We start from the raw sequence: 55,664 nt of genomic DNA, 5'->3' as shown, positions 1-55,664 counted from the left end.
AGCCGGCCCCGACCACCTGCGCAGCCCGCTCATCCTGCGGCTCGTGCACGCCGGGTCGCTGACGGCGAAGCAGCGCCAGTCGCTGCTCGACTCGGCCCGGACGAGCTACAGCCAGCAGCTCGACGACGCCAAGGCGGCCACCAAGGCGGCCGAGGGGCCGTACGAGAAGGCCGTCGCCGAGTTCGCACAGGCCCAGGCCAAGGCCGCCCTCAAGCTGCTCGACGCCATCCCCGCGGCCTGAGGTTCGCGCGCCCACGACCGGTCCTTACAACCGGTCGTGGGTTTTGCCGTAACCTTGACAAACGTGAGTGATGAGTTCGACGCGGCACTGAAGGACCTGTCCGGCAAGCTGACGCAGATCGAGTCGGTGATGGACCTGGCTGCGCTGCGTGCCCAGGTGGCCGACCTGGAGCAGCAGGCCTCGAGCCCGACCCTCTGGGACGACCCGGAGGCGGCCCAGAAGGTCACCAGCCAGCTGTCCCACCGGCAGGGCGAACTGCGCCGGGTCTCCGAGCTGCGCCAGCGGCTCGACGACCTGGGCGTGCTGTACGAGCTCGCCGAGGCCGAGGGCGACTCCGGCAGCATGGGCGAGGCCGAGACCGAGCTCGCCGACCTCGGCAAGGCCATCGACGGCCTCGAGGTCCGCACGCTGCTCTCGGGCGAGTACGACGACCGCAACGCCGTCGTCACCATCCGCTCCGAGGCCGGCGGTGTCGACGCGGCCGACTTCGCCGAGATGCTCCTGCGCATGTACCTGCGCTGGGCCGAGCGCCACGGCTACCCGACCGACGTCTACGACACCTCCTACGCCGAAGAGGCGGGCATCAAGTCGGCGACGTTCAAGGTCAGCGCCCCCTACGTCTACGGCACCCTCTCGGTCGAGCAGGGCACCCACCGGCTCGTCCGGATCTCGCCGTTCGACAACCAGGGCCGCCGCCAGACGTCGTTCGCGCACGTCGAGGTGCTGCCCGAGGTCGAAGAGGTCGACCACGTCGACATCCCGGAAAAGGACATCCGGGTCGACGTCTACCGCTCGTCGGGCCCCGGCGGGCAGAGCGTCAACACGACCGACAGTGCGGTGCGCATCACGCACATCCCGACGAACATCGTCGTCTCCTGCCAGAACGAGAAGTCGCAGCTGCAGAACAAGGCGGCCGCGATGAAGGTGCTCCAGTCGCGGCTGCTGCAGCGCAAGAAGGAAGAAGAGCGCAAGCAGATGGACGCGCTCAAGGACGGCGGCTCCAGCTGGGGCAACCAGATGCGCTCCTACGTGCTGCACCCGTACCAGATGGTGAAGGACCTGCGGACCGAGTTCGAGGTCGGCAACCCGTCGGCGGTGCTCGACGGCGACATCGACGGCTTCCTCGACGCCGGCATCCGCTGGCGGAAGCAGACCGCCTGATCGGCCCGGGGAGTGCAGGGGCGACCGCTCACCGTGCGCAAACGCCCCTTGCTCCACTCGGGTGGACCGGGCAACCGGGGCTTCACGAGACCGGTGGGTAGTATGCCGAATCGTGATCCGGCTCGAAGAGGTTTCCAAGGTCTACAAGACCTCGACGCGGCCCGCGCTCGAGCGGGTGTCCGTCGACATCGAAAAGGGTGAGTTCGTCTTCCTGATCGGTCCCTCGGGATCGGGGAAGTCGACCTTCCTCCGGCTCCTGCTGCGCGAAGAGACGCCGACCAAGGGCCGCGTGGTGGTGTCCAACTTCGACGTCGCCAAGCTGGCCCGCCGCCGGGTCCCCCGCCTGCGGCAGACCATCGGCTGCGTCTTCCAGGACTTCCGCCTGCTGGCGAACAAGACCGTCGCGGAGAACGTCGCGTTCGCCCTCGAGGTCATCGGCAAGCCGGGCCCGACCATCAAGAAGGTCGTCCCCGAGGTGCTGGAGCTCGTCGGCCTCGACGGCAAGGCCGACCGGCTGCCCAACGAGCTCTCCGGTGGTGAGCAGCAGCGCGTCGCGATCGCCCGCGCGTTCGTGAACCGCCCGCTGGTGCTGCTCGCCGACGAACCGACGGGGAACCTGGACCCCGACACCAGCCAGGACATCATGCTGCTGCTGGAGCGGATCAACCGCACCGGCACCACCGTCCTGATGGCCACCCACGATCACTCCATCGTGGACTCCATGCGGCGCCGAGTCGTCGAGCTGCAGCTCGGCCGGGTGATCCGCGACGACGCCCGCGGCGTCTACGGCATCGGTCGCTGACCGCAGCCCTTCACCGACCCCGACCCCAAGGACCTGCACCCGCCATGCGCGCCAGTTTCGTCTTCAGTGAGGTAGTCACCGGCCTGCGCCGGAACGTCACGATGACCATCGCGATGATGCTGACCACGGCCGTGTCGCTCGCCATGCTCGGCGGCGGCCTGCTCGCCGTGCGGACGATCGACAAGATGAAGTCCAACTTCCTCGCCGACGTCGAGGTCTCGGTCTACCTCACCGACGACATCAGCGCGAACGACAAGAACTGCACCCAGTCGCTGTGCCAGTCGCTGCGGACCTCACTCCAGAGCAACAACGGCGTCGAGTCGGTCGTGTTCGAAAACCGCGACCAGGCCTTCGACCGGTTCAAGAAGATCTTCGAGAGCCAGCCGGAGCTGATCGCGCTCACCGGTCCCGAATCGCTGCCCGCGTCGCTGCACGTGAAGCTGAAGGACCCGGACCGCAGCGACGCGATCGTGCAGGAGTACGCGAACAAGCCGGGCGTGCGGAAGGTCGACGACCAGAAGAAGTTCCTCGACCGCGTGTTCAACGCCTTCAACGGCGTCCGGAACATGGCCTTCGGCGCCGCGCTCATCATGGCCATCGCCGCGCTGCTGCTGATCGCCAACACGATCCAGGTCTCCGCGTTCACCCGCCGCACCGAGGTCGGCATCATGCGGCTGGTCGGCGCGACGCGGTGGTACACGCAGCTGCCGTTCCTCCTGGAGGCGGTGGTCGCCGGCGCGGTCGGTGCGGTCCTCGGGATCATCATGCTGATCATCACCAAGGCCGGCTTCCTGGACTCGGTGTTCACCGGGGACGTCTTCCCGAAGATCACCATGCTGGAACTGCTGTTCCCGGTGGCGCCGATCCTGCTCGGGGTGTCCGTGGTGATCTCCGCCATCACCGGGTACGTCACGCTGCGGCTGTACGTCCGGCACTAGTTAACCGGCTGCTCGTCGCCACCGGAATCACGTAGAGTGGTCGTATGCCCAAGGAACGTGGTCAGAAGGTGATCGTGTCGAACCGCAAGGCGCGGCACGACTACTCCATCCTCGACACCTACGAGTGCGGTCTCGTGCTCGTCGGTACCGAGGTGAAGAGCCTGCGCGAGGGCAAGGCGTCGCTGGCGGACGCGTTCGCGACGGTCGACGACGGCGAAGTGTGGCTCCGCAACGTGCACATCCCGGAGTACACGCAGGGCACGTGGACCAACCACACGCCGCGGCGCACCCGGAAGCTGCTGCTGCACCGGCGCGAGATCGAGAAGCTGATCGGCAAGACCAAGGAGAGCGGGCTCTCCCTGGTCCCGCTGTCGATGTACTTCAAGGACGGCAAGGTCAAGGTCGAGATCGCGCTGGCCCAGGGCAAGAAGGCCTACGACAAGCGGCAGGCGCTGGCCAAGCGCGACGCGGACCGCGACATCAGGAAGGCCATGGGCCGCGCGCTGAAGGGCCGGTTCACGGAGTGACGCCGGGCCCCGCCTCGGACGCCGACGTCGCGCGCTGGACGGCGTCGCTGGGCCTGCCGGGCCTGGTCGACCTGCACGTCCACTTCCTGCCGAAACCGGTGATGGACAAGGTCTGGGCGTACTTCGACGCGGCCTCGACGCACTACGGCACCGAGTGGCCGGTGTTCTACCGGACGTCCGAAGAGGAGCGTCTGGCGACGCTGCGTTCGCTCGGTGTCACGCGCTTCGCGCCGCTGGTCTACCCGCACAAGCCGGGGATGGCGGAGTGGCTGACGGAGTGGGCGCTCGAGTTCGCCGCGCGGGTCCCGGACGCGGTGCCGACCGGGACGTTCTACCCCGAGCCCGGCGCCGGGTCCGCTGTGGACGGTGCGCTGCGCGCCGGCGCCCGGGTGTTCAAGGCGCACGTCCAGGTGGGTGCGTACGACCCGCGGGACGACCTGCTGAAGCCGGTGTGGGGTGCGCTGGCCGACGCGGGCGTCCCCGTCGTCGTCCACTGTGGACACGGTCCGTTGCGGGGCGACTTCACCGGGTTGTCGGTCTTCGGCGAGGTCCTCGCGCGGCACCCGAACCTGACCGCGGTGCTCGCGCACGCGGCGATGCCGGAGTTCGGGGCGGCGTTCGACCTGATGGCGAAGTACCCGCGGGTGCACCTGGACACCACGATGGTGGGCGTGCCGTTCGCCGAGGCGATGTCGCCGCTGCCGGAGGACTGGACCGCGCGGCTGGCCGCGTACGCCGACCGCGTGGTGCTCGGCACGGACTTCCCGAACATCCCGTACCCCTACGCGACGCAGCTGCAGGCGATCGCCGGCTGGGCGGCCGCCGACGACCGCCTGGGCGAGCCGTTCCTGCGGGCGGTCCTGCACGACACGCCCGTGCGCCTGCTCAACGCTTGAGAGCGGCTCGCTCGCTCACGTCGACCGCGCGGCCCAGCAGGTCCACCACCGGCACCTGCTTGCCGGCCAGCAGGAAGCCGGCGGTGGCCAGGACCACCCAGGGCACCGGGCCGTGCGCGATGCCGTCCGAGAGCGGGGCGAACCCGTGCGCCGCCAGGCCGAGCAGGCCACCCGAGACCATGAGCCCGGCCGCGACCAGCTGCGGCGTCCGGGCGGTGAGCGCGCCGGTGTCGCGCTGCAGTTCGAAGTGGGCGAACAGCCGCAGCAGCCCGAGCAGCACCAGCCCGCACGCCGCGAACCACGCGGGCGCCATGATGAGCCAGAACACCGTGCCCGGTGCCGGGGTCTCGTAGCCGAGGCCGTATACCGTCACGCCCGCCACCACGACCAGCGCCGGCATGTGCCAGAGGTAGACGCTCATGAACCGCGCGCCGAGCCAGCCGAGGCCGGCGCCGACGCCGGGACGCGCCGCGAACGCGTTGAGCTGCGGGCGGAAGGCGAGCAGCAGGCCGATCTGGCCGACGGCGAGGAAGGCGAGCAGCACGGTCGGCGGGCTCATGTTCGACACCGGCGCGCCCGGCATGCCGATCATGCTGGCCGGGTACGGTCCGAACGCGACCAGCAGCGCGGTGACGCCGAACCCGGCGCCCGACAGCGTCAGCGCGACGCGGCGGGTCAGCGCACCGAGGCGGCCTTCGACGTAGTGGAAGCCCAGCTGGTGCACCGCGACCCAGACGAAGACCGCGTTGGCGTAACCGAGGTAGCCCAAGTCGTTGAAGCGCGCGACGTCGACGAGCACACCGGCGGCGCCCATGACGAGCGGCACCTTCAGCCCCCAGCGCCGGTGCGCGGCGACCATGAGCGGCGTGAGCAGCACGACCAGCACGTACACGGCCAGGAACCACAGCAGCTGCGCGGCGATCGCGCTCGCGACCTGCACCGGCTGCGGCGGCACGCCCAGGCCGCGCAGGAAGTCCGGCACGATCAGCCACACCGCCATCAGCGGCAGCACCGGCACCATCAGGCGCTTGATGCGCGCGGCGAGCCACTGCCGCGTGGATGCCGCGCGGCGGAAGGAAATCAGGTTGGCCGCCCCGCCGGCGAAGAAGACCAAGGGCATCACTTGCGACAACCAGGTGACGACCCACCAGCCCGGGGTCGCGAGGGCGTTGCCGGTGGCGAGGTGCCCGTCGGAGTAGGAGAGCACCGGCATGGTCCAGTGCTGGGCGATGACCGCGAGGATGGCCCCCGCCCGGACGACGTCGAGGAACCGGTCCCGGCCGCCGCTCGCGACCCCCTGGCTTGTCTGCATGCCGTTCAGCCTGGCCGCTTCGGCCTGGGGAAACAGCGGTGCTGACCGGTCTTTCCGGAGTCCTGTTCACCCCCGCCGGACCCGGGGGTTAGCCCTACCACCCCGACGCATCCGGGGGTTGTCCCTACCGCGAGCCGTCCGGCTCGGGTTCGTGCTGCGTCGCCGCGACGCGGTACTCCCAGCCGGTCTCGGTCAGGCCGAGCTCGTAGCGGGTTTCGATCTTCGGGCCGCCGTGCAGGTGGATGTGCCGGATGACGGTGCCGGGGATCGGCTCGGCGTCCCCGAGCTCCTGGACGCGGCCGTCGAGCGGGCCGCCGAAGAAGCGGACGCAGCGGATCTCGTCGGACATCTGCGCGCTCCTCTCGCCGGCGGGTCCGCTCATGGTAGGTGAGCGCTCACAGCGGTGCCGCCCGCGGAACGGGTGACCCGTTGTCCACCTTACGGGACTTCCGGTCACCGTCCGTCGCTCAGCGGCCCAGGTAAGTCAACACCGCACGGACACGGCGGTGTTCCTCCGCGCTCGCTTCGAGGCCGAGTTTCGAGAAGATGTTGCCGATGTGCTTCTCCACGGCGCCGTGCGAAACGACCAGCGAATTCGCGATCGCCGTGTTCGACAGGCCCTGCGCCATCAGGCCCAGTACCTCGGACTCGCGGGCCGTCAGCGCGTCCAGGGGGTTGCGGCGGCCGCGGGCCATCAGCTGGGCGATCACGTCCGGGTCGATCGCCGTGCCGCCGCCCGCCACGCGGCGGACCGCGTCGAGGAAGTCCGCGACGTCGGCCACGCGCTCCTTGAGCAGGTAACCGACCCCGCCGGCGCCGCCGGAGAGCAGCTCCACCGCGTAGGACTCCTCGACGTACTGCGAAAGCACCAGCACCGGCAGCCCCGGGATCTCCTTGCGCGCCGCCAAGGCCGCGCGCAGGCCCTCGTCGGTGAACGTCGGCGGCATCCGGACGTCGACGATCGCCAGGTCGGGCCGGTGTTCCTTGACCGCGCCGAGCAGGTCGTCCCCGTTGTCGACGGCCGCGGCCGTCTCGATGCCCTCGTCGGCGAGCAGGCGGGTCACCCCGGCCCGCAGCAGCACGGCGTCCTCGGCGATGACTACCCGCATCCGGCCCCCAAGTCCGTGGATGAACGGGGTCCAGCCTATTCACCACTGGCAGGGCAGGTCCGCCCGGATCACGGTCGGCCCGCCCACCGGGCTGACCACGGTGATGACGCCGTCGATCGTCGCGGCGCGGTCGGCCAGGCCGGCCAGCCCGCCGCCGGGACGCACCTCCGCGCCGCCGTGACCGTTGTCGGTGATCTCGACGACGACGTGGTCGTCGGTCCGCCAGACCTTGACCTCCGCTTCGGTCGCTCCGGAGTGCTTCGCGATGTTCGTCAGCGTCTCGCCGACGATGAAGTACGCCGTCGTCTCCACCGCGGCGGGCGGCCGCGGCTCGACGGCCACCGAGACGTCCACCGGGATCGGCGACTTCGCCGCCTGCGCCGACAACGCCGCGTCCAGCCCCCGGTCGCCGAGGACGGCCGGGTAGATGCCGCGCGCCAGGTCACGCAGCTCCGACACGGCGAGCTTCGCGTCCGAGTGCGCCTCGTCGATCAGCTCGCGGACCGCCTGCGGGTCCTGGTCGAACTTCGACTTCGCGCGGCCCAGGCTCATCGCGACGGCCACCAGCCGCTGCTGCGCGCCGTCGTGCAGGTCACGCTCGATGCGACGGCGTTCGGCCTCGGCGGCGTCGACACCGCGGGCCCGCGACGCCTGCAGCCGCTCGGCCTTCTGCTCCAGCCGTTTCGTCCGGTCCGGCCCCAGCAGCGCCAGCGCCAGCTCGCCGTGCAGCCAGCCCAGCCACGGCGTCACCCAGATCGCCATCGGCAGCAGCACGATCGACGCCAGCGCGATCGCGACCTCCGCGCACGCCAGCGGGAACGCCGCCATCAGATAGGCCAGGTCACGCCACGTCGTCGCGTCGCTCAGCCGGACCATCCACCGCCGCAGCAGCGGCTGGCCCTCTTCGTACGGCCGCCGCTGCACCGGCGGCAACGGCACGCTCAGCATCCGCCCCGCCCAGCCCCGCTCGCGGTCACCGGACCAGCGGACGAAGCTCGTCGTCGCCAGCAGGATCGGGAACCCGATCCAGATCACCGCCGTCGACACCCCCACCGCGATGCCGACCACGATCAGCACGAACTGCACGAGCCGGAAGAAGAAGCCGGCGATCATGTAGAGGATCGTGCGAGCCGGGTGCGGCCGCGGGTGCTCCAGTTGCTGCGCCTCGGTCATCCCGCCACCAGGTTCTTCTCTTCCGGGTTGTTTTCGGCGTTGTGCTCTTCCGAGCCTTCCCACCAGCGCTCCATCCGGCGGCGCTGCGCGACCGTCGGCCCCAGCAGCCCTTCCGCCAGCCGGGCGTGCGTCCCCGCCAGCGCCTTGGTCAGCGCCACCGACAACGCGACGAACAACACCCCCAGCGCCGCCCACGGTAGCGCCTCCACCGTCGAGTTCACGGTCAGCCACGGCACCTCCGAGTTCGGGAACCGGTACTCCCCGCCCGGCAGCCACCGGAAGTACACCGGCAGGGCCACCAGCGCCAGGCTCGTCGCCCAGAACGTCGTCACGAGCACGAACTCCACCAGGCCCACCGGGAAGAGCAGCGCGAAGTAGGCGAAGTCCCGCCAGGTCGACGGATCCTTCAGCCGCGCCTTCCACCGCACGGTCTGCTTGCCGGCGGGCAACGGCAGGTACGGCAGGTCGATGTAGTGGTCCAGCAGCGCGTAGACCCGCGCCCGCTCCAGCCGCGCCGCCCCCCGCACGGCGAGCAGCAGCACGGCGAGCAAGCCGACCCCGACCCACACGACCGCCGTCCCCACCCCGGCCGCCGTGAACGCCGTCAGCAACCCGAACGCCACCACCCCCACCGGCAGGTTCATCAGCAAGAACACCACCGAACCACCGAACGGCGGATCCCGCCTTTCGCGCACCATGACCGCGCTCCTTCCCACGGCCCCCAGCATCGCCCGCCGGCGGCTCCCCGCGACATGGTGCGAGCGGGCATCCCCGCGGTAGGGCTGGCCCCACCCCACCCGGACTAATGCGGTGGCGCCGCGCGTTATGATGGACAGGTTGTGTCCCGACAAGGGGGTGAACGGTTTCGACTTTGGACGTTGAGTCAGGAGAAGCGTGCCGGTGCAGGCGAGAGACCACCGTAAGCGTCATCGCAAACCAATAAGCGCCGACTCCAGTCAGCGCGAGTTCGCCCTCGCCGCCTGAGCGAGTGCGACTCTGTCGGCCCGGGTTCGCCTCCGGCCCGGGTACCGGCATCAGCTAGGAGGCTCAGCGACTGTCCCGGCCACGGGGAACAGTCGTGAAGCAAACAGTGGCTGGGCTCGTCACCTCAGCTTGTTCGCGTGATTGAGGGAGCCAAGCAGAGACGTAGCGGACTGCGCACGGAGAAGTCCTGTCGATACGCCAGAGGACCCGGGTTCAATTCCCGGCACCTCCACTTCGAGAAGGCCCACGCCCCTTCGGGGCTGGGCCTTCTCTCGTTCTCGGGTGCTTGTTTGGGGGTCGGACCCCCAAGCCCCCGCCAGGGGGGCTTCGCCCCCCTGGACCCCCCACCGTGGTTGCGTTGGGTGGTGGGTCAGACGGCGGGTCGCCGGGGTAACCGGAGCGTTCGCGGGGGGTGTTGACCTGCGGTGATCGGTTTTTGGCGGGTTGGGTTGTGGGGGTGTGGTGGGGGCCACTTGTGAGTGAAATTCTCGTTAGTGTCATGCTTGGGGTCCGACCATGGCTCCGCACCCGTGGAGTCGGAAGTAGGTGGCCAGATGACCTGGGCCCGGCGTAGTGGCAGTTCCCTTGCCAATGACGAAGACAGCCGGATGGGCGTTATCCGGGCTGAAGAGGCGGTTCGCCTCGGCGAGCAGAACGATCGTGCCGTGCTCACCGTGGCCGGTCACTCCGCCGACGTCCACGACTGCGCTGAACTGCTCGCCATGCTCGGGCTCGACGCCGGACGGCGGCAGCGGACCGCCTGACCCTCACACCAGATCTGCGACGTGGACCACCTTGTTCCGGCCCGTTGCTTTTGCGTGGTAGAGCGCCGTGTCCGCGGCGTCCAGCAGGCGCTGTAGCGAAGCGCCTGCTGTCGGGTACACCGCTATGCCGATCGAGACCGTCAGGCCCGTTATCGACAGCTGGCCCGCCGGGACCTCCAGTGCGCTGATCGCGCGGCGGATGCGCTCGGCCACCGGGCCGATGTCCGGCTGGGTGATCCCCGGCAGCAGCACCACGAACTCCTCGCCGCCGAAGCGGCCCACCGCGTCGCCGCGGCCGCGGACCGCCGCGATGATCGACTGGGCCACCGCCTTCAGGACCGCGTCGCCCGCCAAGTGGCCGTACGTGTCGTTCACCTGCTTGAAGTGGTCCAGATCCAGCATCAGCAACCCGAACGTCGACCCCTGGCGCGCCGCCGCCGCGAGGGTTCGCTCCGCCAGCGCGTGCCAGCCGCTCGTGTTGTACAGACCCGTCTTCTCGTCCCGGTGGGCCGCCACCTCCAGCTGCTTCACCAGCACCGTGCGGTGCAGCAGCAGCAACGGCGGGAACACCAGCACCACCAGGCCCGGCAACGTCGCCAGCGCCACCGCGTTCAGCGCACCCAGGCACAGCGTCGCCACCTCGAGGCCGTTGTCCGCCCACGTCCCGAACAGCGCCTCCGGCGTCCGGCCGACTTCGCGGCGCGCCGGCAGCACCAGCAGGGCGTTCACCGCGAAGAACGTCACGCCCGCCGCCGCGATCGCGAACGTGCCCGCCCAGCCGCGCGAGAAGGCGGCGCGCACGTCGGACGCGTCCGAAACGCGCAGCACCGACTGGGCCGCGTAGCACGACAGCACGATGATGGCCGCGTTGCTGACCGTGCGGGACGCCGGCACCCGCTGCAGGCGGTACCAGCTGCGGACCGCCAGGTGCGTGTACAGGCCGCCGACCAGCACCGCCAGCAGGAGCGGGGGCAGCAGCAGGACGCCGGCGAACGTCCAGACCGACGTCATGTTGATGTGCGGCGTCCCCGACACGCGACGGCGGATGCGCTCCACGCGCCGGCCCGTCTCCGACTGCGCCACCCCGAGGACCAGCAGCACCGCCAGGATCGCCAGCGTCCGGCGGTCCACCGCGATCGGGGACGGGCGCAGCGTCAGCACCACCGCCACCACCTCGCTCACCAGGCAGTAGCCGGCCACCCGCGGCCCCTGGCGCCACAGCACCCAGCGCCGTGGTGCCACGAGGACGTCACGAATCCGCGGCCCGAGGCGCGGAACCCCGCCCCCGGTCCGCATACTCATGGTGTCCGGCCGGTGACGGAACCGGTCCGGCCCGAGGTCGTGAAGGGAGGCGCACCATGTGCGGACGCGACAACTGAGGTCATCGATCCTCCACCCCGACCCGGCGCCACGCCCTCGCGATCGGCACGGCCACCGCGGCACCCGCCGCCCCGGCCGCGGCGATGGTGTGCGCCGGGCCCAGCACGTCGGCCAGCGCGCCCGCCGCGGCCGCGCCGACCCCCTGCACCGTGATCAGGCCCGCCGAGTTCACCCCCGCGCCCTGCGCGCGGTGCTCGTCCGGCACCCGCCGCATGAACGACACCGTGCCGGTGATGTTGTAGCCCGTCGCCAGCAGCCCGGACACCGCCAGCAGCGCCACCGACGGCGCCAGGCCCGGCCGGCAGACGAACACCACCAGCGGCAGCCCGGCGGCGATCCCGAGCCAGCCGAGCACCCGCAGCTGCACCCGCTCCGGGATCCACTTGCCGAACACGACGCCGCCGACCACGCTGCCCGCCGGGTCCGCCGCCATGAGCAGCCCCACCAGCGTCGCGCCCGCGCCGATCCCCGCCGCGTACGGCGCGGCCAGCGCCTCCGGCACGACGTAGAACCCGGCCAGCCAGTTGAGCGCGACCAGCGTCCGCAGGGCCGGGTCACGCCAGATCAGCCGGATGCCCGCGCCGGTCGTGGCCAGCCAGGCGGGGCGGACCGCCTGCGCGATCGCCGCTCGCCGCCGGACGCCGGTGACCAGGAACACCGCCGACAGCCCGAACGTCACCGCGTCCAGGGCCAGCGCCACCGACGGGGTGAACGCGGCGATCAAGGCCCCGCCGCCGGCGAACCCGGCCAGCTGCGCGCCCTGGATCGTCACGTTCCGCAGAGCCATCCCGACCAGGTACCGCTCACCCTCCAGCACGGACGGCAGCAGCGCCTGCTGCGCCGCCTTGAAGGGGCCGCCGAGGGTCGTCATCACCGCGACGAGCACGCACAGCACCCACAGCGGGACGCCGGGGATCGCGATGACCGCGACCAGCGCGGCCCGCGCCAGGTCGGTCGCGACCATCACGTCCCGACGCGGCCACCGGTCGCCCGCGCCGGCCAACAGGATGCCGCCGAGCAGGGACGGCACGTACGTCAGCGCGTAGGTGAGGCCGGTCAGCGCGGCCGAGGACGTGCGCTGGAAGACGAGCACGGCGAGCGCCACCCGGGCGAGCTGGTCACCGCAGACGGACAGCAGCTCGGCGGTCCACATCGCCCGGAACTCGGCGACGGCGAGCACCGCACCGAACCCGGCCTTCTTCACGCGTGCGTCATCCATCGGCGCCCCTCGAAACCGCAGGTCCCTCAAGGTAATCACCCAGCGGAGTGGAATCGAGCCGTTCGGTGACAGTTGCCCCGTTCGCAGCAGCCCCGGCACCCGGACGGCCCGCGACGGCGGTCAGGCCGGGTGGCCGCCGATGCGGGTGGTCAGCTCGGTGGCCGTCGCCGCCACTTCCGCGGCGAGGTCCGGCCACGTTTCCGGGCACGGCTCCGCCGCGCAGTGGTGGCGCAGGGTGACGCTGATCGCGGCCAGCGGGCGGGCGCCGTGGTCGAAGACCGGGCAGGCCACCGACGCGAAGCCGGCCGTGACGTGGCCGTCCTCGACCGACCAGCCGAGCCGGCGTTCGGCGGTGAGCGTGCGGCGCAGCTCGGCCAGCGTGCGCGGGCCGCGGCCGGTGCGCAGCACGAACGCCGACGCCGCCGGGAACAGGGCGCGGACGTGCGGGGCGGGCAGGTGTCGCAGGACTGCTCGGCCGGACGCGGTCAGCTGCGCCGGCAGCCGGACGCCGACCTCCGTCACCAGCGTTTCCGGCCGGGCCGGGCGCTCTTTGATCAGGTAGAGCGATTCGTTGCCGTGCAGCACGCCGAGGTGGGCGGTGTGCCCGACGCGGTCGACGAGCTTGCGCAGCAACGGCCCGGCCAGCCGCTCCAGGGGATCGTGGCGCAGGTACGCCGAGCCCAGCTCGAAGGCCGCGATGCCGAGGCCGTAGCGGCGTTCCGCGGGCAGGTGGACGACGAACCCGGCGGCTTCCAGCTCGTTGAGCAGGTGGTAAGTGGTCGAGCGGGGGAGGGCGGCCTCCCGGGCGATCGCGGCCGCGGTGACCGGACCCGGGCGTGTGGCCAGCAGCCGCAGCACCGCGAGCCCGCGGCGCAACGCCGGGACTTCGCTGCTGTCGCCCATCGCTCACCTCCCGCTCGAAGCGCCCCAAGGCGGCCTTGGTTGCGTCTCATGCACCGAAGGCCGCCTTGGGTGCGTGAGACGCACCGAAGGCCACATTGGGGCGCTTGGGGCCAGGGTAACCCGAGGTGTCTGGGATGTCAGACAGAACCACTCCGTGGGGCATCCCACCAGCGGAGAGGACGATGTCCAATGGGCGCATGCCGGAAAAAGTGCTCCTGGGCTCCGAACCCCTGACCGCCGCCCAGGTCGTCGACGTCGTCCGCGGGTACGCGCCCGTCGGGCTCACGGACGCCGCCGAGAAGAACCTCGCCGCGACGCGCCAGCACATCGAGAACCTCGCCCACGCCGTCACGCCCACCTACGGCGTCTCGACCGGCTTCGGTGCGCTCGCCACCCGGCACATCCCGGTCGAAAGCCGGACCGCGCTGCAGCGCAGCCTGATCCGCTCGCACGCCGCCGGGGCCGGGCCCGTCGTCGAGCCCGAGGTCGTCCGGGCGCTGATGCTGCTGCGGCTGCGCACCCTCGCCAGCGGGTACACCGGCGTGCGGCCGGGAACCGCGCAAGCGCTTGCGGCCCTGCTCAACGCCGACATCACCCCGATCGTCCACGAGTACGGCTCGCTCGGCTGCTCCGGCGACCTCGCGCCGCTGGCCGCCGTCGCGCTCGCGCTCATGGGCGAAGGCGAAGTGACGTACCGCGGCGAAGTCGTGAACGCCGGCGAAGCGCTGAAGCAGGCCGGGATCGAGCCGGTCGTGCTCGCCGAGAAGGAGGGCCTCGCGCTCACCAACGGCACCGACGGGATGCTCGGCATGCTCCTGCTCGCCGCGGCCGACCTGCACCAGCTCTTCGACATCGCCGACCTCACCGCCGCGATGAGCGTCGAAGCCCTGCTCGGCACGGACCGCGCGTTCGCCGCCGACCTCCAGGCCCTGCGGCCGCACCCCGGCCAGGCGACGTCCGCGGCGCGGATGTGGCAGGCGCTGCAGGGGTCGAAGATCGTCGAGAGCCACCGCGGTCCGGACTGCAACCGCGTCCAGGACGCCTACTCGCTGCGCTGCGCCCCGCAGGTCCACGGCGCCGCGCGCGACAGCCTCGCGCACGCCGAACTCGTCGGCGAGCGCGAGCTGATGTCCGCTGTGGACAACCCCGTCGTCCTGGCCGACGGCCGCGTCGAGTCCAACGGCAACTTCCACGGCGCGCCCGTGGCGTACGTCCTGGACTTCCTGGCCATCCCGATCGCCGACGTCGCCGGCATCGCCGAGCGGCGCACCGACCGGATGCTCGACAAGGCGCGCTCGCACGGCCTGCCGCCGTTCCTCGCGCACGACCCCGGCGTCGACTCCGGCCACATGATCGCCCAGTACACCCAGGCCGCGGTGGTCAGCGAGCTCAAGCGGCTCGCCGTGCCGGCGTCGGTCGACTCCATCCCGAGCAGCGCCATGCAGGAGGACCACGTCTCCATGGGCTGGTCGGCCGCGCGGAAGCTGCGCAAGGCCGTCGACGGCCTGACGACCGTGCTGGCCATCGAGCTGCTGACCGCGGCCCGTGCGCTGGACTTCCGGGCGCCGCTCGAGCCGTCGCCGGTCACCGGCCGTGTCCGGGACCTGCTCCGCACGAAGGTCGCGGGCCCCGGCCCGGACCGTCACCTGGCGCCCGAGATCGCGGCCGCCGAAGAACTCGTCCGCTCCGGCGCCGTCCTCGACGCCGCCCGTCTGGAGGTCTGATGTCCCGCGTCGTCCGTGCCGCTCGCGGCACCCAGCTCACCGCCAAGTCGTGGCAGACCGAAGCCGCGCTGCGGATGTTCCACAACAACCTCGACCCCGACGTCGCCGAGCGCCCCGAGGACCTCGTCGTCTACGGCGGCACCGGCAAGGCCGCCCGCAACTGGGCCAGCTTCGACGCCATCACCCGCGAACTGACCACTTTGGACGTCGACGAGACGCTGCTGGTGCAGTCGGGCAAGCCGGTCGGGGTGTTCCGCACGCACGAGTGGGCGCCGCGCGTGCTGATCGCGAACTCCAACCTCGTCGGCGACTGGGCGACCTGGCCGGAGTTCCGCCGCCTGGAGCACCAGGGCCTGACCATGTACGGGCAGATGACCGCGGGTTCGTGGATCTACATCGGCACCCAGGGCATCCTGCAGGGCACGTACGAGACGTTCGCCGCCGTCGCGAAGAAGAAGTTCGGCGGGTCGTTGAAAGGCACGCTGACCGTCACCGCCGGCCTCGGCGGCATGGGCGGCGCGCAGCCGCTGGCGGTGACCATGAACGACGGCGTCGCACTGGTCATCGAGTGCGACCCGCAGCGCGCGCACCGCCGCGTCGAGACCCGCTACCTCGACGAGGTGGCCGACGACCTCGACGACGCCATCGCCCGCGTCACGAAGGCCAAGCAGGAGAAGCGCGCGCTGTCGGTCGGCGTCGTCGGGAACGCCGCCGAGGTGCTGCCGGAGCTGCTGCGCCGGAACGTCGAGGTCGACATCGTCACCGACCAGACGTCCGCGCACGACCCGCTTTCCTACCTGCCCAAGGGCATCGGCGTCGACGACTGGCACGACTACGCGGCCAAGAAGCCCGACGAGTTCACCGACCGCTCGCGCGAATCGATGGCCGACCACGTCGACGCCATGCTCGGTTTCCTCGACCGCGGCGCCGAGGTCTTCGACTACGGCAACTCCCTGCGCGGCGAGGCCAAACTCGGCGGCTGCGAGCGCGCGTTCGACTTCCCCGGGTTCGTGCCCGCCTACATCCGGCCGCTGTTCTGCGAGGGCAACGGCCCGTTCCGGTGGGCCGCGCTGTCCGGTGACCCCGAGGACATCGCCGCGACCGACCGCGCGATGCTGGAGCTGTTCCCGGAGAACGAATCCCTCGCGCGCTGGATCAAGCTGGCCGGCGAGCGCGTGGCCTTCCAGGGGCTGCCCGCGCGGATCTGCTGGCTCGGCTACGGCGAACGGCACCTGGCCGGTCTGCGGTTCAACGAGATGGTGGCCAGCGGCGAACTGAAGGCGCCGGTCGTCATCGGCCGCGACCACCTCGACTCCGGCAGCGTCGCCTCGCCGTACCGCGAGACCGAGGGCATGGCCGACGGCTCGGACGCGATCGCCGACTGGCCGCTGCTGAACGCGCTGGTCAACACCTCCTCCGGCGCCAGCTGGGTGTCCATCCACCACGGCGGCGGTGTCGGCATGGGCCGGTCCATCCACGCCGGCCAGGTCAGCGTCGCCGACGGGACGCCGCTGGCCGCGCAGAAGCTCGAGCGGGTGCTCACCAACGACCCGGGCATGGGCGTGCTCCGGCACGTCGACGCGGGTTACGACCGCGCGGCCGACGTCGCGGGCGAGCGCGGGGTACGGGTGCCGATGCGGGCGGCCGAGTGAGCGCCTCCGGCCTCCTCGGCGAGATCGACGGCGTCGGGCGCGACCCGAAGCGCGGCGGCTACTCGCGGCACGTCTTCGACGCGCCCGAGCAGGACCTGCGCGCGTGGTTCGGCGAGCGCGCGCTCGGCCTCGGGCTCGACGTCGACACCGACCACAACGGCAACATCTGGGCCTGGTGGGGCCCGCCCGGGCCGGACGCCGTCGTCACCGGCAGCCACCTCGACTCGGTGCCCGGCGGCGGGGCGTTCGACGGCCCGCTCGGCGTCGCCAGCGCCCTGGCGGCGGTGGAAATCCTGCAGCAGCGCGGGTTCCGGCCCGGCAAGCCGGTCGCCGTCGTCGTGTTCGCCGAGGAGGAGGGCGGCCGGTTCGGCGTCCCGTGCCTCGGCTCGCGGCTGCTCACCGGCACGATCGACGCGGACAAGGCGCGCGGGCTGCGGGACGCCGACGGCGTCACGTTCGCCGAGGCGGCCGCGAAGGCCGGCTTCGACCCGGCGCTGGCCGGGCCCGATCCCGACCGGCTCGGGCTGATCGGGAAGTTCCTCGAGCTGCACGTCGAGCAGGGGCGCGGGCTGGTCGACCTCGGTTCGCCGGTGGCGGTCGGCAGCACGGTGATCGCCCACGGGCGGTGGCGGTTCTCCTTCGCGGGGCAAGGGAACCACGCCGGGGCGACGCTGCTGGCCGACCGGGCCGACCCGATGCTGCCCGCCGCCGCGACGGTCACCGCCGTCCGGCGGCTGGCCCGCGCGGTACCGGACGCGCGGGCGACCGTCGGCCGCCTGGTGCCGACCCCGGGCGGCACCAACGTCATCGCGTCCACTGTGGACCTCTGGCTCGACGCGCGCGTGCCGGGAACCGCGACTCCGGCGCTGGTCGCCGACATCGCGCAAGCCGCCGAAGCCGCCGCGGCGGAGGAGGGGTGTCGCGTCGAGGTGACTCGGGAGTCCTATTCGGACGACGTCGTGTTCGACGACGCGCTCCGGCGCGACCTCGGCGGCTGGCTCGGCGGGCCGCCGGAACTGCCGACCGGCGCCGGCCACGACGCCGCGATCCTCGCCGGGTTCGTCCCGGCGGGAATGCTCTACGTGCGCAACCCGAGGGGCATCAGCCACTCGCCCGAGGAGTTCGCCGAGGCCGGCGACGTCGAAGCCGGTGCTTCGGCGCTGGCCACGGTGCTGGAGCGGCTGGCGCGATGACCTCCGGCCCGCGGGGGCGCCCCCCGTTTCCAGTCTATCGTCCGGCACCGACAGTTTTCTGGTGCGCACAGGCCTGGCTGCCCGGCGGCATCGCGTCCGGCGTGCGGATCGACGTCTCGGACGGGCGGATCACGAGCGTTTCGGCGGGTTCGCCGCGCACAGGCACGGTCCTGCCCGGGCTCACCTTGCCGGGCTTCGCGAACGGGCACTCACACGCCTTCCACCGGGCGTTGCGGGGCCGGACGCACCACGAGCGCGGCACCTTCTGGACCTGGCGGGAGCGGATGTACGCGCTGGCGTCCCGGCTCGACCCCGATTCCTACTACCGGCTGGCTCGCGGGGTGTACGCCGAGATGGTGCTCGGCGGGTACACCAGCGTCGGGGAGTTCCACTACCTGCACCACGCGCCCGGCGGGAAGCCGTACGCCGACCCGAACGCGATGGGGCAGGCGTTGCGGCAGGCCGCGGCCGACGCCGGGATCCGGCTGACGCTGCTCGACACGTGCTACCTCGCGGGTGGCATCGGCGTCGAACCCGACGAGGTCCAGCGGCGGTTCTCCGACGGCTCGGCCGCGGCGTGGGCCTCGCGCGTGGAAGCACTGAAAGAAGGCGAGCTGTTCCGGGTCGGCGCCGCGATCCACTCCGTACGGGCCGTTCCGGCGGATCAGTTGTCGCTTGTGGACAGTGCACGGGTGGTGCACGTCCACCTCTCGGAGCAGCGGGCCGAGAACGAGCAGTGCCAGGCCGCCTACGGCCGCACGCCCACCGAGCTGCTGGCCGACCGCGGCGTGCTCACCGACCGGCTGGTCGCCGTGCACGCCACGCACCTGACCGCATCGGACGTCGACCGGCTCAGCGGCGCGCGGGCGTGTTTCTGCCCGACCACCGAACGCGATCTCGGCGACGGCATCGGACCGGCCCGCGCCCTGCGGGACGCCGGGGTGCGGCTGAGCATCGGCAGCGACAGCAACGCCGTCGTCGACGCCTTCGAGGAAACCCGCGCGCTGGAGCTCGACGACCGGCTGGCCGCCGAGGAGCGCGGCCGGTTCAGCGCCGAGGAGCTCCTCGAAGCGGGCACGGACCACGCGGCGATCGGGTGGACCGAGGTCGGCGCGCTCGCCGAGGGGGCGGGCGCGGACTTCGTCACCGTGGCCCTGGATTCGGTGCGGACGGCCGGGATCGAGCCGTCGGGAGTCGTGTTCGCGGCGTCGGGCGCGGACGTCCGGCACGTCGTCGTCGCCGGTCGCGAGGTGGTGCGCGACGGCGTGCACCTGCTGGTCGACCGGCCGGAAACCGTCTTGGCGAAGGAGATCGAGGCACTGTGGCCGTCCTGATCACGGGCATCGGCGAGCTCACCACCAACGACCCGGCGCTGGGCCGCCTGTCCGACGCGGCGCTGGTGCTGGACGGCTCGCGCGTCGCGTGGGTGGGCCCGGCGGCGGGCGCGCCGGACGTCGACGAGCGCGTCGACGTCGACGGCCGGGCGGTCCTGCCCGGCTGGGTCGACAGCCACACGCACCTGGTCTTCGCCGGCGACCGCACCGCGGAGTTCGAGGCGCGGATGGCCGGGAAGCCCTACACGGCCGGGGGCATCGCGACCACGGTCGCGGCGACGCGCGAGGCGTCCGACGACCAGCTGGCGGCGAACCTGCGCCGGCACGTCGACGAGGCGGCCCGGCAGGGGACGACCTGCCTGGAGACGAAGACGGGCTACGGGCTGACCGTCGCCGACGAGGCCCGCAGCGCCCGGATCGCCGCGGAGGTCGCCGACGAGGTGACGTTCCTCGGGGCGCACCTGGTGCCACCCGGTGCCGACGCTGAGTCCTATGTGGACCTGGTGTGCGGCGAAATGCTCGACGCCGTGGCGGAAAGCGTCCGCTGGGCGGACGTCTTCTGCGAGACGGGGGCGTTCGACGAGGCCCGGTCGGCGCGGGTGCTGAAGGCCGCGGCGGAGCGCGGCCTCGGCTTGCGGGTCCACGGCAACCAGCTGGGCGAAGGCCCCGGCGTGCGGCTGGCGGTGGAGCTGGGCGCGGCCAGCGTCGACCACTGCACGTACCTTGCGGACTCCGACGTCGAAGCGCTCGCGGCGGCGGAGACGGTGGCGACGTTGCTGCCCGCGTGCGACTTGTCGACTCGGCAGCCACTCGCGCCGGCGCGGCGGCTGCTCGACGCGGGCGCGACCGTCGCACTGGCCAGCAACGCCAACCCGGGCAGCTCCTACACGACGTCGATGGCCTTCTGCGTCGCGACGGCGGTGCTGCAGATGCGCATGACGGTCGAGGAGGCGGTCTGGGCCGCGACGGCGGGCGGCGCGAAGGCGCTGCGCCGCGAGGACGTGGGCGTCCTGCGGGCCGGTTCGCGGGCGGACGTCCACGTCCTCGAAGCGCCGTCGGTGACGCACCTGGCCTACCGGCCGGGCGTGCCGCTGACCCGCGCGGTGTGGCGCGCCGGGGTCAGAGTGGCACCGTGAACGGCGTGCAGGACGGCCGGTAACCCGAGTCCAGCGCGTGCAGGATCAGGCCGGTGACGTTGGGGTCGACCGCCTGGCTCAGGTGCCCCGACGCGTCGGCCGGGCAGAAGTCCTGCAGCACGACGTCCGTCGTGCCCGGCTCGCCCAGGATGCCGCTCGTGTACGGCGTCACGACTTCGTCGTACCGGCTCACGATGCTCGTGTACGTGGGCCCGGGGACGTGGACGCCGCCGCGGGCGAGGTCGTCCAGGAACGCCGAGGGCGCCAGGTACTCCGTGCACGCTCCGCACGCCGTGCGCAGGACCGCGCCGAGGCCGGGCACCGACGTCAGCAGGGCCTTGGCCAGCGCGTCGAGGCCGCCGAGGGTCGTTCCGCGGTAGTTCGCGCCGAAGCCGGCGAAGTGGGCGACCTTGGCCGCGCCGCCGCCGTACTTGAGGTAGTACGCGGGCATCGTGCTGCCCTCGGAGTGGCCGACGATGTCGACCTTCGCGGCGCCGGTCGCGGCCCGGACCCGGTCGACGAACCGGCCGAGCTCCGCCGCGCTGTCGCGCATGGACGCGAGCCCGCCGACCCCCGGGCCGAGGACGCCCGTGCCGTAGGTCAGCGAGAAGACGCAGTAGCCCTCGGCGGCGATCTTCGGGGCGTGGAAGAACCAGTTGACGGCGTCGTTCGCGCCGAGGCCGTGCACCAGCACCACGGGCTCCGGGTGGGCGGCCGACGGGCGGCACCCCCAGTCGTTCCAGCCGCCGGCCGGAGCCGCCGCCGCGACCGACGGCGCCACCGCGCCGAAGGTGAGTGCCGCGGCGAGCACGGCCAGGGTTCGCTTGGCACCGCCGTTGGTGACCCGCATTCCGTTGCCTCCAGTTACCCGTGAGTACGTGACGCAGCTCATGATCGGTCACAGACCACCGGAGACGACCTGGGAGAACGCTCAGAGATGGCCGGCGCCGGTTGTGGCGGGTCACAACCGGCGCCGGAGGGCTCACGTGCTGACGACCACCCGGCGGCACTGGTTCGTGCCGCCGGCCTGCTCGTTGACCTTCACGCCGGCGGCGGTGCCGGTGAGCGCGGAGTTGTCGCCGGACGCCAGGTCGAAGTGGATGATCGTCTCGTCGTTGACCGAGGCGGTCACCGTGCCCGACCGGACCGCCGCGGCGAGCGTGTGGAACCCGCCGGCGTTGACCGGCTTGCCGGTCGCGAGCACCAGCTGCGTCAGCGTGCCGCCGATGGCCTTGTACAGCCGGAGGTTCACCCCGCCGGTCTCGGCCGTGAACAGCAGGTAGTTGCCGGCGTCGGTGTAGCGGAGGAAGAGGCCGAACCCGGCCTGGCCGGACCACGCGAAGTCGGCCTCGACGCGGTGGTCGGGGCTCGAGGTTTCGAGCACCGCGTGGTCGGCGACGTTGTCGGCGCTGGCCGAGCGCAGGACGCCGTCGACCACGGTGACCGCGCCGTTGCCGGTCCACCACGGGATGGGCAGGGCACCGTTCGGCTGCTGGAACGTCGTGCCCAGCACGAGCTGGTCGTAGCCCGACCGCGCGGCGTCCTGGTCGCCGGGGACGAACCCCAGCGGCGTCACCTGGGCGCCGCTGCCGAGGTAGGCGAAGGCCAGCCGCGACTCCGTGCTCGCCGGCTCCTCGGCGGCCAGCACGGTGAACACCTGCCCCGATGTGGTTTCCAGCAGCGACGCGTACGTCGACTGGCCGCCCTTCGGCGGTACCTGGACCACGGACGGCGGCAGCCAGCTCGTCCCGCGGTCGCGGGTGGACCGCACGGCGAACCGGCCCGAGCCGTCCCGGAAGGCGACGACGACCGTGTCGTCGGCCTGCCAGACCGACGACGGCCGCCCGCTGCCGGTGAACGCGGCGGCGGGCGTGGACCACGTGGTGCCGTTGTCGGTCGAGAGGGCCGCGCCGATCGAGGCGTTGTTGCCCCAGCGGAAGGTCAGGAACAGCGCGTTGCCGCGCTGCACGAGGTAGGGCTCCTGGTAGTCGCGCCCGGCGGACTGGCCGTTGACGAGCTTGCTCGACGTCCAGGTGGCGCCGCCGTCGCTCGAGCGGGCGAGCCAGACGGAGTCGAAGGTGTCGCCGGAGCTCTTCGAGTAGTGCGCGGCCAGCAGGGTGCTGTCGGGCAGCTGCACGACGGGCGCGGTGATCGCCGACGAGGGCAGGCTCGCGTCGATCCGCGTCTCGGCGCTCCACGTCACGCCGTTGTCGGCCGAGGAGCGGAAGAAGGAACCCGCGGCGGCCACCGAGGTGGTGCCCTTGAAGTAGGTGAGGTAGAGGGTGGTGCCGGCGCGGCTGAGGGACACCGACGGGTCGCGGTAGTCGGTGCCGGCGGCCGCGGTGACGACGGTGGCCGGCGCCGACCACGTCCGGCCGTTGTCGGTGCTCGCCGTGCTGCGCAGGAAGCCGTCGCGGTTGGTGTAGTGGTTGCTGCCCTGGCGGTAGACGACGTACAGCGTGCCGTCGGGCAGCCGGGTCACGCTCGGGAACGCCGAGTGCTGGGTGTCCTGTCCGTACGCGGTGGTGGGCTTGGTCGCCCGGATGGTCCGCGCGCTGCCGCCGGGGCTGTCGGGTTGCCGCAAGGTCATGCCCCGACCGTAGCGGCGGGACCCACCGGCGTGGGCGCCTTCCGCTTGTTTCGCCCGAACAGCGTCACGGCGGCCCCGGTCCACAGAGGACCGGAGGACGGCCTGGCCGTCCGGCGTGGCGACGTCGGGCGCCCAGTGGTTCCGGCCCGGGGCGAGCAGCGCGATCCGGGCCGACGGCTCGCTCGGCGGCGGCGTGGTCCACAGGAGGAGCCCGCCCACTGCGGCGGCCACGGTGACGGTGCCCAGTGGCGTCACCCACCCGGGTTCATGCAGAGTTCAGTAAGCCGTCACGTCACAGGCATCGGAGCCGTCCGAGTCGATCAGTAGCGTTGCTAACGAACAGCAACGAAAGTGGGCCGCCCATGGACTTCTCGCTGATCGTGCTGGTGGTGATCGTCGCCGCGCTGGCCTTCGACTTCACCAACGGCTTCCACGACACCGCCAACGCGATGGCCACCTCCATCGCCACCGGGGCGCTCAAACCGAAGGTCGCCGTCGCCGTTTCGGCCGTGCTGAACCTCGTTGGCGCTTTTCTCTCCGTCGAGGTCGCGAAGACGATCTCCGGCGGGATCGTCGACGACACGAAGGTGACCCCGGTGATCATCTTCGCCGGGCTCGTCGGCGCGATCGTCTGGAACCTGGTCACCTGGCTGATCGGACTGCCGTCGAGTTCCTCGCACGCGCTCTTCGGCGGGCTGATCGGCGCGACCTGGATCGCCTCCGGCTCCGACGCCGTGCACTTCGGGAAGGTCGTCGAGAAGGTGCTGATCCCGGCGCTCGCTTCGCCGATCGTCGCCGGGGTCGTCGCGACGCTGGGCACCTTCCTCGTCTACCGGATCACCGCCCGGGCGAAGCGGGACACCGTCGGCCGCACCTTCAAGGCCGGCCAGATCGCCTCCGCCTCGCTGGTTTCGCTCGCGCACGGCACCAACGACGCGCAGAAGACCATGGGCGTCATCACGCTGACGCTGATCGCGTCCGGCTCGCTCGCGCCGAACTCGGGGCCGCCGATCTGGGTGATCCTGACCGCCGGCACCGCGATCGCGCTCGGCACCTACCTCGGCGGCTGGCGGATCATCCAGACGATGGGCAAGAAGCTCACCGAAATCCAGACGCCGCAGGGGTTCGCGGCCGAGACGAGCGCCGCGGCCGTCATCCTCACCTCGGCGCACCTCGGGTTCGCGCTGTCCACCACGCACGTCTGCTCGGGCGGCATCATCGGCTCCGGGCTCGGCCGCAAGCTCGCCGAAGTCCGCTGGGGCGTCGCCGGCCGGATGGTCCTCGCCTGGGCGCTCACGCTGCCCGCCGCGGCGATCGTCGGCGCCCTCGCCGCCGAGGTCTCCACGCTCGGGACCTGGGGCACCGTGCTGGTCGGCCTGGCCGGGGCCGTCGTCGCGCTGGGCATCTACCTCGCGTCGAAGCGGAACCCCGTCGGCGCCCACTCCGTCACCGAGCCCGAGCCGGCCGTCCAGCCGGCCAACGCCTGAGGAGCGCCGTGCACATCGATTGGGGTTCCCTCGGTCTCGTCTTCGTCGTCGCGCTGGCCGCGGTCGTCGTGCTGACCAGCCTCTTCTCGTTCGGGGTGGTCGGGCTTTCGCAGCGCGACTCGGCCCGCGAGGCGGGCGGGTCGGGCTCCGGCCCGCTGGCCGGCGCGGTCATCTGCTTCGCGCTCTGCGCGGCGATCGTCGGCTACGGGATCTACTTGATCGTCGCCTGAACGCGGTCCCGGAACTCGCCGGGCAGCCCGGCGAGCATCGGCTTCAGCGTGGCGCGGCGCGCCTCGCCCAGGTGGGTCAGCAGGTCGAGCGCCGGCGTCCAGAGGTCCTCGTCGGCGCTCGCCGCGGTGACCAGCTCGCCGAGCCGGTGCGCCGGGAGCAGGCCGACGACGTGGTCGATGCGGCGCTTGTCGTCGAGCACGAAGGCGATCCGCAGCAGCGACGGGTCGTCGATCCGCTCCAGGGCGCGCCGGACCGTCGGGTCGGGCAGGTGCCCGACGAACCGGCCCAGGGTGATCCAGTCCTCCTTGCGCGCCAGTTCGGCGGCGACGGCGAGGACGGTATCCAGCGGGATCCGGCTGATGATCGCGCTCGCGTGCCGCGGGTCGAGTTCCGCGGCCACCTCGGCGAGGAACCGGGGGCTGAGCCGCTTGGCGACGTCGACGCCGCGCGAGACGTCGACCAGCCCGGCGATCCGGGCGCAGAGCAGCGGGCCGAACACCTTCTCGGCGATCTTGGCCAGCACCCCCACGGGCACGACCCGCGCGGCCAGCGCCATCCGCTGCAGCGCGGCGGCGTTGGCGTCGAACAGCGTGTCGGTGACCTGCTCGCGGAACGCTTGAAGGTCGTCGGCGTCGACGCGGCCGAGGTAGGCCAGGCGCGCGGGCTCGACGCCGAGGACGCGGGCCAGCTTGAGGATCTCGGCTTCGGCTGCGTAGTCCGTCACAGGCCGACCGCCTTCCGGACGGCGCCGCGCAGCAGCGCGGGAACGTACCGGAGGCCTTCTTCGCCCGCCTCGGCGAGCGCTTTCGCCTGCCGCCTGCGCGCGTCGCGGAGCGCGTCGGCGAGATCCTGCTGCTCGTGCTCTTCGAGGGCATCGATGCCTTCGGGGAGGTAGCCGCCCAACTGGTCGGCGAGTGTGCGCTCGGCCATGGTGGATCATCATGCAACACCGCGAGCGCTACCGCGAGCGGCGTTCACATTGGAGAGCAGTGCTCGCGAGTGTTCCGGCGCGGCGCTCCGGAGCGAGAGCAGTGCTCACTTGCCGCGGAGAGCGCCGTTCGGTTCGGAGAGCGGTGCTCACAAGCCTCCCGGCGCGACACTCCGAAGCGAGAGCAGTGCTCACGTACCGCCGTGAACGCCTTTCGGTTTCGAGAGCGGTGCTCACTTGCCGCCGTGAGCGCTGTTCGGTTTCGAGAGCAGTGCTCTCATGTTGCCGTGAGCGCTGCTCGGTTTGGAGAGCAGTGCTCACGGAAGTCTGGCGACCGGCGGCAGCGAAGGGTTGACTTTCGGCAGTGGTCGCCCGGCCGTCACGGCTTGTAGCTTCGGTTTCGTGCGGACGGTGACGAAACGCAGGTGGCACGTGGTGCTCGACGTCGTCGTCGGGCTGTTCCTCGCGTTCACCGTCGTCGTGGGCGCGCTGGGCACCCGGTCGTACGGGGAACTCGCCGGCGGTCTCGTGGTCGTGGCGGGCTCAGTCGCCACCGCCCGGCGGTACCCGGCCGTCTCGCTCGGGATCGCGCTGGCCGGGGCGCTGGCCGTGCCGTTCCCCTACCGCGACCGCGTGCCGGTCTGGGTCATCTTCGTGCTGGTCGCGATGAGCTACCAGGCCGGGCTGCGGATGCCGCGCGCCCGGCCCGGGATCCTGACCGGAACGGCCGTCGCGGCGCTCGGGCTGCCGCTCGCGCTCGTCTTCGGGCCGGACGGGCTGGGCGACTGGGCGGCGATGGTCGCGATCCTGGTCTTCGCCGGATTGTCGCCGTGGCTGCTCGGCCGGTACGTCCGGGTCCGCGGCGAACTCGCCCGCACCGGCTGGCGCCGGGCCGAAGAAATGGAGAGCAGGCAACAGCTGGTCGCCGCGCAGGCGCGGCTGCGCGAGCGCGCGCGGATCGCCAGCGACATGCACGATTCGCTGGGGCACGAGCTGAGCCTGATCGCCGTCCGCGCCGCCGCACTGGAGGTCGCGGGCGGCCTCGACGACGCCCAGCGCGACGCGGCCGCACAGCTGCGGACCAGTGCCGCGACGGCGACCGAGCGGCTGCGCGAAATCATCGGCGTGCTGCGCGAGGACGCCGCGCCGGTCGAGCCGGTGCAGGGCGACCTCAGCGAGCTGATCTCGCGGGCGCGGGCCTCCGGCCTGCACATCGAGTCCACAGTGGACGTTGCGGATACGCCCCCGATGGTCGCCCGTGCGGCGTACCGCGTGGTCCAGGAGGCTCTCACGAACGTGGCGAAGCACGCGCCGGGCGTCGCCGTGACGGTCCGGGTGTGCAGCACCGGCGCGCGGACCGACGTCAGCGTCGTCAACGCGCCGCCGCCCGCCGGGCCGCTGCCGGGTGCGGCGTCCGGGCAGGTCGGGCTGATCGGCCTGCGCGAGCGCGTCCGGCTCGTCGGCGGCACGCTGCGGGCCGGCCCCGAAGCGGGCGGGTTCGCCGTCACCGCGACGCTGCCGCACGGCGCCGCGCCGGCCGCCCTCGCCGACGACGACGTCGAGCCGTCGACGTCGGCCCGTGCCCTGGAACTGGCTCGGCGCGACGTGCGGCGCAGTCTGGTCCAGGCCGTCGCCGTCCCGCTGGGTCTCTTCGCGGCGGTTCTCGCGATCGCCGGGATCGCGTTCCTGTACCAGTGGAACTCCTCCGAACTGCCCGCCGATGTCTACGAACGGCTGCGGGTCGGGCAGCCGCGCACCGAGGTGGCGCCGCAGCTGCCCGGGAACCAGCGTGCGGCCCGGCCGGTGCGGAACGAGCCGCCGCTGCTGCCGGGGTCCGGCGTGGTGTGCGAGTACTACGGCAGCGGGCGGTCGTGGCTGGAAAACGACTACGCCGCCTACCGGCTGTGTTTCGCCGGTGGGAAGCTGGTCGCCAAGGACTGGTTCACCGAGGGGGCACCGTGATCAGGGTCGTGCTGGCCGACGACGAGGCGATGATGCGGGCGGGGGTGGCCGCCATCCTCGCCGCCGACGCGGAGATCGAGGTCGTCGCCGAAGCCGCCGACGGCCGGGCCGCCGTCTCGCAGGTCCTCGCCACCCACCCCGACGTCGTGCTGCTGGACATCCGCATGCCCGGGCTGGACGGCCTCGGCGCGGCGGCGGAGATCCGGCGGCTGCGGCCCGCCACCGGCGTGATCATGCTGACGACGTTCGGCGAGGACGACTACATCGAACGCGCGCTCGGGCTCGGCGCGGGCGGGTTCCTGCTGAAGTCGGGCGACCCGCGTGAGCTGCTGTCCGGGATCCACGCCGTCGCCGGCGGGGCCGCGTTCCTTTCGCCGAAGGTGGCCCAGCGGGTGATCGCCCGGCTGTCCGGCGGGCAGCTGACCCGCGCCGCCGCGGCCCGTGAGCGGATCGCCGTCCTGACCCCGCGAGAGCGGGAAGTGCTGACTCTGCTGGGTTCCGGACTGTCCAATGCAGACATAGCGGCGAAGATGTTCGTCGTCGAGGGCACGGTGAAGGCGCACGTGAGCACGATCCTGACCCGTCTCGGCGCGAAGAACCGGGTGCAGGCGGCGATCACGGCGTACGAGGCCGGGCTGGTCGGGGGAGACGCGGCGGCACCCACCCCGTGATCCCCGCGCCGACGCGGGCGCTCGCCGTGGCCGGGAGGCACTTCAGCACGGCCGTGCGCAGTCCGGCCGCGATCGGGTTGGTCAGCTGCGGGCCCAGCCTGCCCATCCGGACCGACTCCCGGACGACCTTTTGGCTGCGCGGCCGCCGAATCCGGTCGTAGATCGCCAATGCGACGTTGACGTTGTCCTGTGTGGACACCGCGTGGGCAAGCACGACGGCGTCCTCGAGGGCCTGGCAGCCGCCCTGCCCGAGGAACGGCGGCATGGCGTGGGCGGCGTCGCCGAGCAGCGCGATCCGGCCGCGGGTGTAGGCGGGGAGCGGGGTGCCGAGGTGGTAGAGGTCGTGGTGCAGCACGGCCTCCGGCGGGGTCGCGGCCAGGAGCGCGGGGATCGGGTCGTGCCAGCCGTCCGCTTCGGGTTTCTCCGGGCTCCGGCCGGGTTCGCTGACGGAACAGATCCACCAGTAGACGTCACCGCCGGTCAGCGGGAGGACGCCGACCTCGGTGCCGCGGTCGAAACTCGTGCTCAGCCGGGTTCCGGGGAGGTGCGCGACGCCGCGATACGCCGTGCTGCCGGAGTACACCGGTTCCGGGTGGCGCGGAAAGAGCGCGTGGCGGACCCGGCTGTGGATGCCGTCGGCCGCGACGACGAGGTCGGCCCGCAGTTCGGTGTCGCCGTAGCGAACCAGGCCGTCTTCGCGGACTTCGGTGACTTCGGCGCCGGTCTCGAGGCTTCCGGCCGGAACGGCGGCCCGAAGGGCGGCGATGAGGTCGCGCCGGTGGATCGCGCCGAGCGGCCGCCCGTGCCGCCGGCTGAACGCGGCGCTGTCGAAGCGGGCGATCCGGCGGCCGCGCCGGTCGCGGATGCCGCCGTCGTGCTGCGGGGCCAGGTGTTCGCCGAGGTCCACGCCGAGCTCGTCGAGGCACCGCTGGGCGTTCGGCCAGAGGGAGATGCCCGCGCCGACGTCGCCGAACTCGGGCGCTTTCTCGAGGACGGTGACCGTCCAGCCGACCCGGTGCAGCCCCACGGCCGCCGCCAGCCCGCCGATGCCTCCGCCGACCACGATCGCGTGCATGACGCCTCCTCTACATCTGTAGAGGACTCTACACCTGTAGAGTCGATGGTCGTGGAACGCATCGACGTGATCGCGGACGCAGCGATCGAGGTGATCGCGGCGGAGGGAATGCGCGGCTTGACCCACCGCGCGGTGGACCGCGCCGCGGGCTTGCCGGTGGGCTCGACGTCGTACTACGCGCGCACGCGGGCGGCGCTGCTGGAGCTGACGATCGCCCGGATCGTGGCGTTGGACCAGCCCTCACCGCGGCCGTCCGCGACGTTGGCGGAGTTCGTCGCGGGGTATGCGTTCGAAGCGATCACATCCGGCCGGACGCGGATGTTGGCGCGGTACGAGTTCGCGTTGGAGGCCACCCGCCGCCCGGAGTTGCGCGCGGCGTACGACGAGGGCGGCTTGTCGATCCGCCACCACGCGGCCGCGGTCTTGGAGGCGGCCGGCTCGACGGACCCGGTGCGGCACGCTCGGACCGTGGTGGACTGGATGGAGGGGACGATCTTCGGGGCTTTGGCGGGGACGGGGTCGCTGGCGCCGCCTGGGTTGGCGGAACTGGTGGAGAGTGCCCGGGAAGTGTTGGCGGGTATGGGATTGGGGTGAAGGTGGCCCGGTTCTCCACATCCCCGCCGTGATGTGGAGAACCGGGCTGAGGTGGCGGCATTTTCGGGGCTTTGTCGGGCCGCGCCGGTAGACTGGACCTGGGGACGCCCCCCGGAGAGGGTGGGGGCGTTTGGTGTCAGGCGTCCCGGCGTCGCAACACTGCCCCGCCGGCTACCAGTGCCGTCGCCGCCCAAGCCGCGCAGATAAGCAGCCCGATCCAAGGCGCGTACGGGGCCGCCGTCATCGTGATCGGGTTTGGCTTTCCCGCCTGCACCATCGCGTTCACCCCGGCCATGCCCGGGAAGTACGGCACCGCCTCCGGTGCGCCCACCGAGGCCACGATCAGCGGTACCGGAACCAGCAGCACGAAAACCGACACCACCGTCCCCGCCGCGCTGCGCAATGCCCAGCCGATTCCCGTGCACAGCAGGCCCAGCAACGCGAAATAGCCGCCCATGCCTGATGCTGTTGTGAAGCCGGCTTCGAACGATGTCGGCCGGCCGTGGCCGTTCATCACCGCGCTTGCCAATGCCATTCCCACGCACGACAGCAACACTCCGTATGCGAACAGCGCCGGTACCAGCACCGCCGCCTTCGCCAGGACCACGCGGGACCGGATCGGGGTCCACAGCAGTGTCGAGCGGATGCCGCCAGCTGCGTACTCGCTCGTCACGAACAGCGTTGCCAACGCGATCACCGCGAACTGCGTCAAATAGAATCCGCCGCCCAGCGCGATCGTGTGGGCTGACTGGGGCTGGTCGCCGATGCGCTGGGCGATCGCCGACAGCGTGCCGTAGCCCAGCATCAGCGCCGTGCCTGCCGCCAGGCACCACCAGGTTGCCCGGACCGACCAGAACTTCGTCCACTCCGCGGCCACCGCGCCCGGGAGGCCGCCGCCGCTCGCCTCGACCCGCGCCGTCATGCCGATACTCCGTATTCCACCGAAGAAGCCGTCAACTCCATGTACGCCTGCTCGAGCGAGGCTTTCTGCTCCGCCAGTCCGTGGACGCGGATTCCCAGCTCGTGCACGAGGTCGCCGACGCGGGTTACGTCGATGCCGTCCGCCACCAGCTCTGTCGGCTCGCCCGGGTGCGTCCGTGCGCCCTCGGCTCGCAGGCGCGTGGCCAGTGCCGAACGGTCTTCCTCGGCCGGGATGCGGACCACGACCGTCGTGCGGGAATTGCGCGCGATGAACTCCGGCACCGGGGCGTCCGCCAGCAGCTTGCCGCGGCCGATCACCACCAGGTGGTCGGCCGTCAGCTGCATTTCGCTCATCAGGTGGCTCGAGACGAACACCGTCCGCCCCTCGGCCGCCAGCGAACGCATCAGCTGCCGGACCCAGCGGACGCCGTCCGGGTCGAGGCCGTTGACCGGCTCGTCGAACAGCAGCACGCCCGGGTCGCCGAGCAGCGCGCCCGCGATGCCCAGCCGCTGGCCCATGCCGAGCGAAAACTGGCCCGCCCGCTTGCCGGCGACGTCGGAAAGCCCGACGGTCGCCAGGACCTCCTCGACGCGGCTCGCCGCGATGCCGTTGCTGCGCGCCATGGCCAGCAGGTGCTTCCCCGCGCTGCGGCCCGGGTGCAGCGCCTTGGCGTCGAGCAGCGCGCCGACCTCGCGCAGCGGGTGCCGCAGCTCGCCGTAACGCCGTCCGCCGACCAGGGCTTCGCCCGCCTGCGGGTGGTCGAGCCCGACGGTCATCCGCATGGTCGTCGACTTCCCGGCGCCGTTCGGGCCGAGGAACCCGGTCACCCGGCCCGGTGCGACGTCGCACGTGAGCGCGTCGACGACGGTCTTCTCCCCGTAGCGTTTGGTGAGTCCTCTGAGGGTGATCATGCGTCGAAGTCTGCGGGCCGCGGGGGTGCACGGGCATCGGACGACGGTCGCGGGCGGCCCCCGACTTTCGTCAGGTGCGGCGGCGGGTGTGCCGGGTCGGGACCGCACCGGCCGGGTCCTCCGGCCACGGGTGCTTCGGGTAGCGGCCGCGCAGGTCGGCGCGCACGGCCGGGTAGCCGGACGTCCAGAAGGACGCGAGGTCGGCGGTGATCGCCGCGGGGCGGCCGGCGGGGGAGAGCAGGTGCAGCACGACCGGGACGCCGGCGATCACGGGGGTTTCGGTCCAGCCGAAGGTTTCCTGGAGCTTGACGGCCAGGACCGGCTGGTCACCGCGGTAGTCGACGCGGATGTGCGACCCCGACGGAACTTCGAGGCGGTCCGGGGCGAGGTCGTCGAGTTTCGCCGCTTCCGGCCAGGGGAGGAGGGCCTTCAGGGCGGTGCCCGCGTTGATGGCGGCCAGATCGGCCTTCCGGCGGGCGGTGCCGAGGTCCAGCCAGCTGTCCACATCGGACAGGAGAGCGGTGTCGTCGACCGCGGGCCACGGCGGGCCGAGGACGCGGTGCAGGAACGCCATCCGTTCGCGCAGGCGGGTCGCGTCCTGGGTCCACTTGAGGAGGCCGAGTCCTTCGGCTTTCAGGCCGGCGACGAGGGCGTCGTGGACGTTGGCGTTCTTGAGGGGCTTCTCGGACAGGACGATCGCGCCGAGCTTGCGGACGCGCCGGGCGACGACGTCGCCGTCCCAGGTGACTTCGTCCACTTCGGACACGGTGCCGGTGCGGACGGCGAGGGTTTCGTCGGCGGCCGCGGCGAGGCGGATGGTGCCGTGGACGCGGCCCGGGTCGCGGGTGGCTTCGGCGATCGCCAGCCACTCGGCGTCGAGGCCGCTGCCGGGTGGGAGTTCGGCGGCGGTGCCGCCGGCCATGAGGTAGACGGGGGCGCCGCCGGGACGCCGTTTGGCGAGCCGCTCCGGGTGGGCTAAGGCCACGACCAGGGCGGGGTCGGCGCGGTGGGCGGCCGGGGTGGGAGAACGATCGGTCGTTTCGCGCTGGGTTCGGCCCGGATGGGATGTGGGGGAGGGAGAACGATCGGTCGGTTCCAATCCGGCGGGTGCGGGGTCGGTTGGCCGCGAGAGGGAACGATCGGTCGGTGGGTGCCCGGCTTGCCCGGAATCGGCAACCGGGTGGGGAGAACGATCGGTCATTTGGGGTCCGGCGGGCGTGGGACCGGGCGGCTGCGAGGGGGAACGATTGGTCGGTGGGTGGCCAGCTTGGGCGGGAGCGGCGGCTGGGCGGGGAGAACGATCGGTCGTTTTGCCACCGGTTGGCGCGGATCCGGTCGGCGGAGAGAAAGAACGATCGGTCCTTCTGCGATCGAGCCGCTTCTCCGACACCAGCCCCTCCAGCCGGTGGACCTCGCGCTTCCAGCGTCGTGACGTCTCGTCGCCTGCCGAGCGGAGGCGGCGTAGCTCCGCGGCCACGTCCGTCAGCGTCGCGCCCGCGTCCAGCAGCGCCACGACCTCCGCCGCATTGCGGGGGCCCACCTCCGAAGCCGCGTCCAGCAGTGCGCGCGCCAGACGCGGGTGCAGCCCCAGCTCGGCCATCCGCCGCCCGCGTGGGGTCACCGTTCCGTCCGGTGCCGTCGCGCCCAGCGTCACCAGCAGGGCCCGTCCCGCCGCCAACGCACCCTCGCCCGGCGAGTCCCACCAAGCCAATCCACTGCCGTCCGGGGTCGACCAGCACGCCAGCTCCAACGCGAACCGGCCCAGTTCGGCGGTGCGGATCTCCGGCTCCGGGTACGCCGGCAGCGTCGCCTGCTCGTGCTCCGCCCAGCAGCGGTACGCCCGGCCCGGCGCCTCACGGCCCGCGCGGCCGGACCGCTGCGCCGCCACCGCCGCCGAGACCCGGACCGTCGCCAGCCCCGGGAGGCCGCGCCGGTGGTCGACCCGTGGTACGCGCGCCAGTCCCGAGTCCACCACCGCGCGCACGCCCGGCACCGTCAAGCTCGACTCCGCCACCGCCGTCGCCAGCACCACCCGCCGCCGGTCGCGCGGCCGCAACGCCTCGTCCTGGTGCGCCGCCGACAGCCTGCCGTGCAGCGGGAACACGTCCACGGTGTCCAATTCGGACAGACGCAGCAAGCTCGTCGTGCGGGCGATCTCCCCGGCGCCCGGCAGGAAAGCCAGCACGTCGCCGTCGCCGTCGCCGTCGGCCAACGCCGTGCGCACCGCCCGCGCGACGCACGCCTCGACGCGCTCGCCGCGCGCCGGCGGGACGTACGAGAACGTCACCGGGTAGGTCCGCGCGGTGGCCGTCACCACCGGGGCGTCGCCGAGCAGGGCGGCCAGCCGCCCGGAAGCGACCGTCGCCGACGTCGCCAGCAGGCGCAGGTCCTCGCGCAGACCGGCGCGGACGTCCAGGAGCAGCGCCAGCAGCAGGTCCGCGTCCAGGTGCCGTTCGTGGCACTCGTCGAGCAGCACCGTCGAGACGCCGGGCAGTTCCGGGTCGGCCTGCACGCGCCGCACCAGGAGCCCGGACGTCACGACCTCGATCCGGGTCCGCGCGGACACCTTCCGGTCGCCGCGCACGGCGTACCCGACGGTCTCGCCCACCGGCTCGCCCAGCAGCGCCGCCATCCGGGCCGCCGCGGCGCGCGCCGCCAGCCGCCGCGGCTCGGCGACCACGACCCGGCCCTCGCCCGCCGACGCCAGCGCGAGCGGCACCAGCGTCGTCTTGCCCGTGCCGGGCGGGGCGACGAGCACCGCGGCGCCACGGTGCTCGAGCGCGGCCAGGACGTCGGGCAGCACGGACCGGACCGGCAGATCGGGGAACTTCACTTCGACGTGACCTCGGGGGGCGGGGGCAGCGGGTAGCCGGACGGGCCGATGTTCGCGTTGAGCGAGCGCAGCCATTCGCCGGAGGAGATCATCTTCCGGATCGCGTCGTCGACCGCGGCCACGCCCTGGGTGTCGCCCTTGCGCAGGCCGATGCCGTAGTTCTCCTTCGAGAACGGCTTCCCGACGATCTTCAGCAGTTCCGGGTCGCGCGCCACGTAGCCGGCCAGGATCACCGCGTCCGTGGTGACCGCGTCGATCTGGCCGGCGAGCAGCGCCGTCACGCAGTCGGAGTAGCGCGGGTACTCGACGAGCTGGACGGCCTGGGCGTACTTGTCCTTCACCTGCTGGGCCGGCGTCGACCCGGCGACCGAGCACAGCCGCCGCCCGTTGAGCGCCTCCGGCCCGGCGATGTCGGCCGACGTCCGCCGCACCAGCAGGTCCTGGCCGGTGGTGAAGTACGGGCCGGCGAACGACACCACCTGCTTGCGCTTGTCGGTGATCGAGTAGCTCGCCACGACCAGGTCGACCGCGCCGGAGGTGAGGTCCGTCTCGCGTGTCGCCGACGTCGTCTCGCGCCAGGTGATGTCCTTCGCCGCGACACCCAGCTCCGCGGCGACGAAAGTCGCGACATCGACGTCGAACCCGACGAACCGGCCGTCGACGGTGTGCTCCGAAAGACCCGGCGCGTCGAACCGGATGCCGATCGTCAGGTGATCCGCGGCACTCGCCCGGGTGACGAGCGAGTCCGACGGCGACACCTTCGCCGGACCGCACGCCGAGACCGTGACCAGGAGCAACGCCGAGCCGAGGAGCGTGCGCCACCGCATCCGGCCGCTCCCTCCGCCTCACGTGGTTCTCAGGTCCCCCCGTTAGCCTAAGTGCGTGGTGCGACCGTCCCAACCCGTGCTGAACACCGTCGGCACGCTCGCCCGGCTCGGGCTGGCAGCCGTCTGGCTCGTTTCCGGCGCGCTGAAGCTGGCGGATCCCGGCCAGACGCTGATCGCCGTGCAGGCGTACCAGGTGCTGCCGGCCGCGCTCGCGAACGTGGTGGCCGTCGCGCTGCCGCTCGTGGAACTCGTGCTCGGACTGCTGCTGCTCGCCGGCCTGGCGACCCGGTGGGCCGCCGCGGCCGCGCTGGGGCTGCTCGTGGTGCTCGTCGCGGGGATCGCCCAGTCGTGGGCCCGCGGGCTGAGCATCGACTGCGGGTGCTTCGGCGGCGGCGGGCAGGTGGCGGCGGGGCAGACCGAGTACCCGCAGGAGATCCTGCGCGACACGGGGTTCGCGCTGCTCGCGGCCTGGCTGCTGGCGCGGCCGCGCACCTGGCTGTCGCTCGACGGCTGGCTGGCGCGAGGTCGCGGGAACTCGGGCGAGCCCGGGCACGACTACTCGGGTATCGCGGAAGGGAACTGATACACAGTGGGTGGAGCTGAGCGGACCGCTCGGAAGCGTCGCCAGGCGGCGCAGGCCGGTCCGAACGTGGTCGCGCAGGCCCGGGGAGCGTCCGGCGACCAGCGGAAGTGGGTCTGGATCGTGGCGGTGGCCGTCGTGGCCGTGCTCGCGATCGGCGGCGTGATCTGGACGATCTCGGACCGGAACAAGACCGAGGGCCAGACCATCGACCCCGGTGGGACGACCTCGCTGGTGTCCGACGTCGGCCAGAAGCGCGACGGCGTGGTCGTCACCGTGGGCAAGCCCGGCGCCAAGACCTCGATCGACGTCTACGCCGACTTCCTCTGCCCGATCTGCGGCCAGTTCGAGAAGGAGTACAAGAGCCAGATCGAACAGGCGGTCAACGACGGCAAGCTGCAGGTGCGCTACCACATGGTGCCGCTGCTCAACACGCGGTCCAGCCCGCCGGGCTACTCGCTCGACTCGGCGAACGCGGCGCTCGCCGCGGCCGACGCCGGCAAGTTCGTCCAGTTCCACGACGCGCTGTTCGCCGACCAGCCCGAAGAAGGCAAGCGCGGGTACGACAAGGCGCAGCTGATCGAGCTCGGCAAGAACGTCGGCATCACCGATCCCGCGTTCGCCCAGACCGTCAACGCCGGCACGTACGACCAGCAGATCACCGCGGCGTTCCAGCAGATCGAGAACGACCCGAAGCTGGCGCAGGACTTCGGTGGCGGGCAAAGCGGGTTCGGCACGCCGACGGTCACCGCGAACGGCTCGATCGTGTCCTGGCAGGACCCGGACTGGCTCAAGAAGCTGACCGGCTGACTCCGGCAATTCGCCCACCCGGGTAGGGATCGTCGACTAGGCTGGTTCCGCACCGGGGGAACCGGGGGTGCGGCGCGCGCGTCGCACTTCCGGTGACAGGGAGGGCCAGTGGACGGTTCGGGGTTTCACGTCGATGACGGCGCGTACACGCGGTACGCGCGCGAAGTCGACCCGCTCGGGGACGACGTCAAGGGAGCCGCCGAGCGGCACGTCGGCCCGCACGTGACGCTCGCCGGCCACGGTTTCTCCGAGATGGGCGGCGAGTCCGGCTTCTCCGGCGCCTACAGCGGCCGGATGCGCGCGCTGCAGGAGAAGCTGCACCGCGTCGGCGGCGGCTGGCGGCAGGTCGGCGAAGCCGCCCGGCAAACCGATCGCAACTACACCGCGGTCGAAGGCGAACACGGCGACGTCATCCGGCGGCTCGGTGGCGACCGGTGACCGTACACACCGACCAGCTCGTCCGGCACGGCCTGGACACGACGAACCAGTTCGCGCAGAAGCTGCGTCACGACCCGGCTGCCATCAGCGGCGCCCGTGACGCGCACGTGGCGCTGCAGACTTCGGTGGGCCGCACTCGCGATGTCGCGTCGGACCAGCGCGTCAACCTCGCGTCCGCCAGTTCCGGCGCGACGACCGACCGCGCCACGGCGACGTCGCAGAGCCTGGAGAAGGAGGTCCAGGACCTCCTCGACGAAAGCGCGGAAATCGAGCGGGCCGTCGCGGACGCGGCCGAGACGCTGCACGTCGGCGAGATCAAGAACGACCAGGTCCGCGACCAGATCATCAAGGAGATCTCGGCGTCGATGAAGGCGCTGGAAGCGGTGAAGACGATCCAGCCGCCGGAAAGCCGCGGCGCCGCTTCGCGCGACATCCTGATGAAGCTCCAGACGAAGATCAGCCAGCTCACCGGCCAGGCCGCGACGTTCAGCGAGCAGACGATCAACGACCTGACCGCGATCGGCACCCGGCTCGGCGGGGAAGAGCAGTCGACGTCGGCTTCGTCGGCCGCCTCGACCAAGGTCGGGTCGTCGTTCAACAGCAACAGCGGGTATTCCGGCGGTTCCGACGGCGGCGGCGCTGGTGGCGGGGGCGGTGGCGGTGGTGGCGGCGGAGCCGCCCACAAGCCGCGGCTGCCGGTCGCGATCCCGCCGCAGCCCGGCACCGGCGTCGCGATCAACCTGCCCGGCGGCAAGCAGGTCATGGCGCCCAACGAAACCGCGGCCAAGGCCGTGCGCGCGGCGCTTTCGCAGCTCGGCGTGCCGTACGTCTGGGGCGGCACCGCGCGGGGTGTCGGCTTGGACTGCAGCGGGCTGACGATGACGTCCTACCAGGACGCGGGCCTGCAGCTGCCGCGGACGGCGGCGCAGCAGACGGTCGGGGCCGAGGTGCCCTCGATCGACCAGCTGCTGCCCGGCGACCTCGTCGTCTGGTCCGGGCACGTGGCCATGGTGATCGGCGACGGCCAGATGGTCGAGGCGGGCGATCCGGTGCACATCAGCAACATCCGCACCACGAACGCGGGTCAGTCGTTCATCGGCTTCTACCGGCCGACGGGGTGAGCTGTGGCTGAATTCGACATCGACCTGACGTCCGCGCGGATCGCCGAGCAGGCGGCGCAGGCGGGCGCCGAGGTTTCCGCGCGCCTGGCCCGCTCGGGTCCGGTGGTGGGCAAGGCCGCCGCCGACGGGATCGAGGTCCAGGTGGCGCCCGGCGGGCTGCTGACCGGGCTCACGATCCACCGCTCGGTGCTGCGGCAGGGGTCCGCGGTGCTCGCCGACCGGATCTTCGAGCTCGCCCAGCGCGCGACCCGGCGCGCGGGCGACCGGATGTACCACGCTCTCGCTCCGGTGGTGGCCGCGGAACAGCTGGAAACCCTGGGCTACGAACCGATCCCGGACGACGACCCGGACGCCGAGACCTACGCGTACGGAGAGGGACCGCGGTGATCACCACCCGTCAGCTGATCGCCCAGGCCCGGGCGCGCGAAGAGGCGATGGCCCGGGTGGAGGAGCTGCTCGCCGCGGCAACCGGGACGGCGCACGACGTCGACGGCCAGGTCGAAGTGACGGTCGACGCGCGGGGGAAGCTGCTGCGGCTGTGGCTGGCGCCGACGGCGGTGGAGCTGGGCGAACCGCTGGGGTCGTTGGTGGTGGAGATCGCCCGGGCGGCCATGCGCGAGGCGACGCAGGACGGGTACAACAAGGTCGCGCTGCTGCTGGGCGAGGACATGACGTACCTGGTCGAGCGGATGACCGGGGTACCGGCACCGGCCCGCGCGGAGGACGACGACCCCGGGATGACGGTCGAGGAGTTCCAGCGGCTGCGGGCCGAGCGGCTGGGGACGGCGCCGGCCCCTCCGGCGCCGAGTGCTCCTGAGCCGGCTGACGAGGACGCTTACTGGGAGTCGTTCGACCCGGCTTCGCTGCGCTCGGATCGCTGAGCAGTTCCCGTTTTCCACGCTACCGGAGGGGACCGACAAGTCGTGAGTGCGCGCAGAGTCGTTTCGTGGCCCGGTTTCTTCAACACCCGGGATCTGGGCGGGCTGCCGACGAAGTCCGGGGAGACGACCCGGTTCGGTGCCTTCTACCGGGCGGCGGACCTGCGGTTCGTCACCGAGGCCGGCTGGGCCCGGGCGCGGGAGGCGGGGGTGCGCACCGTCGTCGACCTCCGGAACGCCGACGAGATCCGGCCCACGGCCCACCCCCGGACAGCGCCGGCGGGTTCGGCGCAGTTCGCCGCGGACGCCGCGGGGCCGGTCACCCCGGCCGGCATCGACCGGCTCGAAGTCCCGCTCGACGACATCGGTGACGTGGGCTTCTGGCAGCACGTCAACCGCGCCGGGCTCAACGGCACCCCGCTCTACTACCCCCTGTTCCTGCGGGAGAAGGCCGGTCACTGCGCCGCGGTCCTCAAGGCGATCGCCCACGCCGGTTCCGGTGGTGTCCTGTTCCACTGCGGCGGCGGCCGGGACCGGACGGGACTGATCGCGCTCCTGCTGCTCGCGCTGGCCGAGGTCGAGCCCCACGCGATCGCGGCGGACTACGCCATGTCGGCCGACGCGCTCGGGGCGCTCTACGCCGCGATGGGCACCGGCGACCAGCAGCCGATCATCCGGGCCGCGCTCGCGAAGCACGGCACCACGGCCGAAGGGGCCGTGCTGGCGACCCTCGACGGGTTCGACGTCGAGTCGTACCTGCGCGACGCCGGTGTCACCGACGACGAACTCCGCACCCTGCGCGACCGGCTCCGTCAGGCCGGCTGAGCCGTGGAGCCGGCGCCGTCCAACGACTCCCTGATCACGTCCGCGTGGCCGGCGTGCTGGGCCGTCTCGTGGATCAGGTGCAGCACCACCCGGCGAGCCGACCAGAACCGGGGCTCCGGTGGTGACCACGGTGTCGTCGGCAGCCGGACCTCGATGTCCAGTGATGGCAGCGAAGCCACGTACTCGTCCGTCGCGGCGGCCGCCTCCGCGTAAGCCGACAACCAGTGCGACAGCGTCTCGCTCATCGTGTACTGGTCCGTGTCCAGCATCCCCTCCGGCAGGGAGCCGTCAGCGGTGCGGAGGACCTCGAGCCACAGGCGCTCACCCGTGGCCAGGTGGCGGATCAGGCCGCCCAGCGTCAGTTCGCTGACCGTCGTGCGGCGGGCCGCGTCCGCGTCCGAAATGTCGCGGGCCGGGATCAGCAAGCGCTTGCGGACTTCGGCCAGCATGCCCAGGAGGTCGTCGTGTTCGCGCGTCATGCGGACACCGTAGGAACCATTTAGGCCAGGTTCCGGCCGGAATGCGCAGTCCCGCTGAGCGGAAACCGAGTTCGGGCAGAGGTCTGGACCAGCTGCCTGCCGCTGTGTCTTAATCCAAGGCGTGAATTTTGGTCTCTCGACGAGGAGGACCCGGATGCGCCTCGGACGCAGGCTGGGCATCGGCGCGCTGGCCTTCGGGCTGCTGCTCGGCTCCGGAACGCCCGCGCTGGCCGGGAACGGTCCGGCCTACAAGGATTCCTGGCGCCCCGTCGCGGTGCGGGTCGCCGATCTGCTCTCGCGGATGACCCTCGACGACAAGCTCGGCCAGATGATGCAGGCCGAACGGCTCGGGGTGAAGTCGCCGCAGGACGTCACCACCGGGCGGCTCGGGTCGCTGCTCTCCGGCGGCAGCTCGCAGCCGACCCCGAACACGCCCGTCACCTGGGCCGACATGTACGACGGCTTCCAGAAGGCCGCGCTCGCCACGCCGCTGGGCATCCCGCTCATCTACGGCGTCGACGCCGTCCACGGGCACAACGGCCTCTACGGCGCCACCGTCTTCCCGCACAACATCGGGCTCGGCGCCACCCGCGACCCGGCACTCGTGCAGCGCATCGGCCGCGCGACCGCGGAAGAGGTCTCCGGCACCGGGATCGACTGGGACTTCGCGCCCTGCCTGTGCGTGGCCCGCAACGACCGCTGGGGCCGCACCTACGAATCCTTCGGTGAGGTCCCGCAGCTGGCCACCGAGATGACGTCGATCATCACCGGCCTGCAGGGGCGCCGGCTCGGCCAGCCGGGCTCGGTCATGGCCACCGCCAAGCACTACGTCGGCGACGGCGGCACCACCGGCGGCGTCAACGAAGGCAACACCGAGCTGAGCGAGCAGGAGCTGCGCGCGATCCACCTGCCGCCGTTCAAGGCCGCCGTGCAGCGCGGCGTCGGCTCGGTGATGATCTCCTACAGCAGCTGGAACGGCGTCAAGATGCACGCCGGCTCCTACCTGATCAACGACGTCCTCAAGAAGGAACTCGGCTTCACCGGGATCGTCGTCTCCGACTACAACGGCGTCGACAAGATCGACGGCAAGAGCGGGTTCACCCCCGACGAGGTCGAGGCCGCCATCAACGCCGGCATCGACATGGTGATGGTGCCCTACGAGTGGCAGAAGTTCATCGACACGCTGCGGACGCTGGTGCAGGACGGCCGCGTGCCGATGTCCCGGATCGACGACGCCAACCGCCGCATCCTCACCAAGAAGTTCGAGCTCGGGCTGTTCGAGCACCCGCTGACCGACCGGCGGTTCCTGAGCACGATCGGCAGCAAGCCGCACCGCGACCTCGCGCGCCAGGCCGTGCGGGAATCCCAGGTGCTGCTGAAGAACGACCACCACGTGCTGCCGCTTTCCAGGCGCAGCAAGGTGTTCGTGGCCGGCAAGAACGCCGACGACCTGGGCAACCAGTCCGGCGGCTGGACGGTTGGCTGGCAGGGCACGAGCGGCCCGGTCATCCCGGGCACGACCATCCTGCAGGGCCTGCAGCAGAAGTCGGCGAAGGTGACCTACGCCAAGGACGGCACGGGGATCGACTCGAGCTACGACGTCGCCGTCGCGGTGGTGGGCGAGACGCCGTACGCCGAAGGCAAGGGTGACCGGCCGCAGGGGATGGGGCTGGACGCCACCGACCTCGCCACGCTGCAGAAGCTGAAGGACTCCGGCGTGCCGACGGTGGTCGTGCTCGTGTCCGGACGGCCGCTCGACATCGCCGCGCAGCTGCCGGACTGGGCCGGGCTCGTCGAGTCGTGGCTGCCGGGCAGCGAAGGCCAGGGCGTGGCCGACGTCCTCTTCGGCGACTACAACCCGACCGGCAAGCTGCCGGTCACCTGGATGCGCAGCGCCGACCAGCAGCCCATCAACGCCGGCGACGGCAAACCCGCCCTGTTCCCGTTCGGCTTCGGCCTGCGGTACCCGCACCGCCACTGGTGAGTTCTCCTCCCCCACCGGAAAGGTCCGCCCATGAGATCCCGCCGTCCGCTGCTCCGGATCCTGGCTTTCTTCGCCGCCTGCCTGGGGCTTTCGCTGGGAGCCCCGGCCGTACACGCCGCCACGCCGTTCAAGGTCCTGGCCTTCTACAGCGGCACCTACGACGCCGCGCACATCAGCTTCGAGAAGGAGGCGAACGTCTGGTTCCCGCAGCAGGCGGCGGCCAACGGCTACACCTACACCGCGACGACCGACTGGAACCGGCTCACCAGCTTGACCAAGGCCACCGCCGACGTCGTGCTGTTCCTCGACGACCAGCCGCAGTCGGCCGCGCAGTTCCAGGGCTTCCAGACCTACATGCAGAACGGGGGCGGGTTCTTCGGCTTCCACGTCACCGCCTACAACGACAGCTCGACGCCGTCGTACGCGAACTGGTTCCACAACGACTTCCTCGGCACCGGCCGGTTCACCTCGAACACGTGGGGCCCGACGCCGGAGACGCTGAAGATCGAGAACCGCACCCACCCGTCGACGGTGAACCTGCCGGCGACGATCCGGTCCTCGACGTCCGAGTGGTACGCGTGGCAGAACGACCTGCGGCAGAACAGCAACATCACGATCCTGGCGTCGATGGACCAGTCCACGTTCCCGATCGGCACCGACCCGAACCAGACGTGGTACAGCGGCTACTACCCGATCGCGTGGACGAACAAGAACTACAAGATGCTGTACGCGAACTTCGGCCACAACGCGATGAACTACGACACGAACACAGCGTTGTCGTCGACGTTCGAGAGCGCCGACCAGAACCGGTTCGTGCTGGACGGCCTGAAGTGGCTCGGCGGCGGTTCGACCGGCCCGACCGACCCGGGCACGATCGACCCGGCGGCCTGGTACGCGGTGACGAACAAGGCGTCCGGCAAGTGCGTCGACGCCCGCGCGGCCGGCAGCGCGAACGGCACGGTGATCCAGCAGTACACGTGCAACGGCACGACGGCCCAGCAGTACCAGTTCGCCCCGACCAGCGGCGGCTACGACCGGATCAACAACCGGACGAACGCCGCCGAGGTCATCGACGTCACGGACGTCTCGACGGCGGACAACGCGGGGCTGCAGCTGTGGTCCTACAGCGGCGGAAACAACCAGCAGTGGCAGCCGGTGTCCGAGGGCAGCGGGTACTACCACTTCGTCGCCCGCCACAGCGGCAAGTGCCTGACCGTACCGGGCTCGTCGACGGCGGACAGCGTCCAGCTGGTCCAGGCGGCCTGCAACGGCGGTGCCGCTCAGTCGTTCAAGGTCGCTTAGCGGCGGCCGCGGGTGCCCGCGGGAACAGTCGTTCCCGCGGGTGGCCTGCGTTCGGCCGCTCGGCGGGCATGATGGGGGCATGGGGACACAAGGGGAAACGGCCCGGGCGTCCGGTCTGCCGACGGGCCGGGGGCCGGCATGAGCATCGACGTCGAAAAGTTCAAGCGCCGCGGCTACTGGCGCACGCTCCTGTGGTGGCCGTTCCTCCTGCTGCTGGTCATCTCGTTCGGTGTCGACCTGGTCACGAAGGCCGGTCTGCACCGGTGGGACTTCTCCGCGGAATACCTGATCGGCGCCGCGGGACGGGCAGTGCTGAGCTGGCTCTTCTTCGCGGCCGCGTTGCGCTACCTGATCCGCCGGGAGCAGAAGCGTCGGTGATGCTTCTGCTCCCGACCGGCGTCAGTCGCGTTCGATGAGGTGGCCCACCACGTCCGGGCCCGGGTGAGCGTGGCCCGAACCATCGCGGCGGACGTCGGTCTCCGGCAGCTCCACCGGGTCGCCGTTGCGGGCCGAGCCCGCCGGGCGCGGGCCGATCCACGCCACCCGCAGCGCCGTCTCGCCCTTGAGGAACCGCTGGGCCCGGACGCCGCCCGTGGCGCGGCCCTTGGCCGGGTACTCGCTGAACGGGGTCACCTTGACGCTCTGGCCCGTCGAGGTGATCACCATCGGCTCGCCGTGCTCGTCGTCGTCCGTGCGGACCGCGCCGAAGAACACCACCGAGCCCGCGCCCACGTTCATGCCCGCCATGCCGCCGCCCTTGAGGCCCTGCGGGCGGACCAGCGAGGCCGGGTACTTCAGCAGCGACGCCTCCGACGACACGAACGCCAGCGTCTCCGAACCGTCCGTCAGCCAGGTCGCACCGATGACTTCGTCGCCGTCCTTCAGGGAGATCACTTCGAACTCGTCCGAGCGGACCGGCCACTCCGGCGAGCAGATCTTCACGACCCCGCCGCGGGTGCCGAGCGCGAGGCCCGGTGAGCCCGCCGCCTGCTCGCCCAGCGGGGCGATCCCGACGACCGTCTCGCCCTTCTCCAGCGGCACCAGTTCCTTCGCCGCCATGCCGCCGCGCAGGGACACCGTGCCGGCCTGCTCGGGCAGCACCGGCAGCGGCAGCACGTCGGTCTTGAACGCCCGGCCGCGGCTGGTCACCAGCAGCACCTGCCCGCGCGCGGTCGTGTGGACCAGGGCCGCCACCGCGTCGTGCTTAACGCGGCCGTTGCGGCGACGCGTCTCGGTGGCTTCTTCCGACTCGGCGGCGGTGCGCGCCACCAGCCCGGTCGCCGACAGGATCACCTGGCACGGGTCGTCCGCGACTTCGAGGGGCCCGGACGGCTTCGACGCGGCCAGGACCTCCTTCAGGTCGCCGTCGATCAGCGCGGTGCGGCGCTCGGTCGGGAAGTCCTTCGCGATCTTCGCCAGCTCCGCCGAGACGAGCTTCTTCAGCACCGACTCGTCGTCGAGGATCTTGCTCAGCTCGGCGATCTCCTCGCGCAGCCGCTCCTGCTCCGACTCCAGTTCGAGGCGGTCGTACTTGGTCAGGCGGCGCAGCGGGGTGTCGAGGATGTAGGTGGCCTGGATCTCCGACAGCTTGAAGCGCGTCATCAGGCCGTCCTTCGCGGCCTGCGCGTTCTCGCTTTCGCGGATCAGCTTGATGACCTTGTCGATGTTCAGCAGCGCGATCAGCAGGCCGTCGACCAGGTGCAGGCGCTCTTCGCGCTTGCGCCGCCGGTACTTGGTCCGCCGCGTGACGACGTCGTAGCGGTGGCGGAGGAAGACCTCGAGGAGTTCCTTCAGGCCCAGGGTCTGCGGCTGGCCGTCGACGAGCACCAGGTTGTTGATACCGAACGACTGCTCCAGCGGCGTGAGCCGGTAGAGGTCGGCGAGCAGCGCCTGCGGGTTGACGCCGACCTTGCACTCGATGACCAGCCGCGTGCCGTTCTCGCGGTCGGTGAGGTCCTTGACGTCGGCGATTCCGGTGAGCCGCTTGGACTTGTTGACCTCGTCGGTGATCTTCTCGATCACCTTCTCCGGCCCGACGCCGTAGGGCAGCTCGGTGACGGTGATCGCCTGCCGCCCGCGGCTGCCTTCGAGGGGCCCGGTTTCGACGCTCGCGCGCATCCGGACGACACCGCGGCCGGTCTCGTAGGCGCGGCGGACCTCGTCGAGGCCCAGCAGCTTGCCGCCGGTCGGCAGGTCGGGGCCGGGCACGAACTCCATCAGCTTGTCGAGCGTGGCGGAGGGGTGGGTGATCAGCCACCGCGCCGCGGCGATGACCTCGCCGAGGTTGTGCGGGATCATGTTGGTCGCCATCCCGACCGCGATCCCGGAGGTGCCGTTGACCAGGAGGTTCGGGAACGCGGCGGGGAGGACGGAGGGCTCTTCGAGGGAGCCGTCGTAGTTGGGGCGGAAGTCGACGGTGTCCTCGCCGAGCTCGCCGACCAGCTGCATGGCTTCGGGGGACATGCGGGCTTCGGTGTACCGCGAAGCAGCCGGGCCGTCGTCTGGGCTGCCGAAGTTGCCGTGGCCGTCGATGAGCGGGACGTTCAGCGAGAAGTCCTGCGCCAGCCGCACCATCGCGTCGTAGATCGCGACGTCACCGTGCGGGTGGTACTTGCCCATGACGTCGCCGACCACGCGGGACGACTTCACGTACGCGTGCGTCGGGCGGTAGCCGTTCTCGTTCATCGAGTACAGGATGCGGCGGTGCACCGGCTTCAGGCCGTCACGCGCGTCCGGCAAGGCTCGCGAGTGGATGACCGAATACGCGTACTCCAGGTAGGAGTCTTCGATCTCGGTCTTCAGCGAGTTGTCGAAGACGTGCGCACCGGGGGAGTCGAACGCGGTGGGATCGACCTTGGTGGTGGTGCCCTTGCGGCGTGCCACGGCAGAACTCCTTGGTAGCTACGAAAATCAGGCGTCGATGGCTTCGCGGTCGATCCGGTCGGAAGAGGCGACCAGCCAGTTCCGCCGGGGCTCGACCTTCTCGCCCATCAGCAGTTCCAGCGCGCCTTCGGCGGCTTCGACGTCGTCCATGGTGATGCGGCGGACCGAGCGGGTGGCCGGGTTCATCGTGGTCTCCCACAGCTCGTCGGCGTCCATCTCGCCGAGACCCTTGAACCGCGGCACCGGGGTGACGATGCTCTTGCCTGCCTTCTCCAGCTCGGCGAACTTCGTCTCCATCTCCTGCTGGGTGTACGTGAAGTACGTCTCCGAGTTGCGGCCCTTCGTGACGAGCTTGTGCAGCGGCGGCATCGCCGCGTACAGCCGGCCGTCTTCGATCACCGGGCGCATGTACTTCGCGAACAGCGTGATCAGCAGCGTGCGGATGTGCGAGCCGTCGACGTCCGCGTCCGCCATCAGGATCACGCGGCCGTAGCGCATGGTCGTCAGGTCGAACGTGCGGCCGGTGCCCGCGCCGAGGACCTGCACGATCGACGCGATCTCGGCGTTCTTCAGCGTGTCGCCCAGGGACGCCTTCTGCACGTTCAGGATCTTGCCGCGCAGGGGCAGCAGCGCCTGGTACTCCGAGACGCGCGCCATCCGCGCCGACCCCAGCGCGCTGTCGCCCTCGACCAGGAACAGTTCGCTGCGGGAGACGCCGGTGGTGCGGCAGTCGACCAGCTTCGGCGGCATCGCCGCGCCCTCCAGCGCGGTCTTGCGCCGGGCGGCGTCCTTCTGCTGCTTCTGGGTGAGGCGGACGCGGGAGGCGTCGACCACCTTCTGCAGCACGACCTTGGCCTCGGACTTCGTCTTGCGGTCCTCGGTCCAGGCCTTGACGTGCTTGTCGACGATGCCCTGCAGCACGCGGGTGATGCCGGCGGTGGACAGCTCGTCCTTGGTCTGCGAGGTGAACTGCGGCTCCGGCAGCCGGACGTGGATGACCGCCGTCATGCCCTCGAGGACGTCCTCGATCGTCGGCATGTCCTCCTTGGGCTTGAGCAGCCCGCGGGTCTTGGAGATGGCGTCCTGCAACGCCTTCGCCATCGCCCGGTCGAAGCCGCGGCGGTGGGTGCCGCCGTGGACGTTGCGGATCGTGTTGGTGAAGCACTCGACCGTGCGCTCGTAGCCGGTGCCCCAGCGCAGCGCCACCTCGACCTCGGCGTGTCGCTCCACATTGGACTGCATGACGCCGGCGGCGTCGGCCGCGTTCTCCTTGTACGTGCCTTCGCCGGTGATCAGCAGGGTGCCGCAGACCGGCTTCTCGCCCGACGGCGTGAGGAAGTCGACCATGTCGACCAGGCCGTGCGGGAAGTGGAAGGTCTCTTCGTTGATCGTGTCTTCGATCGCGGTGCGCAGCACGTACGTGACGCCCGGGACGAGGAACGCGGTGTTGCGCAGCTTCGTCCGGACGCCTTCGACGTCGAGCGCCGCGCCGGACTCGAAGTAGCGCGCGTCGTACCAGTAGCGGATCGAGGTGCCGCTGCGCTCGCCGCGCTTCATCTTGCCGACGAGGTTCAGCCCGGAGCGGCGGGTGAACTTCGCCTTCGGACCGGGCGCGTCGAACGTGCCGGGGACGCCGTGCTTGAACGACATCTGGTGGACCTTGCCGTCCTGCTTCACCGTGACGTCGAAGCGGTGCGACAGCGCGTTGACCGCCGAAGCGCCGACGCCGTGCAGGCCGCCGGAGGTCTTGTAGCCGGAGCCGCCGAACTTGCCGCCGGCGTGCAGGCGGGTCAGCACCAGTTCGACGCCGGACAAACCGGACTTGGCGTGGGTGCCGGTCGGGATGCCGCGGCCGTCGTCGTCGACCTGGACGCTGCCGTCGGCGTGCAGCGTCACGACGATCTTCGTCGCGTGGCCCGCGACCCCCTCGTCCGTGGAGTTGTCCACCACCTCCGAGAAGAGGTGGTTGATGCCCCGGCTGTCGGTGGAGCCGATGTACATCCCGGGTCGTTTGCGGACGGCTTCGAGACCCTCGAGATGCGTCAGGTCGTCGGCCCCGTACAAGGTCTCGGCAGTCACAGGGTCGTTCTCCCGGATCGTGGCTCGCGAAAGTGCTGGTGGTGGTGCGGACTCGCCTGCACCGTAGTGCAGGATATCCGCCGACCCCGACAGTTTCCGCGCGCTCCCGTCTCCGGAGTGGCGGGTGCCGCCCGCTAGCGGGGGTCGTAGCCCAGGTCGGGCCACAGGCCCAGCAGGGCTTCGATCTTCCGCGGGACCTGGAAGCTGTTCCGGAAGTTCGGCTTCTCGCCGATGGTGGCGAGGGCCTTGCGGAGGTCGCCGAAGGCCGGTTTGGCGGCCGACTGCCGGGTCAGCACGTAGCAGTACGTGCGCCGCGGGTAGGCGAACTCGTCGATGTGCGCCTGGATGACGAGACCGGGTGCCTCGATCCGGGACCCGACGAGCGGCCGGCCCTGCTTCTGGCTGTAGACGGGGATCACGTGCACCCCCGCGCGCAGCGTGCGCGGCGGGTCCTGGCCCTGGCCGTCGTCGGCCCAGAGCAGCTCGACCCGGAACGGCGATTCGCCGCCCTCGCCGGGGTGGTTGTACTCGCGGGCCAGCTCTTCGAGCCGGTACTCGGCCTCCGCGGACGGTTCGCCGCCTTCGACGAGGCTGACCAGGTACAGCTCGGCCGGGCGCGGCCAGGCCGGGCGGGGCACGTCGGTGGTCTCGGGGGCTTCCGGCTCGGCCGCCGCCACCGGTTCCGGGGTGACGGCGGTCTCCGCGGTGGCCGGTTCCGGGGTTCCGGGCCGGTCCGGAGTGGCTTTCGCCGGAACGTCGGCGGCGGCGGGCGGCACGGCCGGGCGCACCGGCGACGGCGGAGGCGTCGGGGCGGGCGTGGGTGCCGGGCGCACCGGCGACGGCGCGGGCGCGGCCGGGCGCACGGGGGACGGCGGCGGTGTCGCGGCCGCGGGCCGGACCGGCGTCGCCGGGCGGCTGGTCACCACCGGCCGGGCGGGCGCGGCGGCGGTACGGGCCGGCGCGGGCCGGGCCGTGACCGGCTTGCCGGCGCCGTACTGCTCCAGGAGCGGCTCCAGGTCACCGGCGGTCAGCGAGGGACCGGCGAGGTCGCACCACTCGAGCCAGGCCTCCTGGGCCTCCTCGACGGTGTGCCGCTCGTGCGAGACGGTGACCGCCTCGAACAGCTGCCGCGGGCCGGCGGCGGTGACGTCGGCCGAGCCGACCACGACGAACGACGGGTCGTCCTCGGCGATCACCAGCTTCGCGTTCAGCCCCCGCAGCGAGTGCACGATCACGCCCGCCTTGACCCAGTGCAGCAGCGCGTGCGGGCTCGTCGCCCCGGACAGCACCGTGTCCAGGCTCGCGTCCGTGATCAGCGTGTCGCCGGGTTGCAGGGGCAGCAGGGCCGCCGCGCCGGGACCGACGTGACCGAAGGCGGCCACCAGGTTCCGGCGCGGGGCGAGCAAGGGGGTGATCGAGGCCCAGATGTCGCGCCCGGCGAGCAGTCGTACCGAACGTTCGGCCAAACCCAGCCGAGCGAGCTCCGCGTCCATGCCCCCGACCTTAGCCGGTGCCCTCCGGAGGCCTGACGGCCGGAATATCTCTTGCTTGGAAGTAGTTGAACGCGCATGTAAGATGGTGCTCGCGAAGGGAGCAGGTCATGCAGTTCGGAATCTTCACGGTGGGCGACGTCACGACCGATCCCACGAACGGAACCACGCCGACGGAACACGAGCGCATCAAGGCGATGGTCCGCATCGCGCTCAAGGCCGAGGAGGCCGGGCTCGACGTCTTCGCGACCGGCGAGCACCACAACCCGCCGTTCGTCCCGTCGTCGCCCACGACGATGCTGGGCCACATCGCGGCGCAGACGTCGAAGCTGGTCCTGTCGACCTCGACGACCCTGATCACCACGAACGACCCGGTGAAGATCGCCGAGGACTTCGCGATGCTGCAGCACCTCGCCGACGGCCGCGTCGACCTCATGATGGGCCGCGGCAACACCGGCCCGGTCTACCCGTGGTTCGGCCAGGACATCCGCCAGGGCATCCCGCTGGCCATCGAGAACTACGCGCTGCTGCGCCGGCTCTGGCGCGAGGACGTCGTGGACTGGGAAGGCAAGTTCCGCACCCCGCTGCAGGGTTTCACGTCGACCCCGCGGCCGCTGGACGGCGTCCCGCCGTTCGTCTGGCACGGTTCGATCCGCAGCCCGGAGATCGCCGAGCAGGCCGCGTACTACGGCGACGGCTTCTTCGCCAACCACATCTTCTGGCCGACGTCGCACTTCCAGCAGCTGATTTCGTTCTACCGGCAGCGCTTCGAGCACTACGGCCACGGCTCGGCCGACCAGGCGATCGTCGGCCTCGGCGGCCAGGCGTTCATCCGGCCGAAGTCGCAGGACGCCTGGAACGAGTTCCGGCCGTACTTCGACAACGCGCCGGTGTACGGGCACGGGCCGTCCCTGGAGGAGTTCACCGACCAGACGCCGCTGACCGTCGGCAGCCCGCAGGAGGTCATCGACAAGACGCTGACCTTCCGCGAGCACTTCGGCGACTACCAGCGCCAGCTGTTCCTGATGGACCACGCCGGCCTGCCGCTGAAGACCGTCCTGGAGCAGCTCGACCTGCTCGGCGAGCACGTCGTCCCGGTGCTGCGCAAGGAACTGGACGCGATGCGCCCCGCGCACGTCCCGGACGCGCCGACCCACGAGTCCCTGAAGGCCGCGGCGCAGGTGGAGGCGACGGTATGAAGCTCGCAGTGGTGACCGCCGGGTTGTCGGTGCCGTCGTCGACCCGGCTGCTGGCCGACCGCCTGGCCGCGGCGACGGCCGCCGCGGCCGGGTCCCCGGTCGAGGTGTCCGTGGTGGAGCTGCGGGACATCGCCTTGGACATCACGAAGAACCTGCTGACCGGTTTCCCGGGCCCGGACCTGCGCGCGGCCATCGAGACGGTGACCGGCGCGGACGCGGTGATCGCGGTGACCCCGGTGTTCACGGCCGGCTACAGCGGGCTGTTCAAGTCGTTCTTCGACGTGCTGGACACCGATTCCCTGGTGGGCAAGCCGGTTCTGCTCGCGGCGACGGGCGGGACGGAACGGCATTCGCTGGTGCTGGACTACCAGCTGCGGCCGCTGTTCGGGTACCTGAAGGCGGATCCGGTCGCGACCGGCGTGTACGCGGCTTCGTCGGACTGGGGCAGTGGCGAGGCTTCGGGGGCGTTGCAGCGGCGGATCGAGAAGGCCGGTGCGGAGCTGGCTTCGGCGGCTGAGGGACGGGTTGCGGTTTCGAAGGAGCCGGATTTCGTTCCGTTCGAACAGCTCTTGGCGCAGTAGCGCCGACCGGAACGCCTATCGAAAGTAGGGGGTGGTGCCCGCCGTCCGGCAGCGGACGGCGGGGGTGCCCGCCGCCTACTTTCACGGCATGACCAGGCTTTTCCTCCTGCTGGCGGCCCTGCTGCTCGCCACCGCCACCCCGGCGCACGCGGCGCCGCCGCGGGACATCGACGGTTACGTCCGCGCCTTCCTCGACCACACCGGCCTCCCCGGTGCCGCCGTCGCCGTCACCCACGGCTCCGACGTCGTGCGCGTCGCCGGGTACGGCCACGACGCAGCGGGCGCGCCGATCACCGCGTCGACCCGGCTGCCGATCGCGTCGCTCAGCAAGTCCATGACCGCCTTCGCCGTGCTGCAACTGGCCGAAGCGGGACGCCTGAGCCTCGACGAGCCGGTGACGCGCTACGTCCCGGACTTCCGCCTGGCCGACCCCCGCGGCGGGCAGATCACCGTCCGGATGCTGCTGGACCAGACGTCCGGGATGGCCGACTCCGCCTTCCCCGACCTGGCACTGCCGCAGCCGCACACGCTCGCCGAGGCCGTCACCCGGCTGCGGGACGCACCGCTGGCGAGCGAGCCCGGCGCGCAGTTCCACTACCACAACCCGAACTACGAAGTGGCCGCCCGGATCGTCGAGGTCGTGGCCGGGCAGCCGTTCACCGGGTACCTGACGACGAGGCTGTTCGCCCCGCTCGGGATGACCGGCAGCACCGCCGTCGAGACGCCACCGGCCGGGACCGAGGGGTACGTACGGGCCTTCGGGATCGAGCTCCCGGTGTCCGAACCGGACTGGTTCACCGGCGGCAGCCACGGCGTCCTCAGCACCGCCGGCGACCTGGCGAAGTGGCTGCGGGCGCAGCAGGACGGCGGCGGCGTGCTGTCCCCCGCGTCGGTCCGGCTGGCGCACACGCCCGCACCCGGGCGCGAGTACGCGCTCGGCTGGAGCGTCCGGGACGGCCGGGTGTCGCACACCGGCGACTGGTTTTCCCACACCGCGGCCCAGGTGCTGCTGCCCGGCGGGTACGGCGTCGCCGTGGTCGCGAACACCGGGATGGCGCTGGACAACGAAGCGGAGCTGCTGGCCGGGGACCTCGCGAGCCTGCTGACCGGTGGCGCGCCGGAGCCCGCGCTGCCCGCCGGGGTGGTCGCCGACCGGGTGCTGGCGGCGTTGGCCCTGGTCGCGGTGGGCCTGGCGGTGCTGGGCGTGCGCCGGGCGCGCAAGCGGCACTGGTGGCGGCTCGCGCCGCCGTTGCTGCCGCTCGTCCCGCTGGTGTTCCTGCCGCACCTGCTCGGATGGGTATTCGCCGGGCGGCGGGGTACCTACGCCCAGGTGCTCTACGTCTGGCCGGGGCTCGTGGCCGCGCTCGGCGTGGTCGCGCTCGCCGGCTTGGTCGTGGCCGCGGCCAGGGCACGGGCCCTCGCGAGTGGCACGCGGCGGCGCGACCGGGAAGAATCGGACACGACGAGGGGAGACCGGTGGGTATCGGCAAACAGGCGAAGCGGATCCTGATCACGGTGGCGGGAGCCGTCCTGCTGCTGGTCGGGGTGCTGCTGCTGGTGCTGCCCGGCCCCGGGCTGCTGCTCGTGCTCGCCGGGCTGCTGCTGCTGGCTTCGGAGTTCCCCGCGCTCGAGAAGTACGTCGACCCGGTGCGCGACCGCGCGATGAAGGCGGCGGAGGAGAGCGTGTCGTCGCCGCTGCGGATCGCCGGCTCGGTGCTGGCCGGGCTGGCGCTGCTGGCGGCGGGGATCGTCTGGGGCACGGTGAAGTCGCTGCCGTTCAGCGGCTGGAGCACCGGGTCGAGCCTGATCCTGTCGTCGGTGGTCCTGTTCGCGCTGCTCATCTGGAGCTACCGCCGGGTCAAGTCGCGCCGCGAGACCGGGGCCAAGGCGTCGACCGACCGGTAGCCTCGGCGCATGAGCGCCGGATTCCAGCGCGCCCGCCGTCCCGAGCAGGTCGAGGCGCGGCGCCGGGCCATCCTCGCCGTCGCGGGGGAGCTGCTGGCCGAGCGCCCGGTCGCGGAAATCAGCCTGCGGGAGCTCAGCTGCCGGGTCGGGCTGGCGAAGTCCAACGTGCTCCGGTACTTCGACAGCCGCGAGGCGGTCTTCCTCGAGGTCCTCGACGGGCTGTGGACGGCGTGGCTCGACGACCTGGCCGAAGCGCTGGGCGAGCCGGGTCCGGCGGAGCCCGGCTTCGTGCGTGAAGAGCGGATCGCCGGGACGATCGCGGCGACGCTCACCGGCCGCCGGGTGCTGTGCGAGCTGCTGAGTGCGATGGCGCCGGTGCTGGAGCGCAACATCCCGGTCGAGTACGCCCGCGGCTTCAAACGGCGGGCCGCGGCGAACACCGGCCGGCTCGGCGAGCTGGTCCGGGCCCGGGTGCCGGAGCTGCCGCCGGGCGAGGCCCGCCACTTCGCCGACGGGGTGGTCGTCCTGCTGTCGGGCTCGTGGCCGGCGGCCCACCCGACGGCGGCCGTGGCGGCCGTCGAGCCGGCCGGGACGCCGGTGTTCGAGCTGGCCGACGGCCTCACGAACCTCCTGGCCGGGCTGGTCGCGCGGCAGCGGTGAAGCCGTGACGGCCACCCACCGCGGGTGGCCGCTTTCGCCCTTCCGGAGCCCAAAGGGTTCACCCCCTGAAACCACCGGAACCCGGGGGACCGCGAACGCGGTCCCCCGGGCCGAACACGCACCGAGGGTGCTTACTTACCGCTGGAGTACAGCGTGCTCACGTCCGCGTCGGACAGCGCCCGGTCGTAGACGTGGACCTGGTCGACCGCGCCGTTCAGGTAGTCGACCGGGCCGCCGCCGTACTTGCCGCGGCCGATCACCGTGTGACCGGTCGACGCCTCGCCGAGGCAGACGCTTTTCGTAGCCGCCAGCTGGCCGTCGACGTACAGCTTCAGCGTGCCCGCCGCCGCGTCGCGGACGCCGACCACGTGGTACCAGCGGTTCGCTTCCGGAGCCGCGGGCGCCAGGGCCCGCGTGCCCACGAAGCTCATCGCGAGCCGGTGGTCCGCGCCGGAGTACTGCAGGAAGAACGCGCTGTGGTCGTCGCCGTCCTGGCTCACCACGGTCTGGAAGCCGTCACCCACGGCGTTGAACTTCACCCACGCCGCCGCGCTGTAGCTGCCTTCGGTGTTCACCAGGGCCGCGCCCGTGTCGGCGTACTGGCCCGACCCGGTCACCGCCAGCGCCGAGCCGCTCTTGCCCGCGGTCCAGGACGCGCCGCCGACCAGCGTGGCGTCGTGGCTGCCGGCGACGTCCTTCGCCACCGTGCCCGCGTTCTCGTCGAACGGGTACGCGGCGATGCCGTCGATCCCGGGCGTTCCGGCGGGTACCGACGGCCCGGACACCGGAGCGCCGGTGGCCCCCTTGATCACCGCGAGGTTCGCCGCGCGGACGGCCGCGAAGTCCATCTTCTTCACCTGCCGGTCGTAGGTGAAGAAGCCGTTGACCTCCTTCTCGACGTCGGTGGTCTGCGTGTAGACGCCCGCGGACACCCCGCACCGCTGGGCGACCAGCAGCAGGCGCTGCTGGAG

The 55,664-nt window shown here is 71.8% G+C and carries 54 protein-coding genes and 1 other RNA gene (2 of these 55 only partly in view); 33 read left to right on the top strand and 22 right to left on the bottom strand.

Going from position 1 to position 55,664, the window contains the following annotated elements; all coding sequences use genetic code 11:
- The 6 genes from ACLJPY_RS33205 to ACLJPY_RS33180 form a co-directional block, all read left to right on the top strand.
- Window positions 1–241: the end of a PadR family transcriptional regulator gene (locus tag ACLJPY_RS33205; protein WP_410594580.1), read on the top strand. Its footprint begins 260 nt before the window's first position; only the last 241 of its 501 coding nucleotides appear in the window; its start codon lies beyond the left edge, outside the window; its stop codon occupies window positions 239–241.
- A gap of 63 nt (window positions 242–304) precedes the next feature.
- On the top strand, window positions 305–1,402 hold the full coding sequence (gene prfB, locus ACLJPY_RS33200) for a peptide chain release factor 2 (RefSeq protein ID WP_410594578.1): 1,098 nt from the start codon (window positions 305–307) through the stop codon (window positions 1,400–1,402).
- Window positions 1,403–1,514: 112 nt separating this feature from the next.
- A complete protein-coding gene (ftsE, locus tag ACLJPY_RS33195) occupies window positions 1,515–2,204 on the top strand; it encodes a cell division ATP-binding protein FtsE (RefSeq protein WP_410594576.1) in 690 nt (229 codons plus the stop codon).
- Between the two features lie 44 nt (window positions 2,205–2,248).
- Window positions 2,249–3,142, top strand: coding sequence for a permease-like cell division protein FtsX (gene ftsX, locus ACLJPY_RS33190; protein ID WP_410594574.1), 894 nt, complete (start codon window positions 2,249–2,251; stop codon window positions 3,140–3,142).
- Window positions 3,143–3,186: 44 nt separating this feature from the next.
- Window positions 3,187–3,669, top strand: coding sequence for an SsrA-binding protein SmpB (gene smpB / locus ACLJPY_RS33185; protein ID WP_086683555.1), 483 nt, complete (start codon window positions 3,187–3,189; stop codon window positions 3,667–3,669).
- On the top strand, window positions 3,666–4,565 hold the full coding sequence (locus tag ACLJPY_RS33180; protein ID WP_410594571.1) for an amidohydrolase family protein: 900 nt from the start codon (window positions 3,666–3,668) through the stop codon (window positions 4,563–4,565). Before smpB ends, ACLJPY_RS33180 begins: the two co-directional genes overlap by 4 nt.
- Here ACLJPY_RS33180 and ACLJPY_RS33175 read toward each other — a convergent pair.
- The 5 genes from ACLJPY_RS33175 to ACLJPY_RS33155 form a co-directional block, all read right to left on the bottom strand.
- Window positions 4,555–5,877, bottom strand: a complete 1,323-nt coding sequence (locus ACLJPY_RS33175; RefSeq protein ID WP_410594569.1) for an acyltransferase family protein — start codon at window positions 5,875–5,877, stop codon at window positions 4,555–4,557. The two genes, ACLJPY_RS33180 and ACLJPY_RS33175, sit on opposite strands and share 11 nt — an antisense overlap.
- A 124-nt stretch (window positions 5,878–6,001) precedes the next feature.
- Window positions 6,002–6,226 (bottom strand): hypothetical protein, encoded by a 225-nt coding sequence (locus ACLJPY_RS33170; protein WP_410594567.1) that lies wholly within the window; start codon window positions 6,224–6,226, stop codon window positions 6,002–6,004.
- Window positions 6,227–6,344: 118 nt separating this feature from the next.
- Window positions 6,345–6,986 carry a response regulator transcription factor gene (locus ACLJPY_RS33165; protein WP_191315430.1) on the bottom strand — a complete coding sequence of 214 codons (642 nt, stop codon included), beginning with the start codon at window positions 6,984–6,986 and terminating at the stop codon, window positions 6,345–6,347.
- Between the two features lie 39 nt (window positions 6,987–7,025).
- Window positions 7,026–8,159 (bottom strand): sensor histidine kinase, encoded by a 1,134-nt coding sequence (locus ACLJPY_RS33160; RefSeq protein WP_410594565.1) that lies wholly within the window; start codon window positions 8,157–8,159, stop codon window positions 7,026–7,028.
- Window positions 8,156–8,857: a sensor domain-containing protein gene (locus ACLJPY_RS33155; RefSeq protein ID WP_410594563.1), complete on the bottom strand. Its 702-nt coding sequence runs from the start codon at window positions 8,855–8,857 to the stop codon at window positions 8,156–8,158. Before ACLJPY_RS33155 ends, ACLJPY_RS33160 begins: the two co-directional genes overlap by 4 nt.
- A 153-nt stretch (window positions 8,858–9,010) precedes the next feature.
- Here ACLJPY_RS33155 and ssrA point away from each other — a divergent pair.
- Both ssrA and ACLJPY_RS33145 read left to right on the top strand, forming a co-directional pair.
- Window positions 9,011–9,378, top strand: a transfer-messenger RNA (tmRNA) gene (gene ssrA / locus ACLJPY_RS33150).
- Between the two features lie 319 nt (window positions 9,379–9,697).
- Complete coding sequence (locus tag ACLJPY_RS33145; RefSeq protein ID WP_410594561.1) at window positions 9,698–9,907, top strand: hypothetical protein; 210 nt, start codon at window positions 9,698–9,700, stop codon at window positions 9,905–9,907.
- Window positions 9,908–9,910: 3 nt separating this feature from the next.
- On the opposite strand, the gene ACLJPY_RS33140 is transcribed toward ACLJPY_RS33145, so the two are convergent.
- From ACLJPY_RS33140 to ACLJPY_RS33130, 3 genes are all read right to left on the bottom strand, one after another.
- Window positions 9,911–11,149 (bottom strand): diguanylate cyclase, encoded by a 1,239-nt coding sequence (locus ACLJPY_RS33140; RefSeq protein ID WP_410594639.1) that lies wholly within the window; start codon window positions 11,147–11,149, stop codon window positions 9,911–9,913.
- Window positions 11,150–11,288: 139 nt separating this feature from the next.
- A complete protein-coding gene (locus ACLJPY_RS33135; protein ID WP_410594559.1) occupies window positions 11,289–12,506 on the bottom strand; it encodes an MFS transporter in 1,218 nt (405 codons plus the stop codon).
- A 120-nt stretch (window positions 12,507–12,626) separates the two neighbouring features.
- Window positions 12,627–13,409, bottom strand: coding sequence for an IclR family transcriptional regulator (locus ACLJPY_RS33130; RefSeq protein WP_410594557.1), 783 nt, complete (start codon window positions 13,407–13,409; stop codon window positions 12,627–12,629).
- A 197-nt stretch (window positions 13,410–13,606) separates the two neighbouring features.
- On the opposite strand from ACLJPY_RS33130, the gene hutH reads away from it, so the two are divergent.
- From hutH to hutI, 5 genes are all read left to right on the top strand, one after another.
- Window positions 13,607–15,133: a histidine ammonia-lyase gene (gene hutH, locus ACLJPY_RS33125; RefSeq protein WP_410594555.1), complete on the top strand. Its 1,527-nt coding sequence runs from the start codon at window positions 13,607–13,609 to the stop codon at window positions 15,131–15,133.
- Window positions 15,133–16,785 carry a urocanate hydratase gene (gene hutU, locus ACLJPY_RS33120; RefSeq protein WP_410594553.1) on the top strand — a complete coding sequence of 551 codons (1,653 nt, stop codon included), beginning with the start codon at window positions 15,133–15,135 and terminating at the stop codon, window positions 16,783–16,785. The genes hutH and hutU overlap by 1 nt, the downstream gene beginning before the upstream one ends.
- Window positions 16,782–17,978 (top strand): allantoate amidohydrolase, encoded by a 1,197-nt coding sequence (locus tag ACLJPY_RS33115; RefSeq protein WP_410594551.1) that lies wholly within the window; start codon window positions 16,782–16,784, stop codon window positions 17,976–17,978. The genes hutU and ACLJPY_RS33115 overlap by 4 nt, the downstream gene beginning before the upstream one ends.
- A gap of 101 nt (window positions 17,979–18,079) precedes the next feature.
- Window positions 18,080–19,312, top strand: a complete 1,233-nt coding sequence (locus ACLJPY_RS33110) for a formimidoylglutamate deiminase (RefSeq protein ID WP_410594549.1) — start codon at window positions 18,080–18,082, stop codon at window positions 19,310–19,312.
- Window positions 19,300–20,448 (top strand): imidazolonepropionase, encoded by a 1,149-nt coding sequence (gene hutI, locus ACLJPY_RS33105; RefSeq protein ID WP_410594547.1) that lies wholly within the window; start codon window positions 19,300–19,302, stop codon window positions 20,446–20,448. Before ACLJPY_RS33110 ends, hutI begins: the two co-directional genes overlap by 13 nt.
- On the opposite strand, the gene ACLJPY_RS33100 is transcribed toward hutI, so the two are convergent.
- On the bottom strand, window positions 20,432–21,298 hold the full coding sequence (locus ACLJPY_RS33100; protein WP_410594545.1) for an esterase/lipase family protein: 867 nt from the start codon (window positions 21,296–21,298) through the stop codon (window positions 20,432–20,434). The genes hutI and ACLJPY_RS33100 overlap by 17 nt on opposite strands.
- 132 nt (window positions 21,299–21,430) lie before the next feature.
- Window positions 21,431–23,293 carry a sialidase family protein gene (locus ACLJPY_RS33095; RefSeq protein ID WP_410594543.1) on the bottom strand — a complete coding sequence of 621 codons (1,863 nt, stop codon included), beginning with the start codon at window positions 23,291–23,293 and terminating at the stop codon, window positions 21,431–21,433.
- A gap of 107 nt (window positions 23,294–23,400) precedes the next feature.
- Between ACLJPY_RS33095 and ACLJPY_RS33090 the strand changes: the two genes are divergently transcribed.
- Together ACLJPY_RS33090 and ACLJPY_RS33085 are read left to right on the top strand one after the other, a co-directional pair.
- Window positions 23,401–24,525, top strand: coding sequence for an anion permease (locus ACLJPY_RS33090; protein ID WP_410594541.1), 1,125 nt, complete (start codon window positions 23,401–23,403; stop codon window positions 24,523–24,525).
- A gap of 8 nt (window positions 24,526–24,533) precedes the next feature.
- The gene (locus ACLJPY_RS33085) at window positions 24,534–24,755 is read left to right on the top strand and encodes a hypothetical protein (RefSeq protein ID WP_410594539.1); all 222 of its coding nucleotides are present in this window, start codon (window positions 24,534–24,536) and stop codon (window positions 24,753–24,755) included.
- Here the strand turns inward: ACLJPY_RS33085 and ACLJPY_RS33080 are convergent.
- Together ACLJPY_RS33080 and ACLJPY_RS33075 are read right to left on the bottom strand one after the other, a co-directional pair.
- Complete coding sequence (locus tag ACLJPY_RS33080) at window positions 24,737–25,480, bottom strand: hypothetical protein (protein WP_410594537.1); 744 nt, start codon at window positions 25,478–25,480, stop codon at window positions 24,737–24,739. The genes ACLJPY_RS33085 and ACLJPY_RS33080 overlap by 19 nt on opposite strands.
- A complete protein-coding gene (locus ACLJPY_RS33075) occupies window positions 25,477–25,686 on the bottom strand; it encodes a hypothetical protein (RefSeq protein WP_410594535.1) in 210 nt (69 codons plus the stop codon). The genes ACLJPY_RS33080 and ACLJPY_RS33075 overlap by 4 nt, the downstream gene beginning before the upstream one ends.
- Window positions 25,687–26,086: 400 nt before the next feature.
- On the opposite strand from ACLJPY_RS33075, the gene ACLJPY_RS33070 reads away from it, so the two are divergent.
- Window positions 26,087–27,646 (top strand): sensor histidine kinase, encoded by a 1,560-nt coding sequence (locus ACLJPY_RS33070; RefSeq protein ID WP_410594533.1) that lies wholly within the window; start codon window positions 26,087–26,089, stop codon window positions 27,644–27,646.
- The gene (locus ACLJPY_RS33065; RefSeq protein ID WP_410594531.1) at window positions 27,643–28,317 is read left to right on the top strand and encodes a response regulator; all 675 of its coding nucleotides are present in this window, start codon (window positions 27,643–27,645) and stop codon (window positions 28,315–28,317) included. The genes ACLJPY_RS33070 and ACLJPY_RS33065 overlap by 4 nt, the downstream gene beginning before the upstream one ends.
- On the opposite strand, the gene ACLJPY_RS33060 is transcribed toward ACLJPY_RS33065, so the two are convergent.
- The gene (locus ACLJPY_RS33060; protein WP_410594529.1) at window positions 28,262–29,392 is read right to left on the bottom strand and encodes an FAD-dependent monooxygenase; all 1,131 of its coding nucleotides are present in this window, start codon (window positions 29,390–29,392) and stop codon (window positions 28,262–28,264) included. The genes ACLJPY_RS33065 and ACLJPY_RS33060 overlap by 56 nt on opposite strands.
- 45 nt (window positions 29,393–29,437) lie before the next feature.
- Here ACLJPY_RS33060 and ACLJPY_RS33055 point away from each other — a divergent pair, with 45 nt between their 5' ends.
- Entirely contained in the window at window positions 29,438–29,986 is a 549-nt protein-coding gene (locus ACLJPY_RS33055) for a TetR/AcrR family transcriptional regulator (RefSeq protein WP_410594527.1), read from the top strand.
- A 136-nt stretch (window positions 29,987–30,122) separates the two neighbouring features.
- On the opposite strand, the gene ACLJPY_RS33050 is transcribed toward ACLJPY_RS33055, so the two are convergent.
- The 4 genes from ACLJPY_RS33050 to ACLJPY_RS33035 all read right to left on the bottom strand — a co-directional run bounded on the left by ACLJPY_RS33050 (window position 30,123) and on the right by ACLJPY_RS33035 (window position 35,479).
- Window positions 30,123–30,908 carry an ABC transporter permease gene (locus ACLJPY_RS33050; protein WP_410594525.1) on the bottom strand — a complete coding sequence of 262 codons (786 nt, stop codon included), beginning with the start codon at window positions 30,906–30,908 and terminating at the stop codon, window positions 30,123–30,125.
- A complete protein-coding gene (locus tag ACLJPY_RS33045) occupies window positions 30,905–31,819 on the bottom strand; it encodes an ATP-binding cassette domain-containing protein (RefSeq protein ID WP_410594523.1) in 915 nt (304 codons plus the stop codon). The genes ACLJPY_RS33050 and ACLJPY_RS33045 overlap by 4 nt, the downstream gene beginning before the upstream one ends.
- 70 nt (window positions 31,820–31,889) lie before the next feature.
- Complete coding sequence (locus ACLJPY_RS33040) at window positions 31,890–34,652, bottom strand: ATP-dependent helicase C-terminal domain-containing protein (RefSeq protein WP_410594521.1); 2,763 nt, start codon at window positions 34,650–34,652, stop codon at window positions 31,890–31,892.
- Window positions 34,649–35,479, bottom strand: a complete 831-nt coding sequence (locus ACLJPY_RS33035) for a glutamate ABC transporter substrate-binding protein (RefSeq protein WP_410594519.1) — start codon at window positions 35,477–35,479, stop codon at window positions 34,649–34,651. Before ACLJPY_RS33035 ends, ACLJPY_RS33040 begins: the two co-directional genes overlap by 4 nt.
- Before the next feature lie 76 nt (window positions 35,480–35,555).
- Between ACLJPY_RS33035 and ACLJPY_RS33030 the strand changes: the two genes are divergently transcribed.
- The 7 genes from ACLJPY_RS33030 (at window position 35,556) to ACLJPY_RS33000 (ending at window position 40,131) form a co-directional block, all read left to right on the top strand.
- Window positions 35,556–36,062, top strand: a complete 507-nt coding sequence (locus tag ACLJPY_RS33030; RefSeq protein WP_410594637.1) for a MauE/DoxX family redox-associated membrane protein — start codon at window positions 35,556–35,558, stop codon at window positions 36,060–36,062.
- A 66-nt stretch (window positions 36,063–36,128) separates the two neighbouring features.
- A complete protein-coding gene (locus tag ACLJPY_RS33025; protein WP_410594517.1) occupies window positions 36,129–36,869 on the top strand; it encodes a DsbA family protein in 741 nt (246 codons plus the stop codon).
- A gap of 108 nt (window positions 36,870–36,977) precedes the next feature.
- Window positions 36,978–37,307, top strand: coding sequence for a hypothetical protein (locus ACLJPY_RS33020; RefSeq protein ID WP_410594515.1), 330 nt, complete (start codon window positions 36,978–36,980; stop codon window positions 37,305–37,307).
- Window positions 37,304–38,428 carry an NlpC/P60 family protein gene (locus ACLJPY_RS33015; protein WP_410594513.1) on the top strand — a complete coding sequence of 375 codons (1,125 nt, stop codon included), beginning with the start codon at window positions 37,304–37,306 and terminating at the stop codon, window positions 38,426–38,428. The genes ACLJPY_RS33020 and ACLJPY_RS33015 overlap by 4 nt, the downstream gene beginning before the upstream one ends.
- 3 nt (window positions 38,429–38,431) lie before the next feature.
- The gene (locus tag ACLJPY_RS33010) at window positions 38,432–38,815 is read left to right on the top strand and encodes a YbaB/EbfC family DNA-binding protein (protein ID WP_410594511.1); all 384 of its coding nucleotides are present in this window, start codon (window positions 38,432–38,434) and stop codon (window positions 38,813–38,815) included.
- Window positions 38,812–39,309 carry a YbaB/EbfC family nucleoid-associated protein gene (locus tag ACLJPY_RS33005; RefSeq protein WP_410594509.1) on the top strand — a complete coding sequence of 166 codons (498 nt, stop codon included), beginning with the start codon at window positions 38,812–38,814 and terminating at the stop codon, window positions 39,307–39,309. Before ACLJPY_RS33010 ends, ACLJPY_RS33005 begins: the two co-directional genes overlap by 4 nt.
- Window positions 39,310–39,351: 42 nt before the next feature.
- Entirely contained in the window at window positions 39,352–40,131 is a 780-nt protein-coding gene (locus ACLJPY_RS33000; RefSeq protein WP_410594507.1) for a tyrosine-protein phosphatase, read from the top strand.
- Here ACLJPY_RS33000 and ACLJPY_RS32995 read toward each other — a convergent pair.
- Window positions 40,119–40,610: a DUF664 domain-containing protein gene (locus ACLJPY_RS32995; RefSeq protein ID WP_410594505.1), complete on the bottom strand. Its 492-nt coding sequence runs from the start codon at window positions 40,608–40,610 to the stop codon at window positions 40,119–40,121. The genes ACLJPY_RS33000 and ACLJPY_RS32995 overlap by 13 nt on opposite strands.
- Before the next feature lie 154 nt (window positions 40,611–40,764).
- On the opposite strand from ACLJPY_RS32995, the gene ACLJPY_RS32990 reads away from it, so the two are divergent.
- The 3 genes from ACLJPY_RS32990 to ACLJPY_RS32980 all read left to right on the top strand — a co-directional run bounded on the left by ACLJPY_RS32990 (window position 40,765) and on the right by ACLJPY_RS32980 (window position 44,274).
- Window positions 40,765–42,594 carry a glycoside hydrolase family 3 protein gene (locus ACLJPY_RS32990; protein ID WP_410594503.1) on the top strand — a complete coding sequence of 610 codons (1,830 nt, stop codon included), beginning with the start codon at window positions 40,765–40,767 and terminating at the stop codon, window positions 42,592–42,594.
- 30 nt (window positions 42,595–42,624) lie between these two features.
- Complete coding sequence (locus ACLJPY_RS32985; protein WP_410594501.1) at window positions 42,625–43,896, top strand: RICIN domain-containing protein; 1,272 nt, start codon at window positions 42,625–42,627, stop codon at window positions 43,894–43,896.
- A gap of 138 nt (window positions 43,897–44,034) precedes the next feature.
- Window positions 44,035–44,274, top strand: a complete 240-nt coding sequence (locus tag ACLJPY_RS32980; protein ID WP_410594499.1) for a hypothetical protein — start codon at window positions 44,035–44,037, stop codon at window positions 44,272–44,274.
- Window positions 44,275–44,295: 21 nt separating this feature from the next.
- Here ACLJPY_RS32980 and ACLJPY_RS32975 read toward each other — a convergent pair whose 3' ends face one another.
- The 3 genes from ACLJPY_RS32975 to ACLJPY_RS32965 form a co-directional block, all read right to left on the bottom strand.
- The gene (locus tag ACLJPY_RS32975; RefSeq protein WP_410594497.1) at window positions 44,296–46,779 is read right to left on the bottom strand and encodes a DNA topoisomerase (ATP-hydrolyzing) subunit A; all 2,484 of its coding nucleotides are present in this window, start codon (window positions 46,777–46,779) and stop codon (window positions 44,296–44,298) included.
- Between the two features lie 27 nt (window positions 46,780–46,806).
- Window positions 46,807–48,858, bottom strand: coding sequence for a type IIA DNA topoisomerase subunit B (locus ACLJPY_RS32970; RefSeq protein ID WP_410594495.1), 2,052 nt, complete (start codon window positions 48,856–48,858; stop codon window positions 46,807–46,809).
- A 134-nt stretch (window positions 48,859–48,992) separates the two neighbouring features.
- A complete protein-coding gene (locus ACLJPY_RS32965; RefSeq protein WP_410594493.1) occupies window positions 48,993–50,351 on the bottom strand; it encodes a hypothetical protein in 1,359 nt (452 codons plus the stop codon).
- A gap of 107 nt (window positions 50,352–50,458) precedes the next feature.
- Between ACLJPY_RS32965 and ACLJPY_RS32960 the strand changes: the two genes are divergently transcribed.
- From ACLJPY_RS32960 to ACLJPY_RS32940, 5 genes are all read left to right on the top strand, one after another.
- Window positions 50,459–51,547: an LLM class flavin-dependent oxidoreductase gene (locus ACLJPY_RS32960; protein ID WP_410594491.1), complete on the top strand. Its 1,089-nt coding sequence runs from the start codon at window positions 50,459–50,461 to the stop codon at window positions 51,545–51,547.
- Complete coding sequence (locus tag ACLJPY_RS32955; RefSeq protein WP_410594489.1) at window positions 51,544–52,128, top strand: CE1759 family FMN reductase; 585 nt, start codon at window positions 51,544–51,546, stop codon at window positions 52,126–52,128. The genes ACLJPY_RS32960 and ACLJPY_RS32955 overlap by 4 nt, the downstream gene beginning before the upstream one ends.
- Window positions 52,129–52,216: 88 nt before the next feature.
- Window positions 52,217–53,638: a serine hydrolase domain-containing protein gene (locus ACLJPY_RS32950; protein ID WP_410594487.1), complete on the top strand. Its 1,422-nt coding sequence runs from the start codon at window positions 52,217–52,219 to the stop codon at window positions 53,636–53,638.
- The gene (locus ACLJPY_RS32945; RefSeq protein ID WP_410594485.1) at window positions 53,605–54,033 is read left to right on the top strand and encodes a PGPGW domain-containing protein; all 429 of its coding nucleotides are present in this window, start codon (window positions 53,605–53,607) and stop codon (window positions 54,031–54,033) included. The genes ACLJPY_RS32950 and ACLJPY_RS32945 overlap by 34 nt, the downstream gene beginning before the upstream one ends.
- A gap of 9 nt (window positions 54,034–54,042) precedes the next feature.
- Window positions 54,043–54,693, top strand: coding sequence for a TetR family transcriptional regulator (locus ACLJPY_RS32940; protein WP_410594483.1), 651 nt, complete (start codon window positions 54,043–54,045; stop codon window positions 54,691–54,693).
- 131 nt (window positions 54,694–54,824) lie between these two features.
- On the opposite strand, the gene ACLJPY_RS32935 is transcribed toward ACLJPY_RS32940, so the two are convergent.
- Window positions 54,825–55,664, bottom strand: partial view of a LamG-like jellyroll fold domain-containing protein gene (locus ACLJPY_RS32935; protein WP_410594481.1) — the final stretch only. It continues 1,662 nt past the right edge of the window; only the last 840 of its 2,502 coding nucleotides appear in the window; the start codon falls outside the window, past its right edge — the gene reads right to left on this strand; it ends in the stop codon at window positions 54,825–54,827.

The sequence above is a fragment of the Amycolatopsis sp. lyj-23 genome (assembly GCF_046549135.1).
Taxonomy (GTDB): Bacteria; Actinomycetota; Actinomycetes; order Mycobacteriales; family Pseudonocardiaceae; genus Amycolatopsis.
The sequence above is the reverse complement of the archived record's forward strand: the minus strand, read 5'-3'. Positions and strand labels throughout refer to the sequence as shown.

What these genes read in the sequence shown, in the direction of transcription:
- hutH (WP_410594555.1), top strand. Translation starts at nt 13,607, where the DNA reads ATGCCGGAAAAAGTGCTCCTGGGCTCCGAACCCCTGACCGCCGCCCAG.
- ACLJPY_RS33035 (WP_410594519.1), bottom strand. Translation starts at nt 35,479, where the DNA reads ATGCGGTGGCGCACGCTCCTCGGCTCGGCGTTGCTCCTGGTCACGGTC.
- ACLJPY_RS32950 (WP_410594487.1), top strand. Translation starts at nt 52,217, where the DNA reads ATGACCAGGCTTTTCCTCCTGCTGGCGGCCCTGCTGCTCGCCACCGCC.
- smpB (WP_086683555.1), top strand. Translation starts at nt 3,187, where the DNA reads ATGCCCAAGGAACGTGGTCAGAAGGTGATCGTGTCGAACCGCAAGGCG.
- ACLJPY_RS33090 (WP_410594541.1), top strand. Translation starts at nt 23,401, where the DNA reads ATGGACTTCTCGCTGATCGTGCTGGTGGTGATCGTCGCCGCGCTGGCC.
- ACLJPY_RS33145 (WP_410594561.1), top strand. Translation starts at nt 9,698, where the DNA reads ATGACCTGGGCCCGGCGTAGTGGCAGTTCCCTTGCCAATGACGAAGAC.
- hutU (WP_410594553.1), top strand. Translation starts at nt 15,133, where the DNA reads ATGTCCCGCGTCGTCCGTGCCGCTCGCGGCACCCAGCTCACCGCCAAG.
- ftsX (WP_410594574.1), top strand. Translation starts at nt 2,249, where the DNA reads ATGCGCGCCAGTTTCGTCTTCAGTGAGGTAGTCACCGGCCTGCGCCGG.
- ACLJPY_RS32985 (WP_410594501.1), top strand. Translation starts at nt 42,625, where the DNA reads ATGAGATCCCGCCGTCCGCTGCTCCGGATCCTGGCTTTCTTCGCCGCC.
- ACLJPY_RS33075 (WP_410594535.1), bottom strand. Translation starts at nt 25,686, where the DNA reads ATGGCCGAGCGCACACTCGCCGACCAGTTGGGCGGCTACCTCCCCGAA.
- ACLJPY_RS33060 (WP_410594529.1), bottom strand. Translation starts at nt 29,392, where the DNA reads ATGCACGCGATCGTGGTCGGCGGAGGCATCGGCGGGCTGGCGGCGGCC.
- ACLJPY_RS33170 (WP_410594567.1), bottom strand. Translation starts at nt 6,226, where the DNA reads ATGTCCGACGAGATCCGCTGCGTCCGCTTCTTCGGCGGCCCGCTCGAC.
- ACLJPY_RS33100 (WP_410594545.1), bottom strand. Translation starts at nt 21,298, where the DNA reads ATGCGGGTCACCAACGGCGGTGCCAAGCGAACCCTGGCCGTGCTCGCC.
- ACLJPY_RS33045 (WP_410594523.1), bottom strand. Translation starts at nt 31,819, where the DNA reads ATGATCACCCTCAGAGGACTCACCAAACGCTACGGGGAGAAGACCGTC.
- ACLJPY_RS32990 (WP_410594503.1), top strand. Translation starts at nt 40,765, where the DNA reads ATGCGCCTCGGACGCAGGCTGGGCATCGGCGCGCTGGCCTTCGGGCTG.
- ACLJPY_RS33135 (WP_410594559.1), bottom strand. Translation starts at nt 12,506, where the DNA reads ATGGATGACGCACGCGTGAAGAAGGCCGGGTTCGGTGCGGTGCTCGCC.
- ACLJPY_RS33130 (WP_410594557.1), bottom strand. Translation starts at nt 13,409, where the DNA reads ATGGGCGACAGCAGCGAAGTCCCGGCGTTGCGCCGCGGGCTCGCGGTG.
- ACLJPY_RS32965 (WP_410594493.1), bottom strand. Translation starts at nt 50,351, where the DNA reads ATGGACGCGGAGCTCGCTCGGCTGGGTTTGGCCGAACGTTCGGTACGA.
- ACLJPY_RS33055 (WP_410594527.1), top strand. Translation starts at nt 29,438, where the DNA reads ATGGTCGTGGAACGCATCGACGTGATCGCGGACGCAGCGATCGAGGTG.
- ACLJPY_RS33165 (WP_191315430.1), bottom strand. Translation starts at nt 6,986, where the DNA reads ATGCGGGTAGTCATCGCCGAGGACGCCGTGCTGCTGCGGGCCGGGGTG.
- ACLJPY_RS32940 (WP_410594483.1), top strand. Translation starts at nt 54,043, where the DNA reads ATGAGCGCCGGATTCCAGCGCGCCCGCCGTCCCGAGCAGGTCGAGGCG.
- ACLJPY_RS33155 (WP_410594563.1), bottom strand. Translation starts at nt 8,857, where the DNA reads ATGGTGCGCGAAAGGCGGGATCCGCCGTTCGGTGGTTCGGTGGTGTTC.
- ACLJPY_RS33175 (WP_410594569.1), bottom strand. Translation starts at nt 5,877, where the DNA reads ATGCAGACAAGCCAGGGGGTCGCGAGCGGCGGCCGGGACCGGTTCCTC.
- ACLJPY_RS32955 (WP_410594489.1), top strand. Translation starts at nt 51,544, where the DNA reads ATGAAGCTCGCAGTGGTGACCGCCGGGTTGTCGGTGCCGTCGTCGACC.
- ACLJPY_RS33050 (WP_410594525.1), bottom strand. Translation starts at nt 30,908, where the DNA reads ATGACGGCGCGGGTCGAGGCGAGCGGCGGCGGCCTCCCGGGCGCGGTG.
- ACLJPY_RS33160 (WP_410594565.1), bottom strand. Translation starts at nt 8,159, where the DNA reads ATGACCGAGGCGCAGCAACTGGAGCACCCGCGGCCGCACCCGGCTCGC.
- ACLJPY_RS32995 (WP_410594505.1), bottom strand. Translation starts at nt 40,610, where the DNA reads ATGACGCGCGAACACGACGACCTCCTGGGCATGCTGGCCGAAGTCCGC.
- ACLJPY_RS32980 (WP_410594499.1), top strand. Translation starts at nt 44,035, where the DNA reads ATGAGCATCGACGTCGAAAAGTTCAAGCGCCGCGGCTACTGGCGCACG.
- ACLJPY_RS32960 (WP_410594491.1), top strand. Translation starts at nt 50,459, where the DNA reads ATGCAGTTCGGAATCTTCACGGTGGGCGACGTCACGACCGATCCCACG.